54 protein-coding genes and 2 tRNA genes (2 of these 56 cut by a window edge) are annotated in these 55361 nt (G+C 73.8%); 23 read left to right on the top strand and 33 right to left on the bottom strand.

Annotated elements, in window-relative coordinates; genetic code table 11:
• A protein-coding gene (locus WA788_RS15900) for a Gfo/Idh/MocA family protein (RefSeq protein ID WP_335977799.1) crosses the window boundary here: on the top strand, positions 1-721 show its 3' portion. It extends 341 nt beyond the left edge of the window; only the last 721 of its 1062 coding nucleotides appear in the window; its start codon lies beyond the left edge, outside the window; the stop codon is at positions 719-721.
• Between the two features lie 69 nt (positions 722-790).
• On the opposite strand, the gene WA788_RS15895 is transcribed toward WA788_RS15900, so the two are convergent.
• Positions 791-1645: a fumarylacetoacetate hydrolase family protein gene (locus WA788_RS15895; protein WP_335977797.1), complete on the bottom strand. Its 855-nt coding sequence runs from the start codon at positions 1643-1645 to the stop codon at positions 791-793.
• Between the two features lie 113 nt (positions 1646-1758).
• On the bottom strand, positions 1759-3066 hold the full coding sequence (locus WA788_RS15890) for a DUF445 domain-containing protein (RefSeq protein WP_435132009.1): 1308 nt from the start codon (positions 3064-3066) through the stop codon (positions 1759-1761).
• 167 nt (positions 3067-3233) lie between these two features.
• Between WA788_RS15890 and WA788_RS15885 the strand changes: the two genes are divergently transcribed.
• Entirely contained in the window at positions 3234-4364 is a 1131-nt protein-coding gene (locus tag WA788_RS15885) for an aminotransferase class V-fold PLP-dependent enzyme (RefSeq protein WP_335977793.1), read from the top strand.
• A gap of 31 nt (positions 4365-4395) precedes the next feature.
• Here the strand turns inward: WA788_RS15885 and WA788_RS15880 are convergent, their stop codons facing one another.
• The 3 genes from WA788_RS15880 to WA788_RS15870 form a co-directional block, all read right to left on the bottom strand.
• Positions 4396-5340, bottom strand: coding sequence for an ABC transporter ATP-binding protein (locus WA788_RS15880; protein WP_335978076.1), 945 nt, complete (start codon positions 5338-5340; stop codon positions 4396-4398).
• Between the two features lie 106 nt (positions 5341-5446).
• Entirely contained in the window at positions 5447-6382 is a 936-nt protein-coding gene (locus WA788_RS15875) for an ABC transporter permease (RefSeq protein WP_443034043.1), read from the bottom strand.
• Positions 6375-7178, bottom strand: coding sequence for an ABC transporter permease (locus tag WA788_RS15870; RefSeq protein ID WP_335977792.1), 804 nt, complete (start codon positions 7176-7178; stop codon positions 6375-6377). The genes WA788_RS15875 and WA788_RS15870 overlap by 8 nt, the downstream gene beginning before the upstream one ends.
• Before the next feature lie 284 nt (positions 7179-7462).
• On the opposite strand from WA788_RS15870, the gene WA788_RS15865 reads away from it, so the two are divergent.
• Positions 7463-9838 carry a transglycosylase domain-containing protein gene (locus tag WA788_RS15865; protein ID WP_335977791.1) on the top strand — a complete coding sequence of 792 codons (2376 nt, stop codon included), beginning with the start codon at positions 7463-7465 and terminating at the stop codon, positions 9836-9838.
• Positions 9839-9893: 55 nt separating this feature from the next.
• On the opposite strand, the gene WA788_RS15860 is transcribed toward WA788_RS15865, so the two are convergent.
• Both WA788_RS15860 and WA788_RS15855 read right to left on the bottom strand, forming a co-directional pair.
• Positions 9894-10193, bottom strand: coding sequence for a GroES family chaperonin (locus WA788_RS15860; RefSeq protein ID WP_202238557.1), 300 nt, complete (start codon positions 10191-10193; stop codon positions 9894-9896).
• A gap of 49 nt (positions 10194-10242) precedes the next feature.
• Entirely contained in the window at positions 10243-10569 is a 327-nt protein-coding gene (locus tag WA788_RS15855; RefSeq protein ID WP_335977789.1) for a DUF3618 domain-containing protein, read from the bottom strand.
• A 99-nt stretch (positions 10570-10668) separates the two neighbouring features.
• On the opposite strand from WA788_RS15855, the gene bcp reads away from it, so the two are divergent.
• The 4 genes from bcp (at position 10669) to WA788_RS15835 (ending at position 12584) form a co-directional block, all read left to right on the top strand.
• Positions 10669-11136 (top strand): thioredoxin-dependent thiol peroxidase, encoded by a 468-nt coding sequence (gene bcp, locus WA788_RS15850; protein WP_335977787.1) that lies wholly within the window; start codon positions 10669-10671, stop codon positions 11134-11136.
• A gap of 81 nt (positions 11137-11217) precedes the next feature.
• A complete protein-coding gene (locus tag WA788_RS15845; RefSeq protein WP_335977785.1) occupies positions 11218-11832 on the top strand; it encodes an HNH endonuclease signature motif containing protein in 615 nt (204 codons plus the stop codon).
• Positions 11829-12503, top strand: a complete 675-nt coding sequence (locus WA788_RS15840; RefSeq protein WP_335977784.1) for an HNH endonuclease signature motif containing protein — start codon at positions 11829-11831, stop codon at positions 12501-12503. Before WA788_RS15845 ends, WA788_RS15840 begins: the two co-directional genes overlap by 4 nt.
• 6 nt (positions 12504-12509) lie before the next feature.
• Positions 12510-12584 (top strand) — tRNA-Leu (locus WA788_RS15835).
• Positions 12585-12631: 47 nt separating this feature from the next.
• Here the strand turns inward: WA788_RS15835 and rdgB are convergent.
• From rdgB to clpS, 11 genes are all read right to left on the bottom strand, one after another.
• Positions 12632-13237, bottom strand: coding sequence for an RdgB/HAM1 family non-canonical purine NTP pyrophosphatase (gene rdgB, locus WA788_RS15830; RefSeq protein ID WP_335977783.1), 606 nt, complete (start codon positions 13235-13237; stop codon positions 12632-12634).
• A 39-nt stretch (positions 13238-13276) separates the two neighbouring features.
• Positions 13277-13765, bottom strand: coding sequence for a hypothetical protein (locus tag WA788_RS15825; RefSeq protein ID WP_335977782.1), 489 nt, complete (start codon positions 13763-13765; stop codon positions 13277-13279).
• A gap of 109 nt (positions 13766-13874) precedes the next feature.
• Entirely contained in the window at positions 13875-14603 is a 729-nt protein-coding gene (gene rph, locus WA788_RS15820) for a ribonuclease PH (protein WP_335977781.1), read from the bottom strand.
• Between the two features lie 118 nt (positions 14604-14721).
• Positions 14722-14955, bottom strand: a complete 234-nt coding sequence (locus tag WA788_RS15815; RefSeq protein WP_335977779.1) for a PTS glucose/sucrose transporter subunit IIB — start codon at positions 14953-14955, stop codon at positions 14722-14724.
• Positions 14956-15120: 165 nt separating this feature from the next.
• Positions 15121-15873, bottom strand: a complete 753-nt coding sequence (locus tag WA788_RS15810) for an MBL fold metallo-hydrolase (protein ID WP_335977778.1) — start codon at positions 15871-15873, stop codon at positions 15121-15123.
• Positions 15874-16157: 284 nt separating this feature from the next.
• Positions 16158-17108 carry a PLP-dependent cysteine synthase family protein gene (locus tag WA788_RS15805; RefSeq protein ID WP_335977776.1) on the bottom strand — a complete coding sequence of 317 codons (951 nt, stop codon included), beginning with the start codon at positions 17106-17108 and terminating at the stop codon, positions 16158-16160.
• Positions 17108-17413, bottom strand: a complete 306-nt coding sequence (locus tag WA788_RS15800) for a MoaD/ThiS family protein (protein WP_335977774.1) — start codon at positions 17411-17413, stop codon at positions 17108-17110. The genes WA788_RS15805 and WA788_RS15800 overlap by 1 nt, the downstream gene beginning before the upstream one ends.
• 318 nt (positions 17414-17731) lie before the next feature.
• The gene (locus WA788_RS15795; RefSeq protein ID WP_335977772.1) at positions 17732-18142 is read right to left on the bottom strand and encodes a M67 family metallopeptidase; all 411 of its coding nucleotides are present in this window, start codon (positions 18140-18142) and stop codon (positions 17732-17734) included.
• 31 nt (positions 18143-18173) lie between these two features.
• Complete coding sequence (locus WA788_RS15790; RefSeq protein ID WP_335977770.1) at positions 18174-19688, bottom strand: amino acid permease; 1515 nt, start codon at positions 19686-19688, stop codon at positions 18174-18176.
• Positions 19689-19853: 165 nt separating this feature from the next.
• Positions 19854-20417 carry a DUF2017 domain-containing protein gene (locus WA788_RS15785; RefSeq protein WP_335977769.1) on the bottom strand — a complete coding sequence of 188 codons (564 nt, stop codon included), beginning with the start codon at positions 20415-20417 and terminating at the stop codon, positions 19854-19856.
• Complete coding sequence (gene clpS, locus WA788_RS15780) at positions 20417-20728, bottom strand: ATP-dependent Clp protease adapter ClpS (protein ID WP_335977767.1); 312 nt, start codon at positions 20726-20728, stop codon at positions 20417-20419. The genes WA788_RS15785 and clpS overlap by 1 nt, the downstream gene beginning before the upstream one ends.
• Before the next feature lie 98 nt (positions 20729-20826).
• On the opposite strand from clpS, the gene WA788_RS15775 reads away from it, so the two are divergent.
• Positions 20827-22158, top strand: a complete 1332-nt coding sequence (locus WA788_RS15775; RefSeq protein WP_335977765.1) for a nicotinate phosphoribosyltransferase — start codon at positions 20827-20829, stop codon at positions 22156-22158.
• A 110-nt stretch (positions 22159-22268) separates the two neighbouring features.
• Entirely contained in the window at positions 22269-22865 is a 597-nt protein-coding gene (locus WA788_RS15770) for an isochorismatase family protein (protein WP_335977763.1), read from the top strand.
• Between the two features lie 57 nt (positions 22866-22922).
• Here WA788_RS15770 and WA788_RS15765 read toward each other — a convergent pair whose 3' ends face one another.
• Both WA788_RS15765 and WA788_RS15760 read right to left on the bottom strand, forming a co-directional pair.
• Positions 22923-23237, bottom strand: a complete 315-nt coding sequence (locus WA788_RS15765; protein ID WP_335977761.1) for a hypothetical protein — start codon at positions 23235-23237, stop codon at positions 22923-22925.
• A 92-nt stretch (positions 23238-23329) separates the two neighbouring features.
• The gene (locus WA788_RS15760) at positions 23330-25774 is read right to left on the bottom strand and encodes an immune inhibitor A domain-containing protein (protein WP_443034042.1); all 2445 of its coding nucleotides are present in this window, start codon (positions 25772-25774) and stop codon (positions 23330-23332) included.
• Between the two features lie 294 nt (positions 25775-26068).
• Between WA788_RS15760 and WA788_RS15755 the strand changes: the two genes are divergently transcribed.
• A complete protein-coding gene (locus WA788_RS15755) occupies positions 26069-26308 on the top strand; it encodes a hypothetical protein (protein WP_335977759.1) in 240 nt (79 codons plus the stop codon).
• A 31-nt stretch (positions 26309-26339) separates the two neighbouring features.
• Here WA788_RS15755 and WA788_RS15750 read toward each other — a convergent pair whose 3' ends face one another.
• On the bottom strand, positions 26340-26966 hold the full coding sequence (locus tag WA788_RS15750; RefSeq protein WP_335977758.1) for an RDD family protein: 627 nt from the start codon (positions 26964-26966) through the stop codon (positions 26340-26342).
• 66 nt (positions 26967-27032) lie between these two features.
• On the bottom strand, positions 27033-28289 hold the full coding sequence (locus WA788_RS15745) for an RDD family protein (RefSeq protein WP_335977757.1): 1257 nt from the start codon (positions 28287-28289) through the stop codon (positions 27033-27035).
• A gap of 281 nt (positions 28290-28570) precedes the next feature.
• Between WA788_RS15745 and WA788_RS15740 the strand changes: the two genes are divergently transcribed.
• Complete coding sequence (locus WA788_RS15740) at positions 28571-29050, top strand: SsgA family sporulation/cell division regulator (RefSeq protein WP_335977756.1); 480 nt, start codon at positions 28571-28573, stop codon at positions 29048-29050.
• A 12-nt stretch (positions 29051-29062) separates the two neighbouring features.
• Here WA788_RS15740 and WA788_RS15735 read toward each other — a convergent pair whose 3' ends face one another.
• Positions 29063-30433 carry an FAD-binding oxidoreductase gene (locus WA788_RS15735; RefSeq protein ID WP_335977754.1) on the bottom strand — a complete coding sequence of 457 codons (1371 nt, stop codon included), beginning with the start codon at positions 30431-30433 and terminating at the stop codon, positions 29063-29065.
• 84 nt (positions 30434-30517) lie between these two features.
• Positions 30518-31642 (bottom strand): 4-hydroxyphenylpyruvate dioxygenase, encoded by a 1125-nt coding sequence (gene hppD / locus WA788_RS15730; RefSeq protein WP_335977751.1) that lies wholly within the window; start codon positions 31640-31642, stop codon positions 30518-30520.
• 124 nt (positions 31643-31766) lie between these two features.
• On the opposite strand from hppD, the gene WA788_RS15725 reads away from it, so the two are divergent.
• The 7 genes from WA788_RS15725 (at position 31767) to WA788_RS15695 (ending at position 38418) form a co-directional block, all read left to right on the top strand.
• Complete coding sequence (locus WA788_RS15725) at positions 31767-32237, top strand: Lrp/AsnC family transcriptional regulator (RefSeq protein WP_335977750.1); 471 nt, start codon at positions 31767-31769, stop codon at positions 32235-32237.
• Positions 32238-32304: 67 nt separating this feature from the next.
• Positions 32305-32952 (top strand): ABC transporter permease, encoded by a 648-nt coding sequence (locus WA788_RS15720; RefSeq protein ID WP_335977748.1) that lies wholly within the window; start codon positions 32305-32307, stop codon positions 32950-32952.
• Between the two features lie 64 nt (positions 32953-33016).
• Positions 33017-34294 carry a betaine/proline/choline family ABC transporter ATP-binding protein gene (locus WA788_RS15715; protein ID WP_335978070.1) on the top strand — a complete coding sequence of 426 codons (1278 nt, stop codon included), beginning with the start codon at positions 33017-33019 and terminating at the stop codon, positions 34292-34294.
• The gene (locus WA788_RS15710) at positions 34291-35241 is read left to right on the top strand and encodes an ABC transporter permease (RefSeq protein WP_335977746.1); all 951 of its coding nucleotides are present in this window, start codon (positions 34291-34293) and stop codon (positions 35239-35241) included. The genes WA788_RS15715 and WA788_RS15710 overlap by 4 nt, the downstream gene beginning before the upstream one ends.
• Before the next feature lie 74 nt (positions 35242-35315).
• Positions 35316-36278, top strand: coding sequence for a glycine betaine ABC transporter substrate-binding protein (locus WA788_RS15705; protein ID WP_335978068.1), 963 nt, complete (start codon positions 35316-35318; stop codon positions 36276-36278).
• Positions 36279-36415: 137 nt separating this feature from the next.
• Positions 36416-37000 carry an ArsR/SmtB family transcription factor gene (locus WA788_RS15700; RefSeq protein ID WP_335978066.1) on the top strand — a complete coding sequence of 195 codons (585 nt, stop codon included), beginning with the start codon at positions 36416-36418 and terminating at the stop codon, positions 36998-37000.
• Positions 37001-37065: 65 nt separating this feature from the next.
• Positions 37066-38418: an MFS transporter gene (locus WA788_RS15695; RefSeq protein ID WP_335977743.1), complete on the top strand. Its 1353-nt coding sequence runs from the start codon at positions 37066-37068 to the stop codon at positions 38416-38418.
• A gap of 4 nt (positions 38419-38422) precedes the next feature.
• Here the strand turns inward: WA788_RS15695 and WA788_RS15690 are convergent, their stop codons facing one another.
• The 3 genes from WA788_RS15690 to WA788_RS15680 form a co-directional block, all read right to left on the bottom strand.
• Positions 38423-39211 carry a hypothetical protein gene (locus tag WA788_RS15690; RefSeq protein ID WP_335977740.1) on the bottom strand — a complete coding sequence of 263 codons (789 nt, stop codon included), beginning with the start codon at positions 39209-39211 and terminating at the stop codon, positions 38423-38425.
• 309 nt (positions 39212-39520) lie between these two features.
• On the bottom strand, positions 39521-40291 hold the full coding sequence (locus WA788_RS15685) for an IclR family transcriptional regulator (protein ID WP_335977739.1): 771 nt from the start codon (positions 40289-40291) through the stop codon (positions 39521-39523).
• Positions 40292-40558: 267 nt separating this feature from the next.
• Positions 40559-42352 (bottom strand): DEAD/DEAH box helicase, encoded by a 1794-nt coding sequence (locus WA788_RS15680; RefSeq protein WP_335977736.1) that lies wholly within the window; start codon positions 42350-42352, stop codon positions 40559-40561.
• 375 nt (positions 42353-42727) lie between these two features.
• On the opposite strand from WA788_RS15680, the gene WA788_RS15675 reads away from it, so the two are divergent.
• Complete coding sequence (locus WA788_RS15675) at positions 42728-43909, top strand: hypothetical protein (protein ID WP_335977734.1); 1182 nt, start codon at positions 42728-42730, stop codon at positions 43907-43909.
• Here the strand turns inward: WA788_RS15675 and WA788_RS15670 are convergent.
• Positions 43882-45492 (bottom strand): MFS transporter, encoded by a 1611-nt coding sequence (locus WA788_RS15670; protein ID WP_335977731.1) that lies wholly within the window; start codon positions 45490-45492, stop codon positions 43882-43884. The genes WA788_RS15675 and WA788_RS15670 overlap by 28 nt on opposite strands.
• A 173-nt stretch (positions 45493-45665) precedes the next feature.
• On the opposite strand from WA788_RS15670, the gene WA788_RS15665 reads away from it, so the two are divergent.
• Positions 45666-45739 (top strand) — tRNA-Cys (locus WA788_RS15665).
• Positions 45740-45799: 60 nt separating this feature from the next.
• Here the strand turns inward: WA788_RS15665 and WA788_RS15660 are convergent.
• Both WA788_RS15660 and WA788_RS15655 read right to left on the bottom strand, forming a co-directional pair.
• The gene (locus tag WA788_RS15660) at positions 45800-46960 is read right to left on the bottom strand and encodes a hypothetical protein (protein ID WP_335977729.1); all 1161 of its coding nucleotides are present in this window, start codon (positions 46958-46960) and stop codon (positions 45800-45802) included.
• Between the two features lie 159 nt (positions 46961-47119).
• Positions 47120-48268: an SPFH domain-containing protein gene (locus WA788_RS15655; RefSeq protein WP_335977727.1), complete on the bottom strand. Its 1149-nt coding sequence runs from the start codon at positions 48266-48268 to the stop codon at positions 47120-47122.
• Between the two features lie 301 nt (positions 48269-48569).
• Here WA788_RS15655 and WA788_RS15650 point away from each other — a divergent pair, with 301 nt between their 5' ends.
• The 3 genes from WA788_RS15650 to WA788_RS15640 all read left to right on the top strand — a co-directional run bounded on the left by WA788_RS15650 (position 48570) and on the right by WA788_RS15640 (position 50057).
• Positions 48570-48803, top strand: a complete 234-nt coding sequence (locus WA788_RS15650; RefSeq protein WP_335977725.1) for a hypothetical protein — start codon at positions 48570-48572, stop codon at positions 48801-48803.
• A gap of 79 nt (positions 48804-48882) precedes the next feature.
• Positions 48883-49329, top strand: a complete 447-nt coding sequence (locus WA788_RS15645) for a carboxymuconolactone decarboxylase family protein (protein WP_335977723.1) — start codon at positions 48883-48885, stop codon at positions 49327-49329.
• The gene (locus tag WA788_RS15640; protein WP_335977720.1) at positions 49326-50057 is read left to right on the top strand and encodes an isocitrate lyase/PEP mutase family protein; all 732 of its coding nucleotides are present in this window, start codon (positions 49326-49328) and stop codon (positions 50055-50057) included. The genes WA788_RS15645 and WA788_RS15640 overlap by 4 nt, the downstream gene beginning before the upstream one ends.
• Before the next feature lie 68 nt (positions 50058-50125).
• On the opposite strand, the gene WA788_RS15635 is transcribed toward WA788_RS15640, so the two are convergent.
• The 3 genes in view from WA788_RS15635 to WA788_RS15625 are tightly spaced (at most 5 nt apart) and all read right to left on the bottom strand, a layout consistent with a single transcriptional unit that may run on beyond the window.
• The gene (locus WA788_RS15635) at positions 50126-52432 is read right to left on the bottom strand and encodes a xanthine dehydrogenase family protein molybdopterin-binding subunit (RefSeq protein ID WP_335978063.1); all 2307 of its coding nucleotides are present in this window, start codon (positions 52430-52432) and stop codon (positions 50126-50128) included.
• 5 nt (positions 52433-52437) lie between these two features.
• A complete protein-coding gene (locus tag WA788_RS15630) occupies positions 52438-54561 on the bottom strand; it encodes a 2Fe-2S iron-sulfur cluster-binding protein (RefSeq protein ID WP_335977718.1) in 2124 nt (707 codons plus the stop codon).
• Positions 54558-55361 carry the 3' portion of an FAD binding domain-containing protein gene (locus WA788_RS15625; RefSeq protein WP_335977715.1) on the bottom strand. Its footprint extends 69 nt past the window's final position, so 804 of the gene's 873 nt are visible here — the last part of the coding sequence; its start codon lies off the right edge, out of view; it ends in the stop codon at positions 54558-54560. Before WA788_RS15625 ends, WA788_RS15630 begins: the two co-directional genes overlap by 4 nt.

The raw sequence follows: 55361 nt of genomic DNA, 5'->3' as shown, positions 1-55361 counted from the left end.
CGCGCTCGCCGACGACCGCGGGCTGCTGCTCGGCGTCTTCCAGAACCGCCGCTGGGACGGCGACTTCCGCACCGTGCGCGACCTGGTGGCGCGCGGCGCGCTCGGCGACATCCACCGCTTCGAGTCCCGGTTCGAACGGTGGCGGCCCCGGCTCAAGGGCGGCTGGCGGGAGTCCGGCGACCCGGCAGACATCGGAGGTCTGCTCTACGATCTGGGCGCGCATCTCGTCGACCAGGCGCTCGTCCTGTTCGGTCCGGCCGCGCACGTGTACGCCGAGGCCGCCGCGCTGCGGCCGGGCGCGAGCACCGACGACGACGCCTTCATCGCCCTCACCCACACCTCCGGGGTCCGCTCCCACCTGTGGATGAGCGCGCTCACCCCCCGGCTCGGCCCGCGCTTCCGCCTGCTCGGCGACACCGGCGGGTACGTCGTGCACGGGCTGGACCCCCAGGAGGCCGACCTGCGGGCGGGCCGCCGCCCGGGCGACGGCTCCCCCTGGGGCGAGGTGCCGCCGGCCGCCTGGGGCACCGCCGGCACGGACGACGACGCGGCACCGGTGCCGACCCTCCCGGGCGACTACCCCGCCTTCTACGCGGCCGTGGCGGCCGCGCTGCGCACCGGCGGGGCCGCCCCGGTCACCGCGTACGAGGCCGCCGCGGCCCTGGACGTCATCGAGGCGGCCCACCGCTCCGCGGCGAGCGGGCAGACCGTACGGCTGTGACCGGCCCCCGCCCCGGCCCCGGGCCCCCACCCAGGCCCGGGGCCCGGGGCCCGGGGCCCGCACTGACGCTCACGCGTCCTTGAACTCCTGGCGCTGGCGGCCGAGTCCGTCGATGGCGAGCTCCACCACGTCCCCGGCCCTGAGGTACGGCTTGGGCTCGGGCTGCCCCATGGCCACGCCGGCGGGGGTGCCGGTGTTGATCACGTCGCCCGGGTAGAGGGTCATGAACTGGCTGAGGTAGCGCACCACTTCGGCCACCGGGAAGATCTGGTGGGCGGTCGAGCCGTCCTGCTTCAGCTCGCCGTTCACCCACAGCTTCAGCGGCAGGGCCTGCGGGTCGGGCACCTCGTCCGCGGTGACCAGCCACGGGCCGAGCGGGTTGAACGTCTCGCAGTTCTTGCCCTTGTCCCACTGCCCGCCGCGCTCGATCTGGAACGCCCGCTCGGACACGTCGTGCGCCACCGCGTAGCCCGCGACGGCCGCCATCGCCTCCTCGTGCGAGGCGGCGTACCGCAGTTCGCGGCCGATGACGACCGCCAACTCCACCTCCCAGTCGGTCTTCTCGCTGCCGCGCGGCACCAGCACGGTGTCGTCCGGGCCGACCACGGTGTCCGGCGCCTTCATGAACACCACCGGCTCGGCGGGCGGCTCGGCACCGGTCTCGGCGGCGTGGTCGTGGTAGTTCAGGCCGATGCAGACGATCTTGCCGATGCCGGCCAGCGGCGGGCCCACCCGCTGCGCGGGGTCCAGCGCGGGCAGCGTCCCCGCGGCAAGTTCCGCGGCCACCCGCGCGAGCGCCGCCGGGTCCGCGAGCAGCGACCCGTCGATCTCCGGGACGACCGCCCCGATGTCCCTCGGGGTGCCCTCCGGGTCCAGCACGGCCGGGCGCTCCGCTCCGGCAGGTCCGACGCGCAACAGCTTCACAGGTGCACTCCACCCCTCAGGTCATCCGATGTCTCCTCGCATCCTCCCCGCGGCCGGCCCGGCCGTCAACAAGCCCCCGCCCCGGGGCGCCGTCCTGTCCCGGGCTGCTCCGGTCAGCCCCCGACAGCGCGGGAGACGGCGTAGATGACCAGTCCGGCCAGGGCGCCGACGACCGTGCCGTTGATCCGGATGAACTGGAGGTCGCGGCCGACGTGGGCCTCGATCTTGCGGGAGGTCTGCTCCGCGTCCCAGCCGGCGACGGTCTCGCTGATGAGCGAGGTGATCTCGTCCCGGTAGGTGGTGACGAGGTAGGTGGCGGCGTCCTCCAGCCAGGAGTCCACCTTCGCCTGGAGCCGGGCGTCGCCCGCCAGGCGCGCGCCGAGCCCGAGGAGCGAGACCCGGGCGCGCTGCCGCAGCTCGCTGCGCTCGTCGTCCGCGGCGGCCACCACCATCGTCCGTACCGAACCCCACGCACTGGCGATGAGGTCCTGCACCTCGCTGCGCGCCAGCAGCTCCTTCTTCAGCCGCTCCACCCGGGCCCGGGTGTCGGGGTCGGACTGGAGCTCGGCCGCGAAGTCCCCGAGGAAGCGGTCGACCGCGCCGCGCGCGGGGTGCCCCGGGGCGTCCCGCATCTCCGTGACGAACCGCAGCAGCTCCTTGTAGACGCGCTCACCGATCCTGCGGTCCACGAACCGGGGCGTCCATCCGGGCGCCCCGCCCTGCACGGCCACCATCACGGAGTCGCCGTGCTGCACCAGCCAGTCGTGGGCGCGTACGCACACCAGGTCCACCAGCCGCTTGTGGCCGCCGTCGGCCACCACCCGCTCCAGCAGCCTGCCCAGCCCCGGCCCGATCTCCTGCGCGTCGGCCCGCCGGGTGATCGCCTCGCCGACAACCGCCTGCACGTCGGAGTCGCGCAGCACCCGCAGCGCGCCGCGCAGCGCGGCCGACGCCTGCTCGGTGACCTTGTCCGCGTTGGCCGGCTCCGCCAGCCAGCCGCCCAGCCGCGACCCGATCCCGACCGCCCGCAGCCGGGCCCGTACGACGTCGGCGGACAGGAAGTTCTCCCCGACGAACTCGCCGAGGCTCGCGCCCAGCGCGTCCTTCTTCGTCGGGATGATCGCGGTGTGCGGGATCGGCAGGCCCAGCGGGCGGCGGAAGAGCGCGGTGACCGCGAACCAGTCCGCGAGGGCGCCGACCATGCCCGCCTCGGCGGCCGCCGAGACGTATCCCGCCCAGCTGCCCGCGCCGTGCGCCCCGGCCGCCTTCGCCAGCGCGTACACCACCGTCGCGGCCAGCAGGAAGCCGGTCGCGATCAGCTTCATCCGGCGCACGCCCGCCCGCCGTGCCTCGTCCGGGTCGGCTCCCGTACCGTCGGTACCGCCCGCGCCGCGCGTGCCGTCCACTCGCCCCGCCTCCATCGGCTCCACCCGCGTATTGTCACCGCCACTGCCACTCCGGGAACACTCCGGCAACGTACGACAGGTTCCCGGCGCCTCCCCGCGCGCCGCGGGAGGTTGCGAGGAGGGCCCCGGCAGCGGCCCGCACACCCCAGCAAACCCCCAGCAGACCCCAGGAGAACACCGCGATGACACCGCAGCACACCGGCGGAGGGCTGCCCGGGTACGCCGAGCACTTCGAGGAGCCCGAGGGCTACCTCGACTTCGCACGGTACGGGCCGCCGTCCCGCCAGGTGCTCGCCGCCACCTCCGACGCGCTGGCCCGTTCCGCCCGGGCGGACCAGCACACCGTGAACGACCTCATGCGGGCCGAGCAGCGCGCCCAGCAGGCCGCCGCGCGGCTGGCCGGCACCGACCCGGCGCACACGGTGCTGCTGCCGAACGCCTCCACGGGGATGTTCCACGCCGCGTTCGGGCTGCCCGGCGGCGCGGTGCTGGTGCCCGCCGGGGACTTCCCGGCGAACCACTACCCGTGGCGGCGGTCGGCCGGGCTCGGCCGGGCCGTGCCGCGCTGGCTGGCCGCCGGCCCGGACGGCCGGGTCACCCCCGACGCGGTGCGCGCGGCCCTGACCGGCGACGTGGTCGCGCTGTCGGTCAGCGCGGTGGACTTCAGGACCGGCCACCGCGCGGACCTCGCGGCGCTGCGCGAGGTGATCGGGCCGGACCGGCTGCTCGTCGTGGACGCCATCCAGGGCTTCGGCGCGGCCGACCTGCCCTGGCAGGCCGCCGACGTCGTCGTCGCGGGCGGGCAGAAGTGGCTGCGGGCCAGCTGGTCGACCGGGTTCGCCACCCTCTCCGACCGCGCCCTCGAGCGGCTCGAACCCACCCTCACCGGCTGGACCGGCGTCCGCGACGCCGGGCTCTTCGACGACGAGGAGCACCCGCCGGCCGACGGCGCCCAGCGCTGGAGCGTCACCAACCTCAGCCCCGTCGCCGCCGCCGGGCTGGAGGCCGCCCTCACCCTGGTCGAGGCCGTCGGCGTACCGGCGATCGAGGCGCACATCCGCACCCGGGCCGGCGAGCTGATCGACGCCGTACGCGGCGCGGGCGGGCTGCTGCTGTCCCCCGACGCGCCCGCCGAACGCGCCGGCATCGTCTCCTTCCGCATGCCCGGCACCCCCGCCGCCGACGTCGCAGCCGCCCTGCACGCGCACGGGGTCACCCCCACCACCCGCACCGACTCGCTCCGGCTGTCCGCCCACGCCTCCACCACGCCCGCGGCGATCTCCCGCGTGCGGGCGGCCCTCGCGTCCCTGTGACGGTGCGGGCCACCCGCCTGCCGAAACGGGGTCAGCCGCGCCCGGCGTACATCCGCGCGATGACGTCCTCGATGTCGGGCTCGCGCAGGGAGAGGTCCACCAGCGGGTGGTGCGCGGCCAGTTCCGCGACCAGGGGCGCCGCCGAGGCGTGCGCGGGGAAGGCGAAGGACTGCCGCGGCCCGTCCACCGCCACCAGCCGCGCCCCCGGCAGCTGAACCGGGGGAAGCTCCCGGGCGAAGTCCGCGACCAGCGTCCGCTCGCTCTCCCCCACCGCGTGCAGCCCGGTGAGGTCGCCGTCGTACATGACCTTCCCGTGGTCGATGACCATGACCCGGCGGCACAGGCTCTCGATGTCGGTGAGGTCGTGCGTGGTGAGCAGGATCGTGGTGCCCCGCTCGGCGTTGAAGTCCCGCAGGAAGTCCCGCACCCGGCTCTTGCTCACCACGTCCAGCCCGATCGTCGGCTCGTCGAGGTAGAGCACCTCCGGGTCGTGCAGCAGCGCCGCCGCGATGTCCCCGCGCATCCGCTGGCCGAGCGAGAGCTGCCGCACCGGCACGTCCAGCAGCGGCCCGAGGTCGAGGAGTTCCACGCAGGCGCCGAGGTTGCGGGCGTAGGAGGCGGCCGGAATCCGGTACATCCGCCGGACCAGCTCGTAGGAGTCGCGCAGCGGCAGGTCCCACCACAAGGTGGTGCGCTGCCCGAAGACCACGCCGATCCGCCGGGCCAGCCGGGTGCGGTCGCGGGCCGGCTCGATGCCGTCCACCCGCACCCGGCCCGCGCTGGGGTTGAGGATGCCAGTGAGCATCTTGATCGTGGTGGACTTGCCCGCGCCGTTCGGCCCGATGTAGCCGACGATCTCGCCGCGCGGCACGCTGAAGCTGATCCCGTCCACGGCCCGCACCTGGTGCCGCTCGCGCCGCAGCCACCCGGCCTTGCGGCGTACGTCGAAGACCTTCTCCACGCCGTCGAGTTCGATGACCGGGTCGGCCGGGGCCGTAGCCGCGGCCGTACCCGTACCCGCGGCCGTATTCGTGGCCGAGTCCGGGTCCTGCCCGGCCGGCCGGTCGATGTCGCTCACCGTCTCAGCTCCCTGTGCTGCGGTAGGTACGAAGACCCCGCCGCCAGGCCGCGGCCGCGAGCACGCAGCAGACCGCGGCGACGGCCGGGGAGGCGAAGTCCAGCCACCCGGGCAGGCCGAGCGGGTCCGGCCGGCCCAGCACGTGCAGCACGGGCAGCCAGTTGACGAAGGCGAGCGGCACCACGAAGGTGACCCCCCGCACCAGGTCGCGGGCGAAGATCCCCGGCGGGTACTGGAGCATCGTGTTGCCGCCGTAGGTCACCGAGTTCTGCACCTCCGAGGCGTCCTGCGCCCAGAACTGGAACGCGCCGCCGACCACGTACACCGCGCTGAAGATGGCCCCGCCCGACACCAGCATCAGCGGCACCATGAGTACGTTCACCGCCGTCCAGTGCACGTCCACCCGCCACAGCGCCCAGCCCAGCACCACCGCGCCCTGCGTGATCCGGCCGATCCGGCGCAGCGCGAAGCGGTCCGCGGCGACCTGCGCCAGCACCGGCACCGGGCGCAGCAGCAGCGTGTCCAGGGTGCCGTCGCGCACCCGGCGGCCCAGCCGGTCCATGGAGCCCATCACCAGGTCGGCGATGCCGAAGGAGGTACTGCACGCCCCGTACAGGAACGCCACCTCCGGCAGCGTGAAGCCGCCCAGCCGGTGGACATGCCCGAACATCAGCACGATCGTGACGAAGTCCAGCAGCGTCGCGGTGAAGTTGCCGAGCGTGGTCAGCACGAAGGACGTGCGGTAGGCCATGGTGGAGCGCACCCACATCCCCACGATCAGGCCGTAGGCGCGCACCGCCTCCCGGGCCCGCACCGCCAGGCGGTACGGGCCGCGGCGCCCGCCGCCGTCATCGCCCCACGGACCGGACCGGTCGTACGCCCCGGTCGGCCGCGGCACCCGCGCACCGCCCGTACGCGTCCCGGCTTCGGCCTCAGCCACCCTGGACCACCACCCTGCGCGTCGCCGCCGACTGGAGCAGCCGCCCCAGGCCCAGCAGCGCCACCGCCCAGCCGGCCTGGCCGCACAGCGCCAGCAGCGCCCCGGCGCCGCTGTGCCGCCCGAGCAGCACGTCCGCCGGCACCTGGAGCATCGACGCCCACGGCAGGGCCCGCGCCAGCTCGCCCAGCGCGCCCGGGAAGACCGTCAGCGGCAGCAGCATCCCCGAGAAGAACAACCCGGTCAGCATCAGCGCCTGGCTCACCCCGGCGCCGTCCAGCAGGAAGAACGCGCTGAGGCCCACCATGAAGCGCAGCGCGAAGCTGACCAGCCCGGCCAGCACCACCGACACCGCGAACAGCAGCCAGGTCGACGGCGCCGACGGCAGCGCCACGTCGAAGACGAGCGCGCCGCACAGCACCGGCAGCACCCCGCGCCCCAGCAGCTGGAAACCCATCCGCCCCAGGTCCGTCGCCAGCCACCAGCCCTGGAGATCGGCCGGCCGGTACAGGTCCACCGCGATGTCCCCCGACCTGATCCGCTCCATCAGCTCGTCCTCGCACCCGCCGCCCATCAGCGCCATCGGCGTCAGCAGCGCCTGCCCCAGCCACACGTACGTCAGCGCCTGCGCCCGGTCGTAGCCGCCCAGGTGCGGGCGCTGGTCCCACAGCGCGAGATAGCTGTAGCTGATGATCAGACCGAAGACGCAGTTGGTGAAGACCCCGGCGGCGGTGGCGACCCGGTAGGTGGCGTAGCGGCGGAAGCCCCGCGTGACCACCGCCCCGTAGAAACCGCCCATCGGCTGTGAACCCCCTCACGTGGCCCGACACACAAACCGCCGACCCTAGCCCCGCACACCCCGCTGCTGCCAACGGTTTTCCTGGGCCGAACGGGTGATCGAGCCACCCCGTAGGGCTCGTCACAGCCCTGTCACGGAAGTGCGATGCCGATCAGCGCCGCACAGATGATGCGACAGTGTGGGAGTCGGAGGACTACGTGGGTGTACGGACGCGTACGTAACGGTTGGTCCATGATGTACCGCCCCAGGCCAACCCTGGCGGCGGCCGAGGAGTCCTTACAGACATGAGTGACGATCCGAACCGGAGTACGGACCGGGGCGCGGACTCGAACGCGAGCCCGGACGCACACCAGGCGGCGGGCCTGCGCCAGGAGGGCTGGGCGCCCCGCCCGGCCGCCTCCGGCCGGCCGCGCCGCACCGGCCTGCGCCGGCTGCTGCCGACCTGGCGGATGGCGCTCGGCGGCACCCTCACCCTGCTGCTGCTCCTGGTCGGCGCGTTCTTCGTCGGCTACGCGCTCGTGTCCATCCCCGACGCCAACGCCGCCGCCACCGCCCAGAGCAACGTCTACCTCTACTCCGACGGCAAGACCGAGATCTCCCGCGACGGCGCGGTCAACCGGCAGAACGTCCAGCTCGACCAGATCGCCAAGACCGCCCGCTACGCCACCCTGGCCGCGGAGGACCGCAAGTTCTACCACGAGTCCGCGGTCAGCCCGAAGTCCATGCTGCGCGCCGCCTGGAACACCGCCACCGGCAAGGGCAAGCAGTCCGGCTCGACGATCACCCAGCAGTACGTCAAGAACTACTACCTCACGCAGAGCCAGACCGCCTCGCGCAAGGTCAAGGAGTTCTTCATCGCGATCAAGCTGGACCAGAACGAGTCGAAGGACCAGATCCTCCAGGGCTACCTCAACACCAGCTACTACGGCCGCAACGCGTACGGCATCGAGGCCGCCGCCCAGGCGTACTTCAGCGAGAACGCCTCCGACCTCACCACCGCCCAGGGCGCCTACCTCGCCACGCTGCTCAACGCGCCCAGCGAGTACGACCTGTCCGCGCACCCCGAGAACGCGCCCGCCGCCAAGGCCCGCTGGAACTACGTCCTGGACGGCATGGTCAAGGAGCACTGGCTCACCCCCGCCCAGCGCGCCGCCACCAAGTTCCCGGCGATCGGCAAGCCCAAGCCCGTCGCGAGCAAGGCCGGCCAGCGCGGCTACATCATCGAGGCGGTCAACCAGTACCTGACCGACAACCACATCGTGGACGCCTCCGCGCTGTCCCGGGGCGGCTACCGCATCGTCACCACCATCCAGAAGCCCAAGGAGGACGCCTTCGTCAAGGCGGCCCAGAAGGACGTCTACGACCAGCTCGGCCACGCCAAGCAGGACAAGTACGTCCGGGCCGGCGGCGTCTCCATCGACCCCGCCACCGGCGACGTCGTCGCGCTCTACGGCGGCATCGACTACACCAAGCAGTACGTCAGCAGCGCCACCAACCGGACCTACCAGCCCGGCTCCACCTTCAAGCCGGTGATCTTCACCTCGGCGCTGCAGAACGACTCCACCACCCAGGACGGGCGGACCATCACCCCCACCACGATCTACAACGGCACCAGCGGCCGCCAGGTCCAGGGCCCGAACGGCCCGGTCGGCTACCACCCGGACAACGAGGACGGCACCGACTACGGCAACATCACCGTCACCCGGGCCATGGACAAGTCCGTCAACTCCGTCTTCGCGCAGATGGCCCAGGACGTCGGCACCAAGAAGGTCATCGCGACCGCCCACGACCTCGGCATCCCCGACGCCGTGGACATCCCGCAGACCCCGGCCATGGCACTGGGCGCCTTCGGCAGCAGCCAGTCCGACCCCAACAGCGCCAGCCCGCTGGACATGGCCCAGGCGTACGCAACCCTCGCCAACCACGGCGTGGAGATCCCCTACTCGATCGTGGCGAAGATCACCAAGGACGGCGACACCCTCGGGCTGCCGGACCGCAAGCCGGTGCAGGCGGTGCCGCGCAGCGCCGCCGACACCACCACCGCGATGCTCCAGAGCGTCGTCGACACCCCCGGCGGCACCGCTGCGGCCGCGCAGGCCTCCGGCTGGCCGTCGGCCGCGAAGACCGGCACCGCGGAGAACGACAAGGCCGCCTGGTTCGCCGGCTACACGCCGAAACTCGCCACCGTGGTCGCCCTGTTCGGCATGAACCCCGCCAACGGCGCCCAGGAGAAGCTCAACGGCTCCATGAACACCGCCCGCATCAACGGCGGCGGCCCGCCCGGCGCGCTCTGGGCCGACTACACCGCGACCGCGCTCAAGGGACAGCAGGTCAGCGACTTCGACCTCGACATGCAGCAGGGCAGCCAGACCGTCGCCCCGCAGAGCGACCAGCCCACCACCCCCGACGACGGCGGCATCACCACCGCGCCGTCCACCGGCGCGACCACACCGCCCAGCCAGCAGCCGACCACCACCCCGCCCACCACCGGCACCACCGTCCCGCCCACCACCCCGCCGACGAGCACGGTCCCGACCGACCCGGTCCAACCGCCCACCGGCGGCGACCCGACCGACACCCTCGCCCCGCAGGGCGGCGACCAGAGCGGCACCGGCCGGACCGGCGGAACCGACAGCCTGACCGGCACCCGCGGCGGATAGGGCGGCCGCCCCCGGCGCGGGTGCCGGTGCTGGTGCTGGCGCTGGTGCTGGCGTGCTACAGGTACAGGCCGGTCGAGTCGTCGCCCTGGAGGCGCTCGGCGGCCACGGCGTGCAGGTCGCGCTCCCGCATCAGCACGTACGCCACCCCCTGCACCTCCACCTCCGCCCGGTCCTCCGGGTCGAACAGCACCCGGTCGCCGACCTCGACGGTCCGCACGTGCTGGCCGATCGCGACGACCTCCGCCCAGGCCAGCCGCTTCCCGACGGCCGCGGTCGCCGGGATCAGGATGCCGCCGCCGCTGCGGCGCTCGCCCTCACCGTTGTCCTGCCGCACCAGCACGCGGTCGTGCAGCATCCGGATGGGCAGCTTGTCGTGTGCACTCTTCGAACTCACGCCGACGAACCTACCGGCGACGGCGCCGCACGATGAGACCGGCCACCGCGACCACGACCGCCGCCCCGGCCACCGCGGCCGGCACGACCCGCTCCATGCGCGGCGCGCCGTCCTCGTCGACGAACTGCGCCCGCGCCCGGCTGACCGCACGGTTCGCGGCGACGTACGCCTGCCCCACCGTGTGGTCGAGCGCGGAGACCGCCTTCGCCCTGGTGTCCCGCATGATCGTCACCGGGTGGACCCGGACCGCGATCTCGTCCAGCGTCACCGCGAGGTCCTGCCGTCTGCGGGCGATATCCGCCTCGATCTGAGCGGCCGTCCTGGCACCTTCCGACACCGCACTGCCTCCATCGCCTGATTAGGTAGCGTTCGGACAGTCTGTCAGTACGACGCGGCCCGCGCCTCGTCGGCACCCCCGTTTGCCCCAGGAGCCTCCATGTCCGACCGTCTCGCCCCCGGCGACACCGCCCCCGCGTTCACCCTGCCGGACGCCGACGGCAAGCAGGTCTCGCTCGCCGACCACCTCGGCCGCCGGGTGGTCGTCTACTTCTACCCCCAAGCCCTGACCCCCGGCTGCACCAAGCAGGCGTGCGACTTCACCGACAACCTCGAGGTGTTCGCCGAGGCCGGCTACGACGTGATCGGGATCTCCCCGGACAAGCCGGAGAAGCTCGCGAAGTTCCGCGACAAGGAGTCCCTCAAGGTCACCCTCCTCGCCGACCCCGACCGCGCCGTCCTCACCTCCTACGGCGCCTACGGCGAGAAGACCATGTACGGCAAGACCGTCACCGGTGTGATCCGCTCCACCCTCGTCATCGACCCCGCCGGCAAGGTCGAGCACGCCTTCTACAACGTCAAGGCCACCGGCCACGTCGCCAAACTCCTCCGCGACCTCAAGATCTGACCCTCCGTCCACGTAACCCCGGCCGCCCCGGCTCGTTGACCCGTACGAAGAAGCGAACACACGAACGAGCGCGGGGGCGTCATGGCGGCGCGATACACACGTGAACTGCTGGCGGCGGCGGCACGCGAGGAGCACATCGACGACGCGGTCCGCCGCTGCGGCGGCCGTCCGACACCGGGCAGCCGGCGCTACCTGCGGCAGAAGATGGCGGAGGCGGGCTTCGACACCAGCCACTTCGCCACGGGGCGCACCCGGCACACCGAAGCCAGGCTGCGCGCCGCGGTGGCCGCCTCGACGAGCGTCAAGGGCGTGGTGCGCCGCCTGGGCATCAGCCCGGTCGGGGGCAACCAGGCGCACATCAGCCGCCGTGTCGCCGCACTGGGCATCGACACCTCGCACTTCGGGCCGCCCACCGGGGGCAACTCCGGCACGCGGCGGGAGAGCCCGCTGCGGCTGCGGGACCCCGGGCGGGGCCGGGTGCCCCGGCAGCGGCTGCGCAGCGGGATGGTGCGGTCCGGTGTGGTCGAGGCATGCGCGATGTGCGGCACGGGCACGGAGTGGAACGGGAAGCCGCTCACCCTCGAGATCGACCACATCAGCGGGGAGTGGTGGGACAACCGCCTGGCGAACCTGCGCTTCCTCTGCCCCAACTGCCATGCGGTCACCGACACCTACCGCGGGCGGCGGCGCCGATGAGGGGACCGCGCCTCGACCGCGAGCTGCTGGCGGGCACCGCGGCGGACTGCACCAGCCTCGCGCAGCTCCAGGACCGCCTCGGTCTGCCGGCCGACCCGGTCTCCCGCGCCAACCTGCTCCGCAGACTGGCGCGCTACGGCATCAGCACCGCCCGTTTCACCGACGTACGCGCCTACGGCCAGGATCTGATCGGGCGTGAGGTGCTCACGGCCGCGGTCTCCGCCTCCACCAGCGTCGCCGGGGTGCTGCGCGCCCTGGGCATCGCGGGCAACACCTCGGGCCGGCGACGCGTGCGGCGCAGCCTGGCGGCGTACGGCCTCGACACCTCGCACTTCACCGGGCAGCGGCACTTCCTCGGCACCGTGTCACCGGCCCGCAAGCCCGCCGAGCGGATACTCGTCCGGCGGGAGGCGGGCGCGGGCCGCACGCGGACGGGGCTGCTCCGGCGCGCGCTGGACGAGATCGGTGTGCCGCGGGTCTGCGCCGCGTGCGGCACCGGAGAGGCATGGCAGGGGCGCCGTCTGGTCCTGGAGATCGACCACATCAGCGGAGACCGGTCGGACGACCGGCGCGAGAACCTGCGCTACCTGTGCCCTTCGTGCCACAGCCAGACCGCCGGTTTCGGCGGCCGGTCCGGCCGTGCGCGGGCTGCGCGGGACGAAGTAAGGTAGCGCGGCGGGCCCGTACCCCAGCTGGCCAGAGGGCGCCGGTTTAGGTCCGGTGTGTCGTGGGTTCGAGTCCCACCGGGCCCACCGCTCGAGCGCGGCATCCGCTGACGGGTGCCGCGCTTTTCCGCCTCTCAGGGGAGGAGGTCGGTGAGGAGGGGGGTCAGGGCGCGGAAGGCCTGGCCGCGGTGGCTGATGGCGTTCTTCTCCTCGGCGGTCAGCTCGGCGCAGGTCCGCTCCTCGCCGTCGGGCTGGAGGATGGGGTCGTAGCCGAAACCGCCGGTGCCCGCGGGGGCGTGGCGGAGGGTGCCGCGCAGCCGGCCCTCGACGACGCGGGTGGTGCCGTCGGGCAGCGCCAGGGCGGCCGCGCAGGCGAAGTGGGCGGCGCGGTGGGGGTGTTCGATGTCGCCGAGCTGGGCGAGCAGCAGGTCGAGGTTGGCGGCGTCGTCGCCGTGCCGGCCGGCCCAGCGGGCGGAGAAGATGCCGGGGGCGCCGCCCAGCACGTCCACGCACAGGCCCGAGTCGTCGGCGATCGCGGGCAGTCCGGTCGCGTCGGCGAGGGCGCGCGCCTTCAGCAGCGCGTTCTCCGCGAAGGTGATCCCGGTCTCCTTGACGTCGGGGATCTCCGGATAGGCGTCGGCGCCCACGAGTTCGTGGTCGAGGCCGGCCGCCGCGAGGATGGCCCGCAGTTCGGTGACTTTGTGGGCGTTGCGGGTGGCGAGGACGAGGCGGGTGGTCATGCCGCGATTATCCCTTGCCGCGGTCATCCCTCGGCGCGGTCATCCCTTGGCGCAGACCACCGTCAGCCGGCCGGCTGCCGAGGCGACGGGGCGCAGGTCGGGGTCGTGGCCGCCGGCGGCGGTGGTGCGGGCGTGGCGGACCGAGGTGGACAGGTCGGAGGCGGCGTGGCCGACGTCGGAGCCGTGGCCGCTGCCGAGCCGGTTGAGGTCCTTCTGCACCTTGTCGAGCGCGGAGACGGTGTCCTTGCGGCGGCCGGCGTCGGAGACCTGGCCGACGTTGGTGGCGGTGCTCTGGAGGTCCTGGATGTCGCCGGCGATGGCGGCGGCGGTCTTGGCGCAGTCCAGTGCGCGGGCGGCGGCGCCCTGGCAGGCGGTGGTGAGGAAAGCCGTGAGCAGCAGGACGGCGGCCGGGAGGGCTGCGGCGGGGACCGGTAAGCGGGCGGCCGGTGTGGAGCGTGCGGCGCCTGGGGCGGTGCGGGCGGTGGCGCGGACGGCGGTGCGGACGGCGGTGCGGCGGCGGACGTTCATGCGGTGGCCCCTCCCCTGTCGCGGGTGTACGGCCGTGTGCCGCACGTCGGTTGACACGCGGCACACGGTACACGGGGCCGCCCGCGCGGGGGCGGGCGATCAACTGCGGTCAGCCCTCGGCGAGAGCCGCCTGCTGGATCTTCGTCAGCTCGGCGCAGCCGCCGGTGGCCAGTGCGAGCAGCGCGTCGAGTTCAGCCCGGTCGAAGGGGGCGCCCTCGGCGGTGCCCTGGACCTCGACGAAGCGGCCGTCGCCGGTGCAGACGACGTTCATGTCGGTCTCGGCCTTGACGTCCTCCTCGTAGGGGAGGTCGAGGACGGGGACGCCGTCGACGATGCCGACGCTGACCGCGGCGACGCTGCCGGTGATCGGCTTGGCCTTGAGGCGGACCAGGTGGTTGGCCTGCATCCAGCTGACGGCGTCGACGAGGGCGACGTAGGCGCCGGTGATCGCGGCGGTGCGGGTGCCGCCGTCGGCTTGGAGGACGTCGCAGTCGAGGACGACGGTGTTCTCGCCGAGCGCCTTGTAGTCGATGACGGCGCGCAGCGAGCGGCCGATCAGGCGGGAGATCTCGTGGGTGCGGCCGCCGATCTTGCCGCGGACGGACTCGCGGTCGCCGCGGGTGTTGGTGGCGCGCGGCAGCATGCTGTACTCGGCGGTGACCCAGCCTTCGCCGCTGCCCTTGCGCCAGCGGGGTACTCCCTGGGTGGCGCTGGCGGTGCAGAGGACTCGGGTGTCGCCGAAGGAGACCAGGACGGACCCTTCGGCGTGTTTGCTCCAGCCCCGCTCGATGGTGACGGGGCGGAGCTGGTCGGGGGTGCGGCCGTCGAATCGTGACATGTGTGGAGCCTATCCGGGTGAACGGCCACCCGGAGTCACGGTCTGCCGCCGTCCCCTGGGAGCGCGGGGCCGGGGGCGCCGGGCGGGGCGGCCCGGGCGGCCCAGGCGGCCGGTGCGGCTACATCATCTGGTCGATCTCGTCGGCGATCGGGTCGGCGTCGGTGCCGATGACGACCTGGATCGCGGTGCCCATTTTGACCACCCCGTGGGCGCCGGCGGCCTTGAGGGCGTCCTCGTCGACCCGGCCAGGGTCGACGACCTCGGTGCGCAGCCGGGTGACGCAGCCCTCGACCTCTTCGATGTTGTCGATCCCGCCGAGCCCGGCGACGATCTTCTCTGCCTTGGTGGCCATCCGCGTCTCCTGTCGTCCTGGCCCCGGCTGCTGCGGCGTGCCGGGGCCCGCCGGGCGGGTCGGTGTGTTTCCGATATGTCACACTAACCCACTGTTGGGGGGACGTCACCGGCGGTCACGGACGGTGCACCGGCGCCAGGCGTACGGCCGGGGTCCGGGGGCCGGTCAGATCTCGTAGACCGCGCCCGCCTTCGCCAGCTCCACCGGCCCGCCGAAGGCGGTCTGCGCGTCACGGAGGTTGACCGACGGGTTGGTCCACGGCGGGATGTGGGTGAGCACCAGGCGCCCCGCGCCCGCGCTCTCGGCGATCTGCCCGGCCTGGAGCCCGTTGAGGTGCAGGTCGGGGATGTCCTCCTTGCCGTGCGTGAAGGACGCCTCGCACAGGAACAGGTCGGCGCCCTCGGCCAGGCCGCTGAGCGCCTCGCAGGGCCCGGTGTCGCCGGAGTAGGCGAGGCTGCGGCCGTCCGCCTCGATCCGGAAGCCGTACGCCTCCACCGGGTGGCTGACCGCGTCCGTGGTGACCTGGAACGGGCCGAGCCGGAAGGCGCCGGGCTCCAGGGTGCGGAAGTCGAAGACCTCGCTCATGCACTTCTCGTCCGGCACGTCGCCGTAGGCGATGTTCAACCGCCGCTCGGTGCCGGCCGGGCCGTAGACGGGGATCGCCGAGACCGGGCCGCCCTCGTGCCGGTAGTAGCGGGCCACGAAGTAGCCGCACATGTCGATGCAGTGGTCGGCGTGCAGGTGGCTGAGGAGCACCGCGTCCAGGTCGTACAGGCCGCAGTGGCGCTGGAGTTCGCCCAGGGCCCCGTTGCCCATGTCGAGCAGCAGCCGGAAGCCGTCCGCTTCGAGCAGGTAGCTCGAACAGGCCGAGTCCGCGGACGGGAACGAGCCCGAGCAGCCGACGACGGTGAGGTTCATCGCGGGGTCCACCTCCGAGGGCGCGGCGCTCGCCCCGATTCCGGCTCCTAGGGTGGCGGACTCCCGCCACGTTCTAGGAAGGGTAAAGCGGGCCGCTGCGCAGCGCGCTCTTACGGGCACCGGTTGTGGGCGGAATCACCAGTCCGGGTCACCCCGAACCCCGCTGCGAACGCGACCCGCCCCCGACCGTGCGGCCGGGGGCGGGTCGTCCGTGGTAGGCGGTGTCCGGTCGGTCGTCCCGCGCGGGGGCGCCGCCGGGCCAAGTGCCGTTCGCCGCAGGCGCCTTACGCCCAGAGCTGGCCGTGCAGCGCGGCGACCGCCTCTTCGGTGGAGGCGGCGGTGTAGATGCCGGTGGACAGGTACTTCCAGCCGCCGTCGGCGACCACGAAGACGATGTCCGCCCGCTCGCCGGAGTTCTCCGCCTTGCGGGCCACGCCAAGCGCCGCGTGCAGCGCGGCACCGGTGGAGACCCCGGCGAAGATGCCTTCCTCGGACAGCAGTTCGCGGGTGCGGCGCACCGCGTCCTGCGAGCCGACCGAGTAGCGGGTGGAGAGCACCGACTCGTCGTACAGCTCGGGGACGAAGCCCTCGTCGAGGTTGCGCAGGCCGTAGACGACGTCGTCGTACCGCGGCTCGGCGGCCACGATGGTGACGCCGGGCACCTTCTCCCGCAGGTAGCGGCCGACGCCCATCAGGGTGCCGGTGGTGCCCAGGCCCGCCACGAAGTGCGTGATGGTGGGCAGGTCGGCGAGGATCTCCGGGCCGGTGGTGGCGTAGTGGGCGCCGGGGTTGGCCGCGTTGCCGTACTGGTAGAGCATCACCCAGTCCGGGTGCTCGGCGGCGAGTTCCTTCGCCACCCGCACCGCGGTGTTGGAACCCCCGGCCGCGGGCGAGGAGATGATCTCCGCGCCCCACATCGCCAGCAGTTCGCGCCGCTCGGACGAGGTGTTCTCGGGCATCACGCAGACGATGCGGTAGCCCTTGAGGCGGGCGGCCATCGCCAGCGAGATGCCGGTGTTGCCGGAGGTCGGCTCCAGGATGGTGCAGCCGGGGGTGAGCACGCCCTCGGCCTCGGCCCGCTCGATCATGTGCAGCGCGGGCCGGTCCTTGACCGAGCCGGTCGGGTTGCGGTCCTCCAGCTTCGCCCAGACGCTCACCCGGTCCGAGGGCGACAGCCGGGGCAGCCGCACCAGCGGGGTGTTGCCGACCGCGGCCAGCGGGCTGTCGTACCGCATCAGCGGTGGCCGGACGGGGCGGTGGCGGCGGTCGAGCCGCCGGCGACGGCGGGCAGGATCGTCACGCTGTCGCCGTCGGCGACCTCGGTGGCGATGCCCTTGAGGAAGCGGACGTCCTCGTCGTTGAGGTACACGTTCACGAAGCGGCGCAGTTCGCCGTTGTCGACGACGCGGTCGCGCAGCCCGGCGTGGCGGGAGTCGAGGTCGGTGAACAGCTCGTCGAGCGTGGTCCCGGCACCCTCGACGGCCTTCTGGCCGTCGGTGTACGTGCGCAGGATGGTCGGGATGCGGACCTCGATGGCCATGACGGTGCTCCTGTGGATGCGGACGAAGCGGGGTGGGTGACGCCGGTCTGGAGCCGGGGTGGTGCGGTGCGGGCCGTGCGGTTTTCTGCCGGACCACGGGGGCCGGGCCACGGCGGGCGGCGGGTCGCCTCGGCGGAGGGCGTACGTGGCTACCGACACGCCGCGGCGGTGCGGCGGCACAGGTCGACGTGCAGCCGCGCCACGAGCAGCGCGCCGGGTGCGGTGCCGCTCATGAGTCGCTCACACCATGGACAACCATGCGGTCATCGTATCGATTCCCGCCCGGCGCCCGGCGAGCCCGTCCCAGCATCCGGAAGGTCAGGGCGCGGATGGCACCACTTCGACCGGTTCTTCGGTGACCTGGCCGTCCAGGATGCGGAACGAGCGGAACTGGAACTCCTCCGCGGTGGAGACCAGGACGTAGTGCGCGCCGGGCTCGTTGGCGTAGCTGATGTCGGTCCGGGAGGGGTACGCCTCGGTCGCGGTGTGCGAGTGGTAGACGATCACGGGCTCCTCGTCGCGGTCGTCCATGTCGCGGTAGAGCCGGAGCAGGTCGGTGGAGTCGAACTCGTAGAACGTCGGCGAGCGGGCCGCGTTCAGCATCGGCACGAACCGCTCGGGGCGGCCGCTGCCCGCCGGGCCCGCCACGATCCCGCACGCCTCGTCGGGGTGGTCGGCGCGGGCGTGGGCGACGATCGCGTCGTACAGGTCCTGGGTGATGGTGAGCATGCGGGAAAAGTAACAGGGGCCGCCGCGGCGGCTACACGGCCGGGGTGCCGGGCAGTCCGCCGGCCTCGCCGACCGCCGGGTCCGGGGCGCCCGGCCCGGGGCCGTCCGCGCCGGGGGCGCCCGGCGGCAGGTGCGGGCGGCGGGCGAACGCCGCCGGGTCGCGCCGGCGCAGCACCCGGTAGCCGGCGCCGAGCAGCGCCGCCCACAGCGGCACCCCGTACAGCGACACCCGGGCGTCGGTGTCGATGCCGATCAGCACCAGGACGAGGGCGAGGAAGGCCAGCGCGCACCAGCTGGCGGCCGCTCCCCCGGGTGCGGTGAACCAGGCGGGTGCGGCCCGCCCGGCGCGTACGGCGGCGCGGTAGCGGATGTGCGCGAGGAGGATCACCGCCCAGGTCCACACCGCGGCCACGGTGGCGAAGGCGGTGATGTAGGTGAACGCCCCGTCCGGGTCGACGTAGTTGACCCATACGCCGACGCCCATCACGCCCACCGAGGCGAGGGTGCCGGCGGCCGGGGTGCGGCGGGCGGTGAGCCGGTCGAAGGCGCGCGGGCCCTGCCCGTTGGCGGCGAGGTCGCGCAGCATGCGGCCGGTGGAGTACATCCCGGAGTTGCAGGACGACAGGGCGGCGGTGAGCACCACGAAGTTGACCACCCCGGCGCCGAAGGGGATGCCGATCTCCGCGAAGGCGGCCACGAAGGGGCTGACGCCGGGCTGGAAGCGGGTCCAGGGCACCACGCACAGGATCACCGCGAGCGCGCCGACGTAGAACAGCGCGATCCGCCACGGCAGCGTGTTGATCGCCTTGGGCAGGGTGCGGCGCGGTTCGCGGGCCTCGCCCGCGGTGACGCCGACGAGTTCGACGGCGAGGTAGGCGAACATCACCATCTGCAAGGTCAGCAGCGACCGGCCGACGCCGTGGGGGAAGAAGCCGCCGTCCCGCCACAGGTGACCGACGGACGCGGTGTGCCCGGCTGCCGACACTCCGAGGGTGAGCACGCCGACGCCGATCAGGATCATCCCGAGGATCGCGGTCACCTTCACCGTGGACAGCCAGAACTCGATCTCGCCGAAGAGGCCCACCGAGACCAGGTTGACGCCGGCCAGCAGCAGCAGGAACACCAGCGCGGCGCTCCACTGCGGCACCCCCGGCCACCAGTAGGCGGTGTAGGTGGCCGCGGCGGTGACCTCGGCCATGCCGGTGACGACCCACATCAGCCAGTAGGTCCAGCCGGTGGCGTAGCCGGTGAAGGGGCCGAGGAACTCCCGGGCGTAGTCGGCGAAGGAGCCGGAGACCGGACGGTAGGTGAGCAGTTCGCCCAGGGCGCGCATGATGCAGAAGACGACCGCGCCGGCGACGGCGTACATCAGCAGCAGGCCGGGGCCGGCCCGGTGGATCGCGGTGCCGGCGCCGAGGAACAGGCCGGTGCCGATGGCGCCGCCGATCGCGATCATCTGGACCTGCCGGCTGCCCAGGCCCCGGGCGTAGCCCTCGGTGTCCGCGGGCTCGCCGGGCCCGGGCCGCACACACGTTTCGTCCGCCATGCGCGGATGTGTACCCCGTGGCGGGCGCCGCGGCCCGGTCGGCGGGGCAGCCGGGCCGCAGGCCACCGTAAAGGCCGAAGAACGCGCCGCCCGGGTTGCGCGGAAGCCTGGGGCGGGGGTGCGCCGCGCGAGGCGCCGTCAGTGCCCTCAGTACATATCAGTGCATCAGTGCATCAGCGTCTCGACCAGGCTCTCCTGGAGCCCGCCGAGCCACAGGTAGGCCATGACCAGCGGCTTGCGGGGGTCGCTGTCGGGCAGGTGGTACAGCTCGCTGCCCTCGTCCTCGCTGACGCCGAGCCGGGTGCCCAGGGTCAGCCGCAGGTCGTTGAGGGTGCCCAGCCACTGCCGGGACTCGTCGCCGGTCAGCTTCAGCACCGGTCCGCCCGCATCCAGGCCCCGGATCACCGCCAGCGCGTCGTCGCGCTTGCGGGCCCGCAGGTCGTTCTCGGTGAAGCGGCGGAACTCCGAGGCGTCGGCGGTCTCCTCGTAGGCGTCCGGGAAGAGCCGGGCCAGCGCGGGGTCGTCCGGGGGCTTGGTGGGGCCCTCGGCGAAGAGCCGCGCGAGCGGGTCGTCGTCGGCGCCGTCCGGCTGCTCGCCCGGGCCGACCAGTTCCAGCAGCTGCACGGTCAGGCTGCGCAGGATCGAGATCTCCACCTCGTCCAGCGCGATGGCCGCCCCGCCGCCGCGGACCGGCTCGAAGTAGCCGGCGCGGGCCCGTCGGCGCGCCATCAGCGGTCCTGGGACAGCGTCGCCCACAGACCGTAGCCGTGCATCGCCTGCACGTCCCGCTCCATCTCCTCGCGGGTGCCGCTGGAGACCACGGCCCGCCCCTTGTAGTGGACGTCCTTCATCAGCTTGGTGGCCTTGCTCTTCGAGTACCCGAAGTACGTCTGGAACACGTACGTCACGTAGCTCATGAGGTTGACGGGGTCGTTGTGCACGAGCGTCACCCACGGAACGTCCGGTTCGGGGACCACGGAAGGGGCCCCGCTCGACTCGGGACGCTCGATCTCAACAGGCGCGACACTCACAGGTTCCATGCTGCCGCCCCGGGGGGCCGTCGCACAAATGGGCGTGTGAGAGGGCCCACAGAGCGAGATCTCGTCAGTTTGACGAAATGAGGGGTAGCATCATCGCCATGAGCACAGCAGACCTGGCACTGCCGGTGGACGTGCCGTCCACCGCGCTGTTCACCGACCGGTACGAGTTCACGATGCTTCAGGCGGCGCTCAAGAGCGGCGCCGCGCACCGCCGTTCGGTCTTCGAGGCGTTCACCCGGCGGCTGCCGGAGGGGCGGCGCTACGGCGTCGTGGCCGGCACCGGCCGCGTCCTGGACGCGGTGGAGAACTTCCGGTTCGACGCTCCCGTGCTGGAGTTCCTCGAACGGGAGCGAGTGGTGGACGCCGCGACGCTGAAGTGGCTCGCGGACTACCGCTTCACCGGCGACATCTGGGGCTACCCCGAGGGCGAGGTGTACTTCCCCGGCTCGCCGATCCTGCGGGTGGAGGGCAGCTTCGCCGAGGCGGTGCTGCTGGAGACGGTGGTCCTGTCGATCCTCAACCACGACTCGGCGATCGCCGCGGCCGCCTCCCGGATGGCGGTGGCGGCCGGCGGCCGGCCGCTGATGGAGATGGGCGCGCGGCGCACCCACGAACTGGCCGCGGTCGCCGCCGCGCGGGCCGCCTACGTCGGCGGGTTCCGCTCCTCCTCCAACCTCGCCGCCGGCTTCCGCTACGGGCTGCCCACCATCGGCACCAGCGCGCACGCCTTCACCCTGCTGCACGACAGCGAGCGGGACGCCTTCACCGCGCAGGTCGAGTCGCTCGGCCGCGGCACCACGCTGCTGGTGGACACCTACGACCTGACCGAGGCGGTGCGCACCGCCGTGGAGGTGGCCGGGCCGGAGCTGGGCGCGGTCCGGATCGACTCCGGCGACCTGCTGCTGCTCGCCCACCGGGTGCGGCAGCAGCTGGACGACCTCGGGGCGCGGGAGACGAAGATCGTGGTCACCTCCGACCTGGACGAGTACGCGATCGCGTCGCTGGCCGCGGCGCCGGTCGACGCCTACGGGGTCGGCACGTCGCTGGTCACCGGCAGCGGGCACCCCACCTGCGCGATGGTCTACAAGCTGGTCGCCCGCGCGTCCGTGCCCGGCGAGGCGGACGCGCCGCTCACCCCGGTCGCCAAGCGGGCGCTGGGCGGGAAGACCAGCGTGGGCGGCCGCAAGTGGGCCGCGCGGCGGCTGGACGCCGACGGTGTCGCCGAGGCCGAGGTGGTGGGCAGCGGCGAGATCCCCGCGGACCTGGTGGAGCGGCAGCTGCTGGTGCCGCTGGTGCGCGGCGGCGAGGTGGTCGGGCGCGAGCCGCTGGACGCCGCGCGCACCCGACACATCGCCGCGCGGGCGGGGCTGCCGCTGTCGGCGACCCAGCTCTCGCGTGGCGAGCCGGTGCTCCCCACGGAGACCATGTAGGCCGGTCCCGGCCGCCCGCGGGAAGAGGCGGCCCGCGCCCCCTCTTCCCGTGGGAGGGGCTCAGTCCCTACGCTCGGCACCGGCGAACCGGAAAGCACTCGGAGACAGACATGCACCGCGCACTGATCATCGTGGACGTGCAGAACGACTTCTGCGAAGGCGGCAGCCTCGCGGTGCCGGGGGGCGCGGACGTGGCCGCCGCGGTCACCGACCTGATCGGGCAGTCCGCCGGGGTGTACCGGCACGTCGTGGCGACCCGCGACCACCATGTGGACCCGGGCGACCACTTCTCGGACGAGCCGGACTACGTGTCGTCCTGGCCGCCGCACTGCGTCGCGGGCACCGAGGGGGTCGGGTTCCACCCGAACTTCACGCCCGCGGTGGCCTCGGGCGCGGTGGACGCGGTCTTCGACAAAGGCGCCTACTCGGCGGCGTACAGCGGTTTCGAGGGCAGGGACGAGAACGGCGCCGGGCTGGCCGCGTGGCTGCGCGAGCGGGAGGTCGACGAGGTGGACGTGGTGGGGATCGCCACCGACCACTGCGTGCGCGCCACCGCGCTGGACGCGGCCCGGGAGGGCTTCACCACCCGGGTGCTGCTGGACCTGACCGCGGGGGTGGCGCCGGAGACCACCCGGCAGGCGCTGGTGCAGCTGCGGGCGGCCGGGGTGGAGCTGCACGGAGAGGTCGCGGCCGCGGGCGGAGCGTGACCCCAGGCCACAGGCCCCTTGCCCCTTGCCCGGGTCCCGCGCAAGGGAACCCGCCGGCTACGCGTGGTGGCTGAGCCGCTTCAGCGTGGAGATCGGGTACCAGGGGTCCGTGCCCAGGGCCCCGTACTCCCGCCAGACCAGGCCGTCGGGGTGGTGCAGCACCGCGGAGACCTCGTCGGGGGTGGGCGGCTCGGCGTTGCCGGTCAGCCGCGCGCCGCGGAACCCGAGGTTGCTCAGCCGGGTCAGGGCACGCTGGCGGTTCACCGCGTGCACCACCACCCGTACGGCCAGCTCGGGGCACGCCGGGTGCGGCAGGGCGAGCGCCACCACGACCGTGCCGCCCGGGAGCTTGATGAAACCGCCGACCGCCATGAGCACATCTTCTGCGCATCGGCCGCCGCCCACCAGGGGACGGCGGCCGTACGTCGCGTCACCGCAGGTCAGCGCGGTGAGTGTGACCGATGTTACCGATGTGACGGGCTCACCTGGACCGTCATGGTGCTCCCGTCGAGGGCCTGGCCGGTGATCGTCAGCCGGGTGCCGGTGTCGGGGACCTTGACGCTGCCGTACGGGTTGCTCGCGTACCAGTACGTTCCGTAGCGGTCGTCGAAGACCGGGGCCCCGGGCTTGGCGGCGATGCGCTTGGCGACGCCGTCGTCATGGAGGGTGAACCCGGCCGACGGGTACCAGCTGAACGGCGAGTCGTACGCCTGGACCCGGTTGCGGATGACGGTGCCGTCGGTGAAGGTCTCCGGCTTGGCGTGCGCGTCCACCGGCAGGATCTCGCCGCTGCCGGGGTGGGCGCCGACGTTGTTGTCCTGCTGCGAGGTGTCCCACAGCCACACCAGCAGCCCGGTCTGGTACGGGTAGTGCTCCACCCAGTCCGGCCGGGTGCTGGTCCAGCCGAAGTTGTACGGGCCGGTCTTCAGCGTGGTGTCGTACGAGGTGTACTGCCGGTTCTCGGCGATGTAGTACTCCGGGTAGTCCTTGCTGAAGGAGGCGCCGATCCGGGAGAAGCCGTCGGCACTCCAGCCGTTGTCGTCGGTCTCGGCGCCGTCGGTGAGCAGCGCCTTGCCGTCGGCGGTGACGCCGATCGCGTCGGCCGCGAAGCCCTGCTGGGCCACGCCGCCGTCGGTGGCGTAGCGGAAGCGCAGCTGGATCTGCCGGCCGGCGTAGGCGTCCAGCGGGAAGGACAGGTCCTCGTAGGCGCCGGAGGTGCCGGTCAGGGCCGGGCGGTCGCTGCCGTCGCGGGGCAGCGCCTTGCCGTTCGCGGTGCCCTCCAGCGCGGTCCAGTTCGCGCCGCCGTCGGTGGAGACCTCGGTGTAGAGGAAGTCGTAGTTCTGCTCGATGTCCCACCAGCCCTTGAGGTCCAGGGCGGCGGTGGTGGCGCCGGTGAGGTCCACGGTGCGGGTCAGGGTGTTGGACAGGTCGTCGCCCATGCCGCTCCACCACTGCTTGTCGCCCTCGGCGGGCGTGGTGACGGTGGTGGTGACGGACTTGTCGGGCAGCTGCACCACCAGCGCCTGTTTGTCCTTGGTGTTGTACTCGGCGACGCCCAGCTTGGTGGTGGAGCGGGTCGCGGCCTTGGCGGTGCCGTAGTTCAGCCAGCCGAGCTGGAGCTTGTCCCAGGCGTTCATGTCGTCGGGCAGGTCGCCGATGGCGTTCTGGCCGGTGCCCATCCAGGAGCCGGAGGACATCAGCGTCCAGAACGCGGTGCTGTTCTCGCCGACGTAGGAGGTGTCGTACTCGTCGGGCAGGCCGAGGTCGTGGCCGTACTCGTGGGCGAAGACGCCCAGGCCCCCGTTCTCCGGCTGGAGGGTGTAGTCGCCGACCCAGATGCCGGTGTCGCCGATCTCGGTGCCGCCGGCCTTGTCGCCCTCGGGCCCGGTCTTCCCCGCGTCGCTGCCGTAGGCGTACCAGCGGTGCGCCCACAGCGCGTCGGTGCCCTGGGCGCCGCCGCCGGCCGACTGGTCCTCACCGGCGTGCACGATCTGGAAGTGGTCGATGTAGCCGTCCGGCTCGTTGAAGTCGCCGTCGCCGTCGTAGTCGTAGCGGTCCCACTGGTCGTACTGCGCCAGGTCCGCCTTGATCTGCGCGGCGGTGCGGCCCTGCGCCTGCTGGTCGGCGACGTAGGCGGTGGTGGCGTCGCGGATCAGGTCCCAGGCGCTGGAGCAGATGGTGGAGCCGCACCAGTCGGAGCCGTAACGGGCCTCGTTGTAGGGGACCTTGACCCAGTCCGAGACCTCGCCGTCGACCGAGTAGCGGCCCGAGGACTGCTTCTCGTAGTACTTCGCCAGCGACTCGGTGTCCTTGGCGTGGGAGAAGTACAGGTCCTGGAAGTGCTGCTGGTCGTAGTCGGCCTGCCAGGCGGTGCTGTTGTCCTGCGAACGGTCCGGCTGGGCAATGGTGTTGTGGGCCGGGCCGGGGTCGCCGCCGTACTTGGCCACGGGCGGCTCGGGTCCGTCCGGGCCGTCGGGGTCGTAGGTCGTGGTGTCGTCGACCTGGTCGCCGAACTCCACCAGGATGGTGAAGATCTTGTCGGTCTTCTCCCGGCCCAGCTCGACGTACTTGCTCTGCTTGCCCTTGCCGTGGCCGAGTTGGACCACCTGGGAGCCGTCGCGCTGCTGGACGGTGGCGTCGCCGGAGACGACCTGCTGGAGGGCCGCGGAGTGCTCGGCGGCCTGCTGCTTGCTGAACGGGCCCGGCAGGTTGTGCGGTTCGGCCTGCGCCGGGTCGTGCTCGGCGGCGGCGGATGTGGTGCCGGCGCTGCCGGAGCCCGCGGACGCCGCCGCCGCGCCGGTGGCGGCGGCCGGGACCGCGAGCACGGCTATCGCGGCTGCCAGGGCGGCTCTTTGGCTGATCCAGTGCTGTCTTTTCAAGATCCTTGACCTCCCCTTGGGAAAGGCCATTGCACCGGAGCGACGAGCGAAAAGACAGATCTTGACTTGCGCATGACGTGCTGGTTAGCTGGGCCGCTTCCCGGTGACCGCGATCCGCCGACCGGACGCGAGCGGCCCCAACGGGCCTGCGTCGCACAGGCGTTGAGGTATCGGTCACACGTGCGACCCCGTGCGCCCCCCGTGCTCCGCACCGCGGGTGAGGCAACGCTTACCCGGGGACGGGTCTGGGCATTTCGAACCGTAGAGTCACGCCCGTCAGCAGGCCCCCGCATCTCGACGCACCCCCTTGAGGACGGTTCCCTCATGCCACGCCCCACGCACGCGCAAGTCGCCTACGGTGCCGGCACCGTGGTCCTGTTCACCTTCGCGGTCCTGCTGCTGACGGGGGCGTCCTCCACCGGGGCGGTGATCGGGTTCGCCGCGCTCGGGCTGCTGCTCGGGGTGGTGGTCGCGGCCGCGCTGCGGCCCGCCGGGGACAGTGCCGCCGAACAGCCGGCGCGCGCGGCGGCCCCGGCGCCGGCCCGGGAGCACTCCCTGCGCTGAGCCGCGGCGCCCGGCGCCCCGGCCTCCCGCACTACGGCGTGGCCTGGACCACGACGGTCTTGGCGGCCTTGTCGTGGATGCCCTGCTTGTAGGGGCGGTCGATGACGATCGTCGCGCCGATGACGAGGAACCAGACGCAGGAGCAGCAGAAGGCGGGCAGCCACAGGATGGCCGCGCGGATCGCGGCGGCGTAGGAGTCGGGGACCCGGCCGTTGTCCAGCATGGCCGCGCGCATCCCGAGCAGGCGCTTGCCGACGGTCTGCCCGGTCGCGCGGGTCATCAGGAACTCGTAGAGGAAGCCGATGCCCGCGGTGAAGATCCCGCCGACCGCGGAGCGGCCCGCGGTGAAGTGGCTGCCCTGCGCCCCGACGGACGCCCAGTCCAGGAGGTAGGAGGGGATCAGCACGATGATGATGTCGATGATCCGCGCCAGCAGCCGCCGGCCGGCCTCCGCGAGCGGCGGCATCCCCGCCAGCGGGTCGGGGCCGCCCGGGCCGCCGCCGTAGGGCTGCTGACCGTACGGGTTCTGGTCGTACGGGCTCTGCCCGCCCGGGCCCCCGCCGTACGGGTTGCCGGGCGGCGGCTGGTCCGGCGGGGGCTGCTGCCCGCCTGACGGTTTGTCGTACGGTGAGCCGCCGCCGGGCTGATCGCTACTCATGCCCCGAGTCAAGCCCGGGTGCCGCTCCCCCGCCCGCGGGCCGCAGCCGATCGGAGTACGGCGGAGCTAGCCGCGGGCGACGAACGTACGGGCCGCCTTGTCGTGCCAGCACTGCTTCCAGGGGCGGTCGAAGAGGCACCAGGCCACGCCGACCACGCCGACCGCCAGCAGGTTCAGCACGGTGCGCAGCAGCCAGCGGCGCGTGCTGAGGCCGAAGCCGGGCGGCAGTTGCGCCTCGATGTCCAGCACCCGCAGCCCGACCAGGCGCTTGCCCAGCGTACGGCCCCACCTCGCGGTCGGCAGCACCTCCAGCAGCACGCCGGCGACGAGGAACGTGGCCAGTACGGCGCCGAGTTGGGCGCCCGTGGTGCTGTCGATCAGCCAGACCCGGACGGTCTCCCCGGTCAGCCGGGCCTGGTCCACCTTGTCCTTGGCGTGGTGGTAGGCCGCGGTGCCCAGCGGCACGGCGGCGATCGCGGTCACCGCGCCGAGCACCACGGCGTCGACCAGCCGGGCCAGGAACCGGCGGACCAGCCCGCCGGGCCGGTCGGGGGCCCGGGACGCCCCGAACGGGTCGTCCACCGGCGGCCGCCACGGCACCACCCCGCCCTCGCCCCGGGCCAGGTCCTGCACCTGCGCGGCCCACGGGGCGGACGCCTGCGCGGCGGACTCGGGAACGGGTGCGGGCGCGGCCGGAGCAGGAGCAGGGGCCGGAGCCGGTGCGGGCACCAGGGGCGACAGCGGCGGGGACTGCTGGGCCGGTGCCGGGAAGGGCGCGGGGGCCGGCGGCTGCGGCGCCGGCAGGGGCTCCTGGACGGCCGGGGACTGCGGGGAACCCCAGGAGATCGGGGGCAGCCCGGCACCGGCACCGGAGTGCGGGGCCGGCCAGGACGGCGCCTGCTCCTGGGCGAGATGGGTCCGTGGGTCGGGCACCGGCCGCTGCGGGGCGGGCGCCGCCACGGGGCCGACCCCGGTCTCGCTCCACCGCTCGGCGGTAGGCGCGGCCGGGTCCTCGTCGAGGAACATCGGGCCGGACTCGTCGAGCGCGGGCGGACCGGGCGCGGCGGGCGCGGGCGCCGGGGCCGGTACGGGGGCGGGGGCCGGCGCGGGCACGGGCGCCGGGGACCCGCCGGGCAGCGCCCCGTCCACCGGCGCGGGGCGGCTGGTGCCCGGCACCCACGCGGAGCCGTTCCAGTACCGGATGTAGTGCGGGATCGACGGGTCCGGGTAGTACCCGGGCACAGGAGCGCCGGACCCACCCGGGGACGCGGACGGCTGGGGGGATGCCGACGAACCCGAGGAGCCAGAGGTGGGTGCGCTCATGGTCACAGTTCCGTATCTGCTCGACCGCGGGGTGGTGTCACGTCCACATCTACCAGAATGACCGGCCCTGCGGGTCCACGCTGGCGCGCACCCCGCTCCACGACGTCTCGTTGACATGTCATTACCCCGGTGCGCCGCCGTCCGCTCCGGGTTCGAGAAATCTGAAGCGAATCGGGGAAACCCGCGTAATGGTTGGAGAGGTACGCGCTCTCTTCCAGGTGCAGGCCCCGTCGCGACACCCGCACCCGGGGCCACCGCGCCAAGGAAAGGACGTCGGACTCATGCAGAACGTGGTGGAACGTGAACTGGAGATGCAGCTCGTGCTCTCACCGGAACGGAGCATTCCGGTGCCGGCTCGGCTGACCTACCGCACGGACGATCCGTATGCGGTGCACATCACCTTCCACATCGGCTCCGACGCGCCCGTCAACTGGACGTTCGCCCGTGAGCTGATCGTGGAGGGGGTGTTCCGGCCGTGCGGGCACGGCGACGTGCGGATCTGGCCGACGAAGGTCAACGGGCGCAGCGTGCTGTGCATGGCGCTCAGTTCGCCCGACGGCGACGCGCTGCTGGAGGCGCCGTCCTCGCCGGTGGCCGCCTGGCTGGAGCGCACGCTGCGGGTGGTGCCGCCGGGCAGCGAGCACGAACAGCTCGGCATGGACGACGGGTTGAGCCGGCTGCTGGCTCCCGCGGCCGGCGACGAGCTGTGGCTGCGCGACCCGTGGTCGGACTCCGACGACACCCCGGACGCCAGTGCGTGAGCGCGGCGGCGGTCAGAGCACCTTACCCGGGTTGAGCAGCCCGAGCGGGTCGAAGACCGCCTTCACACCGCGCTGCACCTCCAGACCCACCGGGCCCAGTTCGCGGGCGAGCCAGTCCTTCTTCAGCAGTCCCACGCCGTGTTCACCGGTGATGGTGCCGCCGAGGGCCAGACCGAGGGACATGATCTCGTCGAAGGACGCGCGGGCCCGGCGGGTCTGGTCCGGGTCCTGCGCGTCGAAGCAGACGATGGGGTGCGTGTTGCCGTCCCCGGCGTGCGCGCACACCCCGATGGTCAGGTCGAACTTCGCGGCGATCGCGGCCACCCCGTCGAGCAGGGCCGCCAGCCGGGCGCGCGGCACGCACACGTCGTCGATCATCGAGGCGGTGGAGACCCGCTCCAGCGCGGGCAGCGCCAGCCGGCGGGCCTGGAGCAGCATCTCCGACTCGGCGGGGTCCTCGGCCGGCACCACCTCGGTGGCGCCCGCGGCCGTGCACAGCTCGGCGAGCACGGCGAGGTCCGCGGCCGGGTCGTCCGAGTCGTACCCGGCCAGCAGCAGCGCCTCGGTGCTCTCCGGCAGGCCCATCCGCGCCATGGCGTTGACCGCGCGGATGGTGGTGGCGTCCATCAGCTCCAGCAGCGAGGGGGCGTGGCCGGACTCCATGACCGCGCACACCGCGGCGCCGGCCGCCTGGGCGGAGGGGAACTCCGCGACCAGGGTCAACTGGGGGCGCGGGGCGGGCCGGAGCGCGAGGACCGCCTTGACCACGACGCCGAGGGTGCCCTCGGAGCCGACGAAGAGCCGGGTCAGGTCGTAGCCGGCGACGCCCTTGGCGGTACGCCGGCCGGTGCTCAGCAGCCGCCCGTCGGCCAGCACCACGTCCAGGCCGAGGACGTACTCGGCGGTCACCCCGTACTTCACGCAGCACAGGCCGCCCGCGCCGGTGCCGATGTTGCCGCCGATGGTGCACTGCTCCCAGCTGGAGGGGTCCGGCGGGTAGGACAGGCCCTGTTCGGCGACCGCGCGGGAGAGCACCGCGTTGACGACGCCCGGCTCCACCACGGCGATCCGCTCGACCGGGTCGATCTCCAGGATGCGGTCCATCGCGGCCAGCGACAGCACGATGCAGCCGTCCACGGCGTTGGCGCCCCCGGACAGGCCGGTGCGGGCGCCCTGCGGGACGACCGGGACGCGGAACCGGGTGGCCGTCCGCATCACGTGCTGGACCTGTTCCACGGAGGTGGGGCGCACGACGAGGGCCGCGGTGCCCGCGTCCGAGAAGCTCGCCATGTCGTGGGCGTAGGACGCCACGACGTCGGGGTCCGTGACGATCGCCTCCGGCGGGAGGACGGACGACAGCTCGGCTCTCACGTCATCGTGCATGCCGCACAGCGTGTCATATGCCTCCCCCGTTGGGGAGGGGCGTTCTCCCGCCCACCCGCCCGCCCCGCCCCCCGACGGGAGCCGTCAGAGGTTGCCGCGGCGCTCCTGTTCGCGCTCGATCGCTTCGAAGAGGGCCTTGAAGTTGCCCTTGCCGAAGCCCATGGAGCCGTGGCGCTCGATCATCTCGAAGAAAACGGTCGGGCGGTCCTGGACCGGCTTGGTGAAGATCTGCAGGAGGTAGCCGTCCTCGTCGCGGTCGGCGAGCAGCTTGAGTTCGCGCAGCTCGTCGAGGGGCACCCGGGTCTCGCCGACCCACTCCCCGAGGGTGTCGTAGTAGGAGTCGGGGGTGTCGAGGAACTCGACGCCGGCGGCGCGCATCGCGCGGACGGACGCGACGATGTCGTTGGTGGCCAGCGCGATGTGCTGGACGCCCGGCCCGCCGTAGAACTCCAGGTACTCGTCGATCTGGGACTTCTTCTTGCCCGCGGCCGGCTCGTTGAGCGGGAACTTGACCTTGCGGGACCCGTCGGCGACCACCTTGGACATGAGCGCGGAGTACTCGGTGGCGATGTCGTCGCCGATGAACTCCTTCATGTTGGTGAAGCCCATGACGTCGTTGTAGAAGGACACCCACTCGTTCATCCGGCCGAGTTCGACGTTGCCGACGCAGTGGTCGACGGCCTGGAAGAAGCGCCGCGCGGGCGGCTCGACGAGGGGCGCGGCGGCCTCGTAGCCGGGCAGGTAGGGGCCGTCGTAGCCGGTGCGCTCGACGAGGGTGTGCCGGGTCTGCCCGTAGGTCGCGATGGCCGCCAGCACGACGGTGCCGTGGTCGTCCTTCAGCTCGTAGGGCTCGGTAAGGCCGGTGGCGCCGTGCGCGGTGGCGTAGGCGTAGGCGGCGCGGGCGTCGGGGACCTCGATGGCGAGGTCGACCACGCCGTCGCCGTGCGCGGCGACGTGCTCGGCGAGGAATCGGCCGTACTCGGTGTCCGGCTTGATCACCGAGGTGAAGACGAAGCGCGCGCCGCCCGACTCCAGGACGTACGACGCGGTCTCGCGGCTGCCGTTCTCGGGGCCGGCGTACGCCACGCGGCGCATGCCGAACGCGGTGGAGTAGTAGTGCGCCGCCTGCTTCGCGTTGCCCACCGCGAAGACGACGGCGTCCATGCCCTTGACGGGGAAAGCATCCGGGGTCCCAGTGAGTGCAGTCATGGGAAAAGCGTCCCGCCGCCCTTCAGAGTGCGCAATAGTTCCGGTTTTCACTGGACAGTGTGTGCAGCCGAGGCCAGGCTCGTACCGTCAATCTGTGCAGTATGACCATGGAAGGCGGGCGGGGATGGGGATCGACGCGCTGGACGGCCGGTTGATCACACTGCTGGACGAGGAGCCGCGGATCGGCGTGCTGGAGGCGTCGCGGCGGCTGGGGGTGGCGCGCGGCACCGTGCAGGCGCGGCTCGACCGGCTGCGGGCCAATGGAGTGATCCGCGGTTTCGGGCCGCAGGTGGACCCGGCGGCGCTCGGCTACCCGGTGACGGCGTTCGCGACGCTGGAGATCCGGCAGGGCCAAGGCACGGACGTCCGGGCGCACTTGGCGGGGGTGCCGGAGGTGCTGGAGCTGCACACCACGACCGGGGAGGGCGACATGCTCTGCCGGCTGGTGGCCCGGTCGAACGCCGACCTCCAACGGGTGATCGATCGGGTTGTCGGCTTTGATGGCATCGTCCGGGCCGCCACGGCGATCGTCATGGAGAACCCGGTGCCGCTGCGGATCATCCCGCTGGTGGAGCAGGCCGCACAGGACACCTGACGGTCCGTGCGGGACGCGCGGGCCCCCCGGCCGGCGCGGGACGCGAGGCGACGGGAGGAGGGCGGCCGTGAGTTTCTGGCAGTACCTGTCCAACCGGCACCAGCAGTTGCTGTTCGACGCCTACCAGCACGCCAGCGCGGTCTTCCAGTGCATGGTGGTCGCCACCGTGGTCGGCGTGCTGATCGGGGTGCTCACCTACCGCGCCGAGTGGGCCGGCAACCTCTCGATCACCACGACCGCGGTGATCCTCACCATCCCGTCCCTGGCGCTGATCGGCCTGCTCATCCCGATGCTCGGCCTGGGCGTGCCGCCGACGGTCACCTCCCTGGTGCTGTACGGGCTGCTGCCGATCGTGCGCAACGCGATCGTGGGGCTGCGCGGGGTGGACGCGTCGCTGGTGGAGGCCGCCCGCGGTATCGGCATGTCCCGGGCGGCCCGGCTGCTGCGGGTCGAACTGCCGCTGGCCTGGCCGCCGATCCTCACCGGCATCCGGGTGTCCACGCAGATGCTGATGGGCATCGCCGCGATCGCCGCCTACGCCTCCGGGCCGGGCCTGGGCAACGAGATCTTCACCGGGATCGCGTCGCTGGGCAGCGCCAACGCCCTCAACGAGGTCCTAGCCGGCACCCTCGGCATCATCGTGCTGGCGCTGGCCTTCGACGCGGTCTACGTCCTGATCGGCCGGCTGACCATCCCGAGGGGGATTCGTGGCTGAAGCAGCGGACCGGCCCGAAGCGGCGGAGCCCGACACGGACGCGGGCGCGAGCACGGGTGCGCGGGTGGCGGCCGACCGTACGGCGGCCGGCGAGGAGCGCGGCGGCGGCCAGGGGCGGGCCTCGGGCGCCGCGATCGTCCTGGAGGACCTGACGAAGCGCTACCCGGGCAACCCGCGGCCGGCCGTGGAGAGCGTCAGCATGGAGATCGGCGCCGGCGAGACGGTGATCCTGGTCGGGCCGTCGGGGTGCGGCAAGTCCACCACGCTGAAGATGATCAACCGGCTGATCGAGCCGTCGTCCGGGCGCATCCGGATCGGCGACGAGGACGTCACCGGCATCGACCCGGTGAAGCTGCGCCGCAAGGTCGGCTACGCGATCCAGTCCTCCGGGCTCTTCCCGCACATGACGGTCGCCGAGAACATCGGGCTGGTGCCGAAGATGGTCGGGTGGGGCAAGAGCCGGGTCCGGGACCGGGTGGAGGAGATGCTCGACCTGGTCGGCCTGGACCCGCGGGAGTTCCACGGCCGCTATCCGCGGCAGCTGTCCGGCGGGCAGCAGCAGCGGGTCGGCGTGGCCCGGGCGCTGGCCGCCGACCCGCCGGTGCTGCTGATGGACGAGCCGTTCGGCGCGGTGGACCCGATCACCCGCGACCACCTCCAGGACGAGCTGATCCGGCTCCAGCACGAGCTGCACAAGACGATCGTGTTCGTCACCCACGACTTCGACGAGGCGATCAAGCTGGGCGACCGGATCGCGGTGCTGCGCGAGCGCTCGCACATCGCGCAGTTCGACACCCCCGAGGCGATCCTCACCAACCCGGCCGACGAGTTCGTCGCCGGCTTCGTGGGTGCGGGCGCGGCGCTGAAGCGGCTGAACCTGACCCGGGTGCGGGACGTGGAGATCGCCGACTTCGCGGCGGTGACGGTGGACGAGCCGCTCCAGTCGATCTTCGACCGGCTGCGGGCCGGCCAGCACAACGAACTGCTGCTGCTGGACCGCCGGCGGCGGCCGTACAAGTGGCTGCGGCGCGGCGACCTGATGCGGGCGCGGGGCTCGCTGGCCCGCTCCGGCACCCTGGTGACGCACACGGTCACCCGGGACGCGACGCTGCGGGACGCGCTGGAGGCGGTGCTCACCGACAGCGGCGGCCGGGTGGCGGTGACCGGGCGGCGCGGGGAGTTCATCGGCGTGGTGGACATGGAGACGCTGATGAACTCGGTGCACGAGATGCTGGAGGCGGACCGGCTGACCGCGCTGGAGCACCGGCACGAGCTGGAGGAGGTCAAGGCGCGGCAGGAGGGCGGGCCGGGCGCCGGCGAGGACGGGCAGGCGCCGTCATGACCGGGGTCCGGGACGGCGAGCGCGACGGGTACGGCGGCGAGCGCGACGATCGTGGCGAGCGCGGCGGGGCGAGCCGCTGGGACACCGCGGGCCGGGCCACCGGGCTCGCGCCGGAACACGAGGGCGATCCGGCGGCCGACCCGGACGGCCTCGACACGGACCAGGAGGGCGGCGGCCCGGGCAGGGGCGGGCGGGGCGGCCGTCCGGCCCGGAAGGTGACCTGGCAGAAGCTGGTGATCACCCCGGCCGTCCTGGCGGTCGCCCTGGTCGCCACCTACTTGTGGATCACGAACATCCACCTGGACGCGATCGAGCACAACTCCCTGGACAACGGCAATGTGCAGCTGCGGCTGTGGCAGCACATCCGGCTCACCGCGATCTCGACGTTCTGGGTGCTGCTGATCGCGATCCCGCTGGGCATCGCGCTGACCCGGCGCCGGCTGCGGCCGGTGGCACCGGCGTTCACCGCGCTGGCGAACATCGGGCAGGCCACCCCGGCGATCGGGCTGCTGGCGCTGCTGGTGATCTGGCTGGGCATCGGGGCGCGCACGGCGATCATCGGCATCGTCGCGTACGCGGTGCTGCCGGTGCTGTCGAACACGATCGCCGGGCTGCGCGCGATCGACCCGACGATGGTGGAGGCGGCGCGCGGCATCGGGATGTCGGCGCGCGGGGTGCTGACCCGGGTCGAACTGCCGCTGGCGGTCCCGCTGATCCTGGCCGGGGTGCGCACCGCGCTGGTGCTCAACGTCGGCACCGCGACGCTGGCCACGTTCGGGGGCGGCGGGGGGCTGGGCGACCTGATCACCTCGGGCATCGTCAACCAGCGGATGCCGGTGCTGATCCTCGGCTCGATCCTGACGGTGGTGCTGGCGCTGTTCGTGGACTGGCTCGCCTCGATCGCGGAGGCGCTGCTGCGGCCGCGCGGGCTGGGGGCGAAGGCGTGAGGCGGGGCGCGGGGCTGCGGCACGGCGCCCGGCCGCCGCGGGCCGTCGGCCGCCGGCCGACGGGGCGGCGGGCGGTGGCGGCGACGGCCGCGGGGCTGGCGGCGCTCGCGGTGGTCTCCTCCTGCGGGCTGACCAGCGGCAGCCCGCTGGTGGACGATGTGCAGCCGGGCACCCTCGGGCGCGGCAAGCCGCTCAAGGGCGCCTCGCTGACCGTCACCTCCAAGAACTTCAGCGAGAACATCATCCTGGGCGAGATGATCGGCCTGGTCTTCAAGGCGGCCGGCGCCTCGGTGCTGGACCGCACCAACATCACCGGGTCGATCGGCGCCCGCGAGGCGGTCAAGTCCGGCCAGGCGGACGCGATGTACGAGTACACCGGCACCGCCTGGATCACCTACCTCGGGCACACCACGCCGATCGCGAGCCCGCACGCGCAGTGGCAGGCGGTGCGCGACGCGGACCTGAAGAACGGCCTGACCTGGCTGCCGCCGTCCACCCTCGACAACACCTACTCGCTGGCGGTCAGCGCGCGCAACGAGGCGAAGTACCACCTCAGGACGCTCTCCGACGTGGCCGCGCTGGCCCGCAAGGACCCCAAGGCCGTCACGCTCTGCGTGGAGAACGAGTTCGCGTCCCGGCAGGACGGCCTGGTCGGCATGGAGAAGGCGTACGGCATGAGCCTGCCGTCGGGGAACATCCAGAAGATGGACGCCGGAATCATCTACACCCAGATCAACAAGAGCAACTCCTGCCTGCTGGGCGAGGTGTACACCACCGACGGCCGGATCAGGTCGATGAACCTGACCGTCATGAAGGACGACCGGAACTTCTTCCCCAACTACAACGCGGCGCCGGTGATCTACTCCAAGGCGTTCCGCAAGCACCCGGTGATCGCGCGGCTGCTGGACCCGCTCAGCGCGAAGCTCACCACCGCGGTCGCGCAGCAGCTCAACGCGAAGGTGGACGTGGACGGCCAGGACCCGCACGACGTGGCGAAGGACTGGCTGGAGAAGGAGGGCTTCATCAAGGCGGGCTGATCCCCCGCCGGATGGATGCAAAGATTCTTTGCAAAGAAATCTTGCAAAGAATCTTTGCACTCCCCTACCGTGGTGGCGTGCCCAAGAACCCCGCGGACGGCGTCCGCCACCCCGACCAGCCGGGCGAGGTCCGCGTCATGGACCCGCGCGCGCTGCGCGCCCTCGCCCACCCGCTGCGGATGCAGATCATGGCCGCGCTGCGCGAGTACGGCCCCGCCACCGCCTCCGGGCTCGGCGAGCGGCTCGGCGAGTCCAGCGGCGCCACCAGCTACCACCTGCGCCAGCTCGCCGCGCACGGCTTCGTGGCCGACGACCCGGAGCGCGGCACCGGCCGCGAGCGGTGGTGGAAGGCGGTGCACCGCGGCACCCGGTTCGACAGCGCCCAGGAGTTCCTGGGGCACGCCGACCCCGAAGTGCGCGGCGCCATGCGGTCGTTCATGCACCAGATCGCGGTGGAGCACGCCGAGGCCCTCACCACCTGGCTCGGCACCTCCGACGAATGGCCCGAGCCCTGGCGGGAGTCGGGGGACATCAGCAGCTTCACGCTGCGGCTGACCCCCGAACTCGCGGCCGAACTCGGGCGCCGCGTCGAGGAGTTGATCGAGTCCTACCGCGACCGGGTGCCGGAGCCTGCCGAGGGCGAGCACCCGCGCAGCCCGGCCGCCGACGGCTCGGCGAGCGTACGCGTCCACTTCCACGCGTTCCCGCGCCGCGTCGACTGACCTGTCCCGACACCCACACCCGCACTGATCCCATACCGCTCATCGCACTCACGGGGGGACCCGCCATGAGTTCATCAGCCATGCCCGCTTCCGGGCCGGACCCCGCCGGCGGGATATCCGCCGGCCCCAGGGACCGCCGCCCGCTCGCCCTGCTGCTCACCGCCAACGTCGTCTCCGTCGCGGGCAACATGCTCACGCTGGTCGCCGTCCCGTGGTTCGTGCTCGCCACCACCGGCAGCCCGGCCCGCGCGGGGCTGGTCGCCTTCGCCTCCACCGTGCCGGTGGTGCTGGCGGCGCTGCTCGGCGGCCCGCTCATCGACCGGCTCGGCTACACCGTCACCAGCGTCGTCTCCGACACCGTCTGCGCGCTGGCCACGGTCGCCGTCCCCGTCCTGCACGCCACCGGGCACCTCACGTACGGGCTGCTGCTGGTGCTGGTGGCGGTCAGCGGGCTGTTCCACTCCCCCGGCGAGACCGCCCGCGAGGTGCTGATGCCGCGGCTGGCCGCCCGCGCGGGCACCACGGTCGCCCGCGCCTCCAGCGGGTACGAGGGCGCGACGCGCGGGGCGCGGATGCTGGGCGCGCCGCTGGCGGGCGTGCTGATCGCGGGGATCGGCGCGGCGAACGTCCTGCTGCTGGACGCGGGCACCTTCGCGGTCTCCGCGCTGCTGATCGGGCTGGGCGTGCACGAGCGGACCCGCGGCGCGGTGCGCGGCGAGCGGTCCGGGAGCGCGCGGGGCGGGCGAGGCGGGAAGCTGGCGGCGTACCGGGCCGAGCTCGCCGAGGGATACCGCTATCTGCTGCGCGCCCGGCTGCTGTTCGCGGTGGTGGCGATGGTGATGGTGACCAACGCGCTGGACCAGGCGTGGTCGGCGGTGCTGCTGCCGGTGGACGCCCGCGAGCACCTGGGCGGTTCGGTCGGCGTCGGGCTGGTCTCCGGGGTGTTCGCCTGCTCCGCGCTGGCCGGGTCGCTGCTCTTCGGGGTGGTCGGGCACCGCTTCTCGCAACGGGCCCTGTACATCGGCGGGTTCCTGGTCTGCGGCTTCCCGCGGACGGCGGTGGCCGCGCTGCTGCCCGGACTGGCCCCGCTGCTGGTGGTCTGCGCGCTGTGCGGGCTCGGCGCGGGCGTGCTCAACCCGATCATCGGCACCGAGATGGTGCGGCTGATCCCGGAGCGGCTGCGCAGCCGGGTGTTCGGCGCGGTGACCTCGGGCGTACTGGTCGCGGTGCCGCTGGGCGGCCTGCTCGGCGGGTACGTCGTGCAGTACGCGGGCCTGCGCACCGGGATGCTGGCGGTCAGCGCGCTCTACCTGCTGGCCACGCTGAGCCCGCTGGTGCTGCCCGCGTTCCGCGCGTGGGACGCGGCCGGGGCGGAGGCGGCCGCCGAGGCCCAGGAGCAGGTCGGCGCCGAGGTGTAGCGGCTCAGCAGGTGGGGGTCCGGCGGCCCGCGCGCAGGTCGGCCAGCGCGGACAGGGCACCGTCCAGTGTGGTGACGGGGACCAGCTTCAGCCCGCCGGGCAGCGCGGCCTTGGCGTCGCTGCACTCGCCGCGCGGCACGATGAAGACGGTGGCGCCGTCGCGGACCGCGGCTTTCTCCTTCAGCGGGACCCCGCCGACCGCGCCGACCTTGCCGGAGCCGTCGATGGTGCCGGTGCCCGCGATCACCTTGCCGCCGGTCAGGTCGCCGCCGTGGCCGTCGCCCTCGACCTTGTCGATGATGCCCAGGGTGAAGAGCAGGCCCGCGCTCGGGCCGCCGACGTCCGCCAGCCGCAGGGTGACCTTCACCTTCGACGGCGACAGGCCCAAGTGCTTCAGGGCCGCGGTGGTGGCGTCCTGCTGCGAGTCGGTCATCTCCTTCTGGTTCGCCTTCTGGATCTCCTCGACGGAGCCTCCGGTCGGGTAGACCGAGTCGCGGGGCATCACCGCCTTGCCGGAGCTGAACCACGCCTTCGCGACGTCCGAGAAGTGCACCGAGGCGTTCGGGGCCGTCGCCGCGACGGTCACCAGCCGGAGCTGGCCGCTGGTGGTGCGGGTCTGCGCGCCGGTCACCGTGATCACCGGGGTGCCCTTGTCCGCGCCCAGGACGTTCGCGGTCAACCCGGGCACCACGATCGACATCGGGAGCGGCGCGAACGCGGCGACGGCCAGCAGGGCGACCACGAACGCGCCGCACAGGCCGAGGATCAGGGTGCGGCGGGAAACGGCAGGCATGCCGCGAAGCTTATCGGGTGGGCGGGACCCTCCCGGGTGCCCCCGTCCTGCCCGTTCCGGGACCTTGCGGTCCGCGGTGGCTGGTCGCGCAGTTCCCCGCGCCCCTGGATTACGCTCGGCTCTTGCCGCGAAAAGAAGCTCGCGCCCGAAGGGGCGCGGGGAACTGCGCGCGCAACAGGCCACCGGCCGATAGCCGGGCAGCAGTCCGCAACCCCAACGGCGCGGAGCCGAAGGGGCGCGGGGAACTGCGCGACAAGCCCACCACCGGCGGGTGGTCCCGGAACCGGCGGAACGCACCACCCCGGAGGGTCAGCGGAGGGCTTCGGAGACCTCGATGGCGGCCTCGACCACGCGGTGGCCGACGCGCTCCGGGACGGAATCGGCGAGCATGACGACGCCGACGCTGCCTTCGATGCCGGGGACGCCGAGGAGGGGTGCGGCGGCGCCGGCGGCGCCGGCCTCGAGTTCACCGGAGGTGATGACGCAGCGGGCCTGGCCGACGGCGCCGCCGGCGCCGATGACGCGGTCGGTGCCGTCGAAGCCGTGCTCGGCGAGCCCGGCGGAACGCGCGGCGAACCCGGCGAGTTCCTCGCTCTCGACCCGCTCCCAGCCCACGCCGTCGGCGGTCGGCTGCATGCCGCGCCCGGCGAGGATCGCGCGCCCGGCGGCGCCGCGGTCGAGCGGGTGCCGGAAGCCGGTGCGGTAGGCGACGTGGTAGTCGGTCCAGGTCGGCTCGACCACGGCGACGGCCAGCGCCTCGGTGCCGTCGACGAGGGTCAGGTGGGCCGTCGCGCCGATGTCCTCGGCCAGGGCGCGCAGCGCGGGCAGCGCCGCCTCCCGCAGCAGCGGGTGCACCTGGTGCGCCAGGCCCAGCACGCCGAGCCCCACCCTGGCCCGTCCCCCGAGGTCCCGGCGGACCAGCGAGTGCTGCTCCAGCGTGGCCAGCAGGCGGTAGACCACCGTGCGGTTCACCCCGAGCTTGGCCGCCAGCTCCGTCACGGTCAGCCCGTGGTCGGTGTCGGCGAGCAGCTTGAGGACCCGTAGGCCCCGGTCGAGCGTTTGAGACGTCTCCGCGGTCACGACGCCCCCTCCTCGTGAAATCGGCGGCGCATCCCACTGCCCCAGCTGCGGGGTGCGCACTGCCGGTCCCGGGGCAGTGCGCGGAGAGGCCGCCGGTCGGTTTCGTTACCCGGCTGCGCTCCGCGGCTGCACTGCCACGGCGCGTGCGTGACCGGCACCGTAGCGAGGGAGTACCGCTCAGCGGAAGGGGTCGTCCACAATCCGGGCGTTCCCTTGACCGGACTTTGAGGTTCGACGCGGGGCCGATCACCTACAATCCGGCGGAGATCACCGCATTCGGGTCGCCCACTCCTGGACCTTCTTGATGCGCTCGGCCAGCTGCCCGGCGCTCGCCTCCGCGCTGGGCGGGCCGCCGCAGACCCGGCGCAGCTCGTTGTGGACGACGCCGTGCGGTTTGCCGCTCTGGTGGTGGTATGCGGCGACCAGCGTGTTGAGCTGTTTGCGCAGTTCGAGCAGCTGGCGGTGGGTGACGATCGGCCGCCGCTCGGCGGGCAGTTCGAGCAGGTCGGCCTCTTCGTCCGGTTTCTTCCTGCTGTGCGAGATCTGCCGGGCCTGCCGCCGCTGGAGCAGTATCTGCACCTGGTCCGGCTCCAGCAGCCCGGGGATGCCGAGGTAGTCCTGCTCCTCCTCGCTGCCCGGGTGGGCCTGCATGCCGAACTCGGCGCCGTCGTAGAGCACCCGGTCGAAGACCGCGTCGGACTCCAGCGCCTCGAACGGCAGCATGTCGTCGTCGGTGGCCTCGTCCTCGGCCCGCTCGGCCTCGGCGAGCAGCTTGTCCTCCTCGGCGAACGGGTCCTCCTCGCCCGCCTTCTTCGGCTTGTCGAGCACGTGGTCGCGCTCGACCTCCATCTCGTTCGCGAACTCCAGCAGCATCGGGATGGTCGGCACGAACACCGACGCGGTCTCGCCGCGCCGCCGGGACCGCACGAAGCGCCCCACCGCCTGCGCGAAGAACAGCGGGGTGGAGATGGTGGTGGCGTAGACGCCGACCGCCAGGCGCGGCACGTCGACGCCCTCGGAGACCATCCGGACCGCGACCATCCAGCGGTCGTCGGACGCGGAGAACTCCTCGATCCGCTTGGAGGCGCCGGTGTCGTCGGAGAGCACCAGCGTCGGCTTGTGTCCGGTCAGCTCCTTGAGGAGCTTGGCGTAGGCGCGGGCGGAGTCCTGGTCGGTGGCGATCACCAGGCCGCCCGCGTCCGGGATGCCCTTGCGGACCTCGGTCAGCCGCTGGTCGGCGCTCTTGAGCACGTTGGGAATCCACTCGCCGGTGGGCGCGAGCGCGGTGCGCCACGCCTGGGCGGTGGCGTCCTTGGTCATCGGCTCGCCCAGCCGCGCGGACAGCTCGTCGCCGGCCCGGGTGCGCCAGCGCATGGTGCCGGAGTAGCTGAGGAAGATCACCGGGCGGACCACGCCGTCGGCGAGCGCGCTGCCGTATCCGTACGTGTAGTCGGCGGCGGAGCGGCGGATGCCGTCGTTGCCCTCCTCGTAGACCACGAACGGGATCGGGTTGGTGTCGGAGCGGAACGGGGTGCCGGTCAGCGCGAGCCGGCGGGTGGCCGGCTCGAACGCCTCCAGGCACGCCTCGCCCCAGGACTTGCTGTCGCCGGCGTGGTGGATCTCGTCGAGGATCACCAGGGTCTTGCGCTGCTCGCAGCGGTTGCGGTGCAGCATCGGCCGCACCCCGACACCCGCGTACGTCACCGCGACGCCGTGGAACTCGCGGCCGACCGGGCCCGCGCTGTAGTCCGGGTCGAGCTTGATCCCTATCCGCGCCGCGGCGTCCGCCCACTGCGTCTTGAGGTGCTCGGTCGGGGCGACCACGGTGATCTGCTGCACCATGTGGTTGTGCAGCAGGTAGGACGCCAGGCTGAGCGCGAACGTGGTCTTGCCGGCGCCCGGCGTCGCCACCGCGAGGAAGTCCCGCGGCTGCGCGGCCACGTAGGCGTCGATGGCGCCCTGCTGCCAGGCCCGCAGCTTGTTCGCCGTGCCCCAGGGGGCCCTCCCGGGGAAGGCGGGCGACAGGTGGTGGGAGTGGGGGTGCGAGGCGGCGGTAGTCACGGTCTCCGTAAGGGGGTTGTCGGCGCGGCGGGCGCGCGCGGTGCGGTTCGGTACGAAAACCGCCTCAGCCTACCGGGCGGTGCGGCGGGTGCCGGGCGGCGGCGCGGGTGTGCCGCGGCGGTGCGACCCACCTCACAATGAGGCGCCGGGGTCGCGCGCGGGGCGTACCCGGTGCGGCAGACTGCGTAGCCGACGAGGGGCGGTGGCCGAGAAGGGGGCGGGATGGGAGCGGGGGGCGGGATGGGAACCGGTGGGGGCGGGACGGACGGCGGGGAAGGGCCCCGGGCCGGACGCGGTGGACGCGGGGCGCGGGGGTGGGCCGGGCGGTGGTCCGGGCGCCGGGTGTGGCGCGGGGGGCGGCGGCGGAACGTCGCGGTGGCGGCGGTGCTGCTGCTCGTGCTGGTCGCGGTGGTGGCCGTGGTGAAGTACCGGGAGCGGGACAAGGGCAGCCCGTACGTGCCGCCGCGCACCGGGCAGGCGTCGATCCTGCTCACCCCGGACCAGGCCGGCTCCGGGCTCGACCTCAACACGATCCGCGCCGACGACGGCATGGCCTTCGCGCCCGACGGCTCCCTGTACCTGCTGCGCACCGACCTGTTCAAGGTCTCGCCCGACCGCGTCGTCACCCGGGTCTGGCGGGCCGGCGGCTACACCACCGGCGGTCTGACGGTGCTGGCCGACGGCGCCGTGGCGGTCGGCGTCCGCGGCGGCCTGCTGCGGATCGACGCCCACGGCAAGGCATCCGTGCTGGCGGGCAGCCCGGCCCCGGCACCGGGCAGCGGTACGGCCGCGGGCGACGGCTCGGGGGACGGCTCGGGGGACGGCAGTTCGGGCAGCGGATCGGGCAGCGGCTCAGGAGACGGCTCGGCGGGCGGCTCGACCGCCACCGGCGCCACCACCGGCTTCACGGGCGTGGCCCGGCCGCTGGGCACCCGCTCCGACGGCGCCCTCGTCGTCCAGGACGACAGCGCGGTCTGGACCGTCGCGAACGGCGCGGCCGCCAAGGTGCGGGACACCCCGGGGGGCGCGTCCTCCCTCGACGACGGTACCGACACCAGGGCCGTACGCCCCACCGCCGATGCCGACGGCGACGCGTACTTCGTGCCGGGCGCCGACCCCGCTCCCGGCCTGGCCCACCGCATCACCCGGGTCACCCCGGCGGGCAGGCAGACGCAGGTCGCCGTCCCGGCCACGATCCCGGGCCTGCCCGGCGGCCCGGACCGGCTCACCGTGCGGTCGCTGGCGGGCGACGGCGCCGACGGGGTCTACGTCGACGCGGTCGCGGACGCCGCCGGCACGAGCACCTCCACCGGCGCCCCCACCCCCACCGGCACCGCCACCGCCGGCCTGGACGACTACGTCCTGCACCTGTACGGCGGCAAGGCCAGCGTCGTCGCCCACAGCCGCACCGCCGCGCACGTCCTCGACTGCACCCTCCAGCACGCGGTGAGCGCCCTCCAACTGCCCTGCGCACTGCCCGCCGGCATGGCCTACCGCGACGGCCGGCTCGCCCTGGACGGCATGGTGCACTACACCCTCGAAGTCACCGTCACCTGACGCGCGTCCGCCCGAGCCGTACGCAGCCGCGCCGCGACCAGCATGCCCACCAGCGCCACGCCCGCGGCCGGCACGAACACCGCGGCGAACGCGGCCGGGTGGCCGGTGGCCGCGCCCGCCGCCACGGCGCCGGTGGCCGCACCGACCGAGCCGCCGCCCAGCGCGGTGAAGACGGTGCCGGCGGCGCCGACCATCAGGACGTTCGCCAGGGCGTCGGCGACCTGGAGGGCCGCGGAGTTGGCGCCGGCCTCCGCGGGCGGGGACAGCCGCAGCAGCAGCACGCTCAGGACCGAGATGGTCAGTCCCATGCCGAGACCGCCCCAGCACCACGCCACGGCCACGATCCACGGCGGCACCGCGTGCAGCAGCGCGCACGACGCCGTGCCGATCGCGGCCGCGGTGAGCGCCATCCCGGCCTGCGCCAGCCGCTCCCGGTGCGGTTCGAGCCGCGGCCTGGACTGGAGGAAGGAGCCCAGCGCCCAGGTCAGGCCGCCCCCGGCGAGCGACAGCCCGGCCAGGGTCGGCGACAGCGCGCGCTGGGTGACGAGCATCAGCGGGACGAAGCTCTCCGCCGCGAAGAAGGAGCCCGCCGCGATGCCGCGCATCAGCACCACCGTCGGCAGGCCGCGGACCGCCCGGAACGTGCCGCGCGGCAGCAGCCGCAGCGCGGCCGGCACCAGCAGGGCGAGACCGGCCGCGGCCGGGAGCGCGGACAGCGGCCGCAGGTCCTGCCCGGCGTACTGGAGCAGCGCGGCACCGGCCGCGAGCGCCCCCGCCCACCCGATCCGGCGGGCGTCAGGCCGGGTGGCGGGCCGCTCGTGCGGGTCGCGCCGGGCGGCCCGGCGCAGCGCCGGCAGCATCACCGCCAGCGGCAGCACCACCAGCACCGGGATCGCCAGGAAGACCCAGCGCCAGCCGAGGTGCTGGGTGACCGTGCCGGACACCAGCGGCCCCACGATCGAGGGCACCACCCAGGACGCGGAGAACGCGGCCATCACCGCGGGCCGCAGCCGCTCGGGGTAGGCGCGGCCCACCACCACGTACAGCGCCACGATCACCAGGCCGCCGCCGAGCCCCTGCACCGCGCGGCCCAGCACGAACACGTCCATCGCGCGGGCGGTGCCGCTGACCACCAGGCCCGCGCCGAAACCGGCGATGCCGCAGCTCAGCGGCGCCAGCGGCCCGCTGCGGTCGCACCACTGCCCGCTGACGACCATGGCGAGCAGCGAGGTGGTGAAGTAGCCGGAGAACGCGAAGGCGTACAGCCCGACGCCGTGCAGGTCCCGGGCGGCGACCGGCATCGCGGTGCTCACGGCGGTCGCCTCGAAGGCGATCATCAGCACCACGGAGACGATGCCGAAGGTCAGCGCCCGGTACTGCCTCGACAGCACCCCGCCGACGTCCTCACCGAGGTCCTCACCGAGGTCACTGCCGACGTCCGCGCCGACGTGCCCGCCGATGTCACCGCCGCCCCGCGGTGCCTCCTTTTCCGCCTGCTCCTGCCACCTCGCCGGCCGCGGTACCGCCGGGCCGGCAGCCCGCCGTCCGCGGCGGGTACCCGGGTTCGGTCTCGTCGGTGCCATCCGGCCAGGGTAAGGGCCGCCGCGGCCCCTGCTCCCCTACCGGTACCGGCCGATCCCCTCGCCCGGCGGGCGCGGGGCGGCGTGAACGGCGTATGGCAGTCGTGTTGCGGGGCGGGGCGGGGCGTTGACCGGGGCGGGGGCGGGGCGGGATCGTCGTACGTGCAAGGACACGCGGCCGCGTGCCCGAGTGGTCAGGGACTCGTCTGCAAAGCGAGCTACACCGGTTCGAATCCGGTCGCGGCCTCCAGTGGAACGGCCGCCGGCCCGGCACCCTTTTCAGGAAGGGGCCGGGCCGGCGGCCGTTCGGTCACCTGAGCTTGACCACCGCCACGATCACCGCGACCAGCACGACCAGGGCCGCGATCGCCGCCGTGATCTTCGCGGCGCTGTACGGGCGGTCGCCGATCACCTCGCCGGTGCGGGCGTTCACCATGACCTGCCAGCTCCTGCCGGCGTGCAGGTAGGTCAGGAACCACACCGGCAGCAGCATCAGCTTGTACGTCACGTCGTCGTAGCGCGTGTCGACGGAGGTGACGCGCTGCTCGTCGCCGCCGATGTCGGCGCGGCAGTCCGCCTCGATCGTGGTGGCCATCCGCTGCTTGGCCGTCTCCAGGCCCTGTTCGGGCTCGACGTCGTAGCGGACGGTCTGGAAGCCGGCCAGGTACTCCGGCTGGAAGGGGCGCGCCTCCTGAAGCGGCCACGGGGTCAGCTTGTCGAGCTGCGCGGTCTTCACGTGGGTGGTGCCGGCCACCAGGATGTCGTCGAAGGCGCGGGCTACGGTGCCGGAGGCGTGGTGCCAGCGGGTGTGCCGGACCTGGCGGGTGCGGGTGACCTGCTGTCCGTTCTCCGTGGCCGTGTAGGTCTCGGTGGTGTAGTAGTGCTCGCCGCGCTGGCCCTGGTAGTGCGAGGTGGTCGCGGCGTCGTAGGTCCAGTGCGGCAGGTAGCTGCCCTTGAACGTCTCCGCCTCGGTGACCTTCTTCAGGCTGCTCGGCGCGAACCAGCGGGAGGACGTCCAGGAGTTGAGCCGGTCCCGGGCGGCGCCGCGGTCCAGGCCGAACGGGACGACCGCCTCCGGCACCACCCGCTCGGTCTGCTCGGCGTCGGCGACCAGCGGGGTGGCGCAGAACTGGCAGCGCGCCGACAGGTCGTCGGTCTCGGTACGGGCGCCGCAGCCCGGGCAGACGAACGCGCGGGCCTCGCCCAGGACGAGGGCGCGCGGCTTGTCGCGCAGGGTCGCGAGTTCCTCGATGGGGTGCTCGCGGACCTGGCGGGGCACCTCGGCGAGGGCGCGCTCGTGGCCGCAGTAGGGGCACTTGAGGGTGCCTGCGCCCGGTGAGAACTCGACGGTCGCGCCGCAGGCGTCGCAGGGGTACGACTGCACGCCGACGGCCGGCTGGGTTTGTGCCTGGGCTTCCGTGGAACCGGCGGCGGGCCCGTAGCCCTCCGGGCCCCGCTCCTGCGTGGTCATGGCTGTGCTCTCCCCACCGTTGGTGTGCTTGTCCGTGCGGGACGCCGGCCCGGCGCCGGGGTGTGCGTGCGTGCGGAGTGTGCGCTGCGCGCGGTACGGGCGGCGCGGGCGGTGCGGGAGCGGGGTGCGCAGCGCCCGTACCGCCCGTACCGCCTCAGGTCACCCCTGCGGCGGCAGCGGCGGCGGCACCGCGCCGAACAGCCCGCCGACCTCCGGGACCTGAGCGGCCGGCAGCCACCCGGCCATACCGTCCTTCCAGACCAGCGTCTCGCGGGTGAGGGTGCCCGCGCCGACCAGCCCGGACAGCGCGGCCGCGTCGTAGGGGCCCTGCTGGGTGCCGCCGACGCCGACGAACCACTGGGCCGGCTGGGGCAGCGGCGGCGGGGTGGCCGCGGCGGGCGCGGGGGCCGGGGCGGCGGCCGCGGGGGCCTGCGGGACCGGCTGGCCCTGCGGCGCGAGCCCTGCCGCGATCCGCTGGCCCATCGCCAGGCCGACGCCCAGGCCGACGCCCTCGCCTCCGCCGCCCGGGTTGCGGGCCGCGTCCCCGATCGCGTTCGCCGCCTGGAACTGCGTGTACTGGTCGAGGTTGCCCGCGATGCCCATCCGCGACCGGGTGTCGATGGCCTCCTCGACCTCCGGCGGCAGCGAGATGTTCTCGATCACGAACTTCGGCACCGAGATGCCGACCGGCGCCAGCTCCTGCGTGAGCACACCGGCCAGCCGGGTGCCGATCGCGTCCTGCTGCGTGGCCAGGTCCAGCATCGGCACACCCGAGGTGGCCAGTGCGGTGGACAGCCGGCCGACGATGAGCTGGCGCAGGTACTCCTGCACCTCCTCGGTGCGGAACTGCGGGTCGGTGCCGGCCAGTTCGCGCAGCAGCGCGGCCGCGTCCACCACCTTCGCGGCGAACGAGCCGAAGGCCCGCAGCCGTACCATCCCGAACTCGGCGTCCCGCACGATCACCGGGTTCGCCGTGCCCCACTTCATGTCGGTGAACTGGCGGGTCGTGACGAAGTAGACCTCGGCCTTGAACGGCGAATCGAAGCCGTACTTCCAGCCCTTGAGCGTGGACAGGATCGGCATGTTCTGAGTGTGGAGGGTGTAGGTGCCCGGCGTGAACACGTCGGCGATCTGGCCCTCGTTGACGAACACGGCCGTCTGGGACTCACGCACGATGAGCTTCGCGCCCATCTTGATCTCGTTGTCGTGCCGCGGGAAGCGCCACACGATGGTGTCCCGGCTGTCGTCGGTCCACTCCACGATGTCGATGAACTCGCCGCGGATCGCGTCGAACAGTCCCACGCCCATCCCCCATTCCGCGCTGCACGCGCGACTTGCCCCAATTGCCGTCTGTTACCGCCCAAAAGCCCGGGCACGCCCGAACCCCGGCACTCTAGCAACCGCCCACCCCCGCCACCCCCATGACGCCCGCCCCCTTCCCCCCGGTTCCCGCCGAATCCGCGCCGGGCCCGCGGCCCGGCACCTACGGTGGAACGTCCAGGACCACGGGGCCGCTCACCCGGCCACCGTCCGCAGGGGGGATACACCGACATGTCCGTTACCGCCGCGCCGACCGGCCCCGCACGCCCCGGGCGACGGTGCCCACGGTGTGTACGCCCTGGTGTCCGCGTCCGACCGCAGCTACGTCCTCCACCTGCACGACGGCACCGCCCAACTCGTCGCCCGCGCCGCCACGGACGCGACCTCCGGCACCTGCCACCTCCCCCACCCCGTCCGCGCCACCGCCCTCCCTTGCGCCCTGCCCACCACCATGGCCGCCTCGCCGTCCGGCCTCACCCTCGCCGGCCACGCCGGCTACGTCCTGCGCGTCGCCCTGCCCTGACGCCCGCGGGGATTGGCCCGGGGAACGGGGGGTGGAGTGGACCAAGGGGGGCGGGGTGGGGGGTCGTAGCGTCGGGGGTATGACGCAACGAGGAAGTTACGCACGGCTGGCGCCGGACGTGTTCAAGGCGATGCGGGCGTTCGGCCAGGCCGCGGTGGAAGGGCTGGACCCGGTGGTCGGGGAGCTGGTGAAGATCAGGGCCTCGCAGATCAACCGGTGCGCGTTCTGCCTGGACATGCACCTGAAGGAGGCGCGCAAGGCGGGCGAGAGCGAGGAGCGGCTCGACCTGCTGGCCGCGTGGGAGGAGGTCGACGGGCTGTACACGGAGCGGGAGCGGGCGGCGCTGGCGCTGACCGAGGCGGTCACGCTGCTCACCGAGGGGTTCGTGCCGGACGAGGTGTACGCGCGGGCCGCCGCGCACTTCGGCGAGGCGGAACTCGCCCGGCTGGTCAGCGCGATCGTGGCGATCAACGCGTGGAACCGCTTCAACGTGGCGTACCGGACGGCTCCCGGGAACCTGGTGTGAGCGGCGGCGCGCAGGCGCTGCGGGCGCTGCACCACGGCCGCGCCCCCGGCGATCCGCTGGTGCTGCCCGGGCCGTGGGACGCGGCGAGCGCGAAGGTCTTCGCGGACGCGGGGTTCCCGGCGCTCGCGACGCCCAGCGAGGGGGTGTCCGCTGCGCTCGGGTACGCCGACGGCCAGGGCACGCCCCCGGACGAGATGTTCGCCGCGATCGGCCGGATCACCCGGGCCGTGGACGTCCCCGTGACCGCGGACGTCGAGGCCGGATACGGGCTGCCCGCCGCGGAGTTGGTGGAACGGCTGCTGGCGGCCGGTGCGGCCGGCTGCAACCTGGAGGACTCCGACCCGGCGACGGGGACCCTGCGGGACCCGGGCGAGCAGGCGGAGTTCCTGGCGGAGGTGCGGGCCGCGGCGGGCGACGCGCTCGTGGTCAACGCGCGGGTGGACACGTATCTGCGGGGGTCGGACCGTACGCCCGCGGCCGCGATCGCCCGCGGGGTGCGGTACGCGGCGGCGGGTGCGGACGTGCTCTACCCGATCCTCGCGCCGCCGGCGCAGCTCGCCGCGATCGCGGCGGGGGTCGGCCTGCCGGTGAACGCGCTGTGCCGGGCGGGTGGGCCGGCGCCGCGTGAACTCGGGGTGTTCGGTGCCGCCCGGGTGACGTTCGGCGGAGGGCTCCACCACCAGGCGCTGGACGCGTTGCGCGAGGTCGCGGCGGGCCTGGCCTCCTGACCCGCCGTCGCCGGACCGCCCGGGCTCCCCGCGCCCCCTCGGAGGTGCGGGGAGTGCGGGGAACAGCGTTACGCGGTGGGGGGTTTGACGACAGCCGCTTGGGGGCGGATGGGGAGGCGGTTGACGGGGCGGCCGGTGGCGGCGCGGACGGCGGCGGCGACGGCCGCAGGGGAGGTCACGACCGGCACCGCGGAGACCGCCTTGGCCCCGAAGGGGGCGACGACGTCGCGCTCCTCGACGAGTTTGACGACCCGCACGTCGGGGGCGTCGAGGGCGGTCGGCAGACAGTACCCGGTGAGGTTGGGCCGCTTGATGACGCCGCGCGGCGCCCGCAGGTCCTCCATGAGGGCGAGCCCGACCCCCTGGGTGACCCCGGCCTCGATCCGGGCGGCGAGCTGCCGCGGGTTGAGCACGCGCCCGACGTCCTGCGCGACGGCCAGCTCGACCACGCGGACCGCGCCCAGCTCGATGTCGACGTCGACCACGGCGCGGATCGCGCAGAAGGTCAGCCCGACGAACGCGTCGCCCTGGCCGTTGTCGTCGAGCCGGTCGGTGGGGTGCGGCCGGCACTGGGCGGTGGCCCACAGCTCCTTGCCGTCGAGCGTCTCGGCGACGGTCGTGGAGAGCACCCCGTCGTAGGAGGTGATCTTGCCGTCGGCGATGGACAGCAGCTCCACGGACATGCCGAACTTCGCCGCGAGCGGCTGGAGCAGCTGGGTGCGGACCATCTTCGCGGCGCGCTCCACCGCCCCGCCCGACACCCAGGTGTGGCGGCCGCGGGCGGCGGGCCCGGCGGGGGGCTGGTCGGTGTCGGAGGGCAGCACCCGCACGTCGTCGACGCCGAGCACCTCCTGCACGATCTGCCGGGCCAGCGTGGTGAACCCCTGCCCGGTCTCGACGGCCGCGCAGATGACGGTGGCGCGGCCGTCGTGGATGCGGACGGTCGCGGTGGACACCTCGTCGGCGCCCTCGGCGCCCAGGACGTGCACCATGCCGAGCGCGTAGCCGACGCCGCGGCGCACCGCCCCGGGCTCGCCGGCGCCGCAGACTCCGCCGGGCAGCAGCCACTGCGACTCGTCGTCGCCGTCGGGCAGCGGCGGCAGGTCGGCGTCGCGGACCGACTTCAGCAGTTCGCCGACCGGCGCCGGGCAGGTGACGGTCTGCCCGGTGGGCAGCAGGTCGCCGGTGGCGAGCACGTTGCGCATCCGGATCTCGGCCGGGTCGAGGCCGAGTTTGGCGGCGAGCTTGTCCATCTGGCCCTCGTACGCGGCGCAGACCTGGAGGGCGCCCTCGCCGCGGACGTGGCCGGAGGGCGGGTTGTTGGTGCGCACCACCCAGCCCTCGACGAAGACGTGCGGGACCACGTACGGGCCGGCGGCGAAGGAGACCGCGGCGGCGAGCGCGTCGGAGGAGGCGTCGGCGTAGGCGCCCGCGTCGAGCAGGATCTGCGCCTCGACCTTGACCAGGCGGCCTTCGGCGTCGGCGTGGTGGCGGTAGCGCAGCAGGGTGGGGTGGCGGTGGGCGTGGCCGAGGAAGGACTCCTCCCGGGTGGCCACGAACTTCACCGGGCAGCCGGTGCGCAAGGCCAGCAGGCCCAGCGGCAGTTGGATGCCGGAGTCCTCGCGGTCGCCCATCGCGCCGGGCACGCCGGTGACGACGACCTTGACCCGGTCGGCCTCCAGGCCGAAGCAGGCGGCGGCGATGTCCCGGTCGGCGTGCGGGTCGGTGGAGGCGACGTACAGCTCCACGCCGCCGTCCGGGCGCGGCACGGCCAGGCCCGCCTCGGCGCCGATCGGCGCGGGGTCCTGGCGGCCGACCCGGTACAGGCCCTCCACCACGATCTCGCCGACCGCGTCCGCGTCGCCGAAGCGCAGCGGGATGTGCCGGATCAGGTTGCCGTCGGGGTGCAGCGGCGGGGCCGCGAACGCCTTCTCCGGGTCGGTGACCGGCTCCAGCACCTCGTACTCGACGAGGATCGCGGCCGCGGCCAGCCGGGCGGTGTCGGGGTGGTCGGCGGCGACCGCGGCGATGGGCTCGCCGTGGTGGCGGACCACGTCGTGGGCGAAGACCGGCCGGTCGGCGACCTTGCGGCCGTGCATGGCGTCGCCGGGCACGTCCTCGTGGGTGACCACGGCGCGCACGCCGGGCATGGCGACCGCTTCGGAAGTGTCGATGCGGGTGATCCGCGCGTGCGGGTAGGGCGAGCGCAGCACGGCCGCCCACAGCAGGCCCTCGGCCCACAGGTCGGCGGCGTAGGGGTAGGTGCCCTGGGTCTTCGGCAGCGCGTCGGCGGAGGGCACGGGCGCGCCGATGCCGTGCGGCTCGCCGCTCGGCCCGGCCGGGGTCTCGGCCACCACTGAGGGGCCCTCGACGATGCTGCTCACCGGTCGCCTCCCGAGGTCGCGGGGCCGCTCTGGTGCGGGATGCGGGCGCTTTCGTCAGGGCCGGGGGGTGCCGCGCCGTCGTCGCCGTCGCGGCCGGTGTCGCGCTCGGCGACGACCGAGCGGACCGCGTCGATGACCCCGCGGTAGCCCGAGCAGCGGCAGAGGTTGCCGCTGAGCGCCTGGCGGATGTCGAGGTCGGTCGGGTGGTGGTTGCCCTCGAGCAGGTCGTGGACGGTCATCGCCATGCCCGGGATGCAGAAGCCGCACTGCACGGCGCCGCTGTCGGCCAGTGCGCACTGGACGTCGGAGGGGCGGCCGTCGACGGTCAGGCCCTCGACGGTGCGCACCTCGCTGCCGGCCGCGGTCGCCGCGGGCACCAGGCAGGACGCCACCAGCCGCCCGTCGACCTGGACGGAGCAGGCGCCGCACTCCCCCTGCTCGCAGCCGTCCTTGGCGCCGGCCAGCCCGAGCCGCTCGCGCAGCACGTACAGCAGCGACTCGCCGAGCCAGGCGTCGGTGACGGGCCGGTCGGTGCCGTTGACGCGCAGCATGTACGAGGCGAGCGGGTGCTCGCTGCGGGTCTCGACGGCGGGTTCGGCCGCCGCGGCCTCAGCCTCGGCCGCGGAGTCGGGTTCGGATACGGGGTCGGGCCCGGCAGCGGCTTCGGCCGCAGGGTCGAGGTCCTGGCTCTGGTCCAGGTCCGCTACGAGATCGGGGTCCGCTACGAGGTCGGCGCCGGATGTGACGTCCGGCCCGGGTACGGGGTCCGCAACGGGTTCGGCGTCGGGGACAGGCTCGGCGTCGGTTGCGGGTTCGGCCACGGGTTCGGCGCTGTCGGCCCCGAACTCCTGGGCGGCGTCGCCGCTTCCGGGCGCGGCCGCGGGTTCGGCGTCGTCCGCGGACAGGGGCGCGGACGTGGGCGCGGGCTCAGATGCGGGCGTGCCGCCCTCCAGGGCGCCCGCTGCGGGCTCGGCAGCAGGGTCCGGGCCCTCGCCCCGCCCGGGCTCCTGCTCGGCGCCGTCCGGGCCGCTCGCGCCTTCCGGCCCCGCGGGCACCTCCCCGTAGCCTTCCGGCCCGGGAACCTGCGCCACGGGAGGTTCCGCGGCGGCGGGCCCACCGAACTGCGGTACGACGTAAGCCTGTTGGCCGCCGGCGGCGGTGTCGTGGCCCGCGGGCCGCTCGGGGTCGGCGGCGGCCGGGGGCGCCGCGGGCGGGGCCTCGGGGTCGTCCACGATGCCCGACCAGGCGGCGTCCGAGGCCGGGGCGTGCGCGGGCAGCCACGGCACCGCGTCGCCGCCCTCGGGGACGGTGTAGGGCAGATCCCAGTGGCCGCTGCCGCCGTCGGACGGCGCGTGTTCGGCGCCGCCGCGCACCCGTTCGGCCGCGGCCCGCTCCTGGGCGGCCTGCGCGGCCGCGGCCGCGCCCTGGCCGAACATCCCGGCGGGGAAGGAGTGGGTGGGCGCGGGCGAGGGCGTCTGGTCCCAGGCGGGTGAGAAGGCGCCGAGGGAGTACTCGCCGGACTCGGCCTCGGCGTCCTCCCTTATGACCGGGATCGACCAGGTGGTGGCCGGGTCGGGCGCGCCGCCGGACGGAGCGGGGGCAGCGCCGGAGTCCCCGGCGGGGGCGCCGTCGCCGGTGCCCTGACCGCCGCCGAAGTCGCCGTAGCCACCGGTGCCGGCAGTGCCGGCTGTGCCGCCTGTGCCGTCGGCCGTGTGGTCCGGGTAGCCCGCGCCGCCCTGGTGCTCGTACGGCTGCTCGGGGACGCTGTGCGGCTGGTCGAACTGGCCGGTGTGCGGGCCGGTGTGCTCCTGCGGCGGGTAGCCGTAGCCGCCGCCGTCGTCGGGGCCGGGTGCGAACAGCGGCCCGCTGACCCGGTAGCCGCCGTCCTCCTGGTAGCCGCCCTGGCCGCTCCAGCCGGGGCCGGCCGGGCCGTGGGCGCCGAGCGGGTCCTCGCCGGGGCGCGGCTCGGGCGGGAGTTGGGCGGCGAACGACACGTGCATCGTCTGGTCGGGGTCGTAGTCCCCGCCGCCGGGCACCGGTTGCCAGGCACCGGCGTTGCCCGGGCCGTACACCTCCTGCTGCTCCCGCTGGTCGAGCTCGTTCGGCTGCTGGTCGGTCATGCCAGGGCCCTCCCGAGCGCTCGGCGGGACAGTGCGGCCACGGTACGGCGCAACTGGACGGCGGCGGGCGGCAGTTCGACGCCCGGCTGGTCGGGGATGCAGGCGGCGGCGACGTACTCGCCGAAGGCCGTGCACGCCTCCGGGGCGAGGCTGCGCTCGCCGTCCCAGTCGATCAGCCCGGCCACCCACTGCTCGGCCTCCAGCGGCCGCAGCGGCACCGGCGCGACGGCGCCGACCGAGCAGCGCACCTGGCGCCGGGCGGGGTCGACGACGAGCGCCACGGAGGCGACGGCCCGGCCGGGGCCGGTGCGGCCGGTGGCCTTGAGGAAGGTCTGCGGGGCGTGCAGCAGCGGGATGCGCACGAAGGCGAGGAGTTCGCCGGGGCGCAGCGGGTCCATGCCGGTGAGCAGGTGGCTGACGGGCAGTTCGCGGTCGCCGTCCGGCCCGGCGAGGATGACGCTGGCCTCCAGCGCGGCCAGCACCGGCAGGGCGTCGCCGGTGGGCGCGGCGGTGGCGATGTTGCCGCCGAGGGTGCCGGCGTTGCGGATCTGCGGGGGGCCCGCGGCGCGGGCGGCGGCGGCGAGCGCGGGGATCAGCGCGGCGAAGTCGGGGCGGCCCATGCGGGCGTGGGTCAGGCCCGCGCCGAGGAGGGCGGCGCCGTCGGCGTACTGCCAGCCGCGGATCTCGCTGATCCGGCCGAGGCCGACGAGCGCGGCCGGGCGCAGCAGCCCGGAGTTGACCGCCGCCATCAGGTCGGTGCCCCCGGCGACCGGCACGGCACTGGGCATGTCGGCCAGTGC

Origin of the sequence: Streptomyces sp. CA2R106 (assembly GCF_037034245.1) — a bacterium.
GTDB lineage: Bacteria > Actinomycetota > Actinomycetes > Streptomycetales > Streptomycetaceae > Actinacidiphila.
The sequence above is the reverse complement of the archived record's forward strand: the minus strand, read 5'-3'. Positions and strand labels throughout refer to the sequence as shown.

Coding starts and splice junctions, on each gene's coding strand:
- WA788_RS15890 (WP_435132009.1), bottom strand. CDS start 3,066: ATGGAGGCGGGGCGAGTGGACGGCACGCGCGGCGCGGGCGGTACCGAC.
- WA788_RS15885 (WP_335977793.1), top strand. CDS start 3,234: ATGACACCGCAGCACACCGGCGGAGGGCTGCCCGGGTACGCCGAGCAC.
- WA788_RS15870 (WP_335977792.1), bottom strand. CDS start 7,178: ATGGGCGGTTTCTACGGGGCGGTGGTCACGCGGGGCTTCCGCCGCTAC.
- WA788_RS15865 (WP_335977791.1), top strand. CDS start 7,463: ATGAGTGACGATCCGAACCGGAGTACGGACCGGGGCGCGGACTCGAAC.
- WA788_RS15860 (WP_202238557.1), bottom strand. CDS start 10,193: ATGCTGCACGACCGCGTGCTGGTGCGGCAGGACAACGGTGAGGGCGAG.
- bcp (WP_335977787.1), top strand. CDS start 10,669: ATGTCCGACCGTCTCGCCCCCGGCGACACCGCCCCCGCGTTCACCCTG.
- WA788_RS15845 (WP_335977785.1), top strand. CDS start 11,218: ATGGCGGCGCGATACACACGTGAACTGCTGGCGGCGGCGGCACGCGAG.
- WA788_RS15840 (WP_335977784.1), top strand. CDS start 11,829: ATGAGGGGACCGCGCCTCGACCGCGAGCTGCTGGCGGGCACCGCGGCG.
- rdgB (WP_335977783.1), bottom strand. CDS start 13,237: ATGACCACCCGCCTCGTCCTCGCCACCCGCAACGCCCACAAAGTCACC.
- WA788_RS15825 (WP_335977782.1), bottom strand. CDS start 13,765: ATGAACGTCCGCCGCCGCACCGCCGTCCGCACCGCCGTCCGCGCCACC.
- rph (WP_335977781.1), bottom strand. CDS start 14,603: ATGTCACGATTCGACGGCCGCACCCCCGACCAGCTCCGCCCCGTCACC.
- WA788_RS15815 (WP_335977779.1), bottom strand. CDS start 14,955: ATGGCCACCAAGGCAGAGAAGATCGTCGCCGGGCTCGGCGGGATCGAC.
- WA788_RS15810 (WP_335977778.1), bottom strand. CDS start 15,873: ATGAACCTCACCGTCGTCGGCTGCTCGGGCTCGTTCCCGTCCGCGGAC.
- WA788_RS15805 (WP_335977776.1), bottom strand. CDS start 17,108: ATGCGGTACGACAGCCCGCTGGCCGCGGTCGGCAACACCCCGCTGGTG.
- WA788_RS15800 (WP_335977774.1), bottom strand. CDS start 17,413: ATGGCCATCGAGGTCCGCATCCCGACCATCCTGCGCACGTACACCGAC.
- WA788_RS15795 (WP_335977772.1), bottom strand. CDS start 18,142: ATGCTCACCATCACCCAGGACCTGTACGACGCGATCGTCGCCCACGCC.
- WA788_RS15790 (WP_335977770.1), bottom strand. CDS start 19,688: ATGGCGGACGAAACGTGTGTGCGGCCCGGGCCCGGCGAGCCCGCGGAC.
- WA788_RS15785 (WP_335977769.1), bottom strand. CDS start 20,417: ATGGCGCGCCGACGGGCCCGCGCCGGCTACTTCGAGCCGGTCCGCGGC.
- clpS (WP_335977767.1), bottom strand. CDS start 20,728: ATGGAACCTGTGAGTGTCGCGCCTGTTGAGATCGAGCGTCCCGAGTCG.
- WA788_RS15775 (WP_335977765.1), top strand. CDS start 20,827: ATGAGCACAGCAGACCTGGCACTGCCGGTGGACGTGCCGTCCACCGCG.
- WA788_RS15770 (WP_335977763.1), top strand. CDS start 22,269: ATGCACCGCGCACTGATCATCGTGGACGTGCAGAACGACTTCTGCGAA.
- WA788_RS15765 (WP_335977761.1), bottom strand. CDS start 23,237: ATGGCGGTCGGCGGTTTCATCAAGCTCCCGGGCGGCACGGTCGTGGTG.
- WA788_RS15760 (WP_443034042.1), bottom strand. CDS start 25,774: ATGGCCTTTCCCAAGGGGAGGTCAAGGATCTTGAAAAGACAGCACTGG.
- WA788_RS15755 (WP_335977759.1), top strand. CDS start 26,069: ATGCCACGCCCCACGCACGCGCAAGTCGCCTACGGTGCCGGCACCGTG.
- WA788_RS15750 (WP_335977758.1), bottom strand. CDS start 26,966: ATGAGTAGCGATCAGCCCGGCGGCGGCTCACCGTACGACAAACCGTCA.
- WA788_RS15745 (WP_335977757.1), bottom strand. CDS start 28,289: ATGAGCGCACCCACCTCTGGCTCCTCGGGTTCGTCGGCATCCCCCCAG.
- WA788_RS15740 (WP_335977756.1), top strand. CDS start 28,571: ATGCAGAACGTGGTGGAACGTGAACTGGAGATGCAGCTCGTGCTCTCA.
- WA788_RS15735 (WP_335977754.1), bottom strand. CDS start 30,433: ATGCACGATGACGTGAGAGCCGAGCTGTCGTCCGTCCTCCCGCCGGAG.
- hppD (WP_335977751.1), bottom strand. CDS start 31,642: ATGACTGCACTCACTGGGACCCCGGATGCTTTCCCCGTCAAGGGCATG.
- WA788_RS15725 (WP_335977750.1), top strand. CDS start 31,767: ATGGGGATCGACGCGCTGGACGGCCGGTTGATCACACTGCTGGACGAG.
- WA788_RS15710 (WP_335977746.1), top strand. CDS start 34,291: ATGACCGGGGTCCGGGACGGCGAGCGCGACGGGTACGGCGGCGAGCGC.
- WA788_RS15700 (WP_335978066.1), top strand. CDS start 36,416: ATGGACCCGCGCGCGCTGCGCGCCCTCGCCCACCCGCTGCGGATGCAG.
- WA788_RS15695 (WP_335977743.1), top strand. CDS start 37,066: ATGAGTTCATCAGCCATGCCCGCTTCCGGGCCGGACCCCGCCGGCGGG.
- WA788_RS15690 (WP_335977740.1), bottom strand. CDS start 39,211: ATGCCTGCCGTTTCCCGCCGCACCCTGATCCTCGGCCTGTGCGGCGCG.
- WA788_RS15670 (WP_335977731.1), bottom strand. CDS start 45,492: ATGGCACCGACGAGACCGAACCCGGGTACCCGCCGCGGACGGCGGGCT.
- WA788_RS15660 (WP_335977729.1), bottom strand. CDS start 46,960: ATGACCACGCAGGAGCGGGGCCCGGAGGGCTACGGGCCCGCCGCCGGT.
- WA788_RS15655 (WP_335977727.1), bottom strand. CDS start 48,268: ATGGGCGTGGGACTGTTCGACGCGATCCGCGGCGAGTTCATCGACATC.
- WA788_RS15645 (WP_335977723.1), top strand. CDS start 48,883: ATGACGCAACGAGGAAGTTACGCACGGCTGGCGCCGGACGTGTTCAAG.
- WA788_RS15630 (WP_335977718.1), bottom strand. CDS start 54,561: ATGACCGACCAGCAGCCGAACGAGCTCGACCAGCGGGAGCAGCAGGAG.